Consider the following 57,671-nt stretch of genomic DNA (forward strand, 5'->3'; position numbering starts at 1 on the left):
ACGGAGCAGCCGTGCCTCGTCGACACCGCTCTTGTGCGCACGCTACGCTTTCCTATCTCGAGAGCATTCTCTGCGCACCTAGCGGTGTCGCGCCTTAGCGCTTGCCACCGCACTCCGGGACGCTTCGCGACTTCAGCGCAAATCACTCACGCCACCTTTGAGTTCGAAGAGTTGAGTGACTTCGGCATCGTTCAAGGCGCGGTTGAAGACGGCGAGGTCATCCTGATGACCCACATAGGATGCGCCGAGCACGAGTGCCACGGATGCTGGATCCCAGCCGAAGGTTAGCTCCCAGCCATCGATGCTGCCTTGCTTTTTGCCATTGAGGTAAAGCGCGCCGGAAGGCTTGGCAGACTTGTTGTTAATCTCGGAAAGGGTGAAGACCACATGTGTCCAGGTGTCACGGGTGAAGGGTGGCTTGGAGACCTGCACCATGGGGCGCTTTTCAAAGGGGATGTCTGCCCACTGCTCGTTCGTGGGATTCCAAATCTCAAAGAGCGGTCGCACCGCGTAGCGGAAGTAGCGCGGGTTCTCATCCTTGGAGAACTCGAGGAAGACGTAGCCTTTCTTTGTGTCATCCCCGGTGATTTGTACGGGATCACAGTAGCCGGGCTCCAGATCCTGATCTGGCGTGAGGCGCAGCCAGACAGAGACAGAGGCGTTCCAGCTTTTGTCATTGTAACCCAGCATGTTCACGCCGCTGAACTGCGGGCGTGTGAGGCCCTTCTTCGGGAAATGAACGCAGCCGCCAAACTTGCCGCCGGTGGGGGAGAGTTTCACATCTTCGTTAGGCTCGCAGGGGATGAGATCCTTGCCCTTCTTGATCATCGCTGTCTTGTCGCCCTTGCTGAAGTCTGCGTTCAGCGACGCGTCAAACGAGGCATGGAAGACCAGCGATGACTTGAGCGCATCCTGGGCAAAAAGAGGCGCGGCCAGAAAAATGAGAAGGGCAGGGAACTTCATGGTCGGAAACCAACGGGTGTGACCGTCCGGTCTTTGCGGACGGTTAGCGGCCGATTTTGAACCTAAAGTGATGCTGTCTTCACGCGGCAGCCAGAAGAGCCCGTGCATGCTCTCTAGCGGACTCCAGCTTGCCGCCGAGCATTCTCGCCAGCTCTTCCACGCGCTCGCCATCGATGATCTCGCGGATGGTGGATTTGGTGCGGTTGCCTTCGATGTCCTTGGTGACAACGAAGTGGCTGCGGGCCAGCGAGGCGACCTGCGGGAAGTGGGTGATGGCGATGACCTGATGGGTGCTGCCCAGCGAGGCCATCTTGCGGCCGACGGCCTCGGCGATGTTCCCGCCGACATTCGCGTCGATCTCGTCAAAGACCATGAGCGGGACGATGTCCTGCTTCGCCAGCGCGCTCTTCACGGCGAGGAGCACGCGTGACATTTCACCGCTGGAGGCGGTGAGGCGCAGAGGCTTTAGAGGCTCGCCAGGGTTCGGGGCAAACTGGAAGTCCACTTCTTCAAAACCATGGCGTGCAGGTTCGGTGAGCGGGGCGAGCTGGGCCTCAAAGACGCTGCGCTTGAAACCAAGATCGGCAAGATGCGTGGCCACTTCCTTGGCGAGCTTCGGCGCGGTCTTGCCGCGTTTGTCGCTAAGATGCTTGCCGAGCTTGTCCACCTGCGCGCGGCGATCCTGGACGAGCTTGCCGAGACGCTCGAGCTCCTCGCCACGGTTTTCGATCTTCGAGAGCCTGGCTTCGGCCTCAGCCTGGAAGTCGAGGATGGCCTGGACAGTGGAGCCGTATTTGCGCTTCAGCGTCTGGATGGTGTGGATGCGGCGATCAAGCTGCGCGAGCTCGGCGGGATCAATCTCCAGTTCCTCGGCATAGTCCTGCACGCTGCTTTCCAGGTCGGTGAGCTCGATGAGGGCTGATTGAAAGCCTTCAAACATCTTCGCGGAAGCGGGATCGATCTTCTCCAGATCATGGATGCTGCGGGCAATCTCGCGCAGGGCATCCAGCACGCCGCCTTCCTCACCGCTGAGGCGGCTGGAGATGGAGCCGCAAAGCTCGGCGAGACGGGCGCCGTTCGCGGCGATGCGGTGACGGCCTTCGATCTCCTCTTCCTCGCCTGCCTTCAGCTCAGCGGCAGAGATCTCGTTCACCTGGAACTTCAGCATGTCCAGCTGCTGGGTGCCGGCACGCTCGCTGTTTTCGAGGTCTTCGAGCTCCGTCACCGCCGCGCGCCACTGCTTCCACGCTTCCTCATAGGTGGTTAGGTTATCCTCGACTCCTGCAAACTGGTCCAGCATCTCAAGCTGGCGTTCCTGGGAGTTCAGGGACTGGTGGTCATGCGGGCCGTGAAGATCCACCAGCAGCTCGCCGAGGGATTTGAGCACCTGGATGGTGACCGGGGAGCAGTTAACGAACTGTTTGTTCGCGCCGCCGGTGCTGATGGCGCGCTTGATCAGCAGTTCGCCGTCCTGGCAGGGCTCCAGCCCTGCCTCTTCCAGCACCGCATCCACGGCGCGGGTGTCCTTCAGATGAAAGCTGGCCTCCACAGCGCAGGTCTCCTGACCGGTGCGGATGAGGGTGCGGTCGGCACGCTCTCCCAAAATGAGCTTCAGAGCGCCGACGATGATGGACTTGCCCGCGCCGGTCTCCCCAGTCACCCCGACCAGTCCCGGAGCCAGGTCCCAGGTCACATCTTCCACAAGGGCGAGGTTACGGATTTTCAAGAAGGAGAGCATGGTGATGGAAACTGATAAATAGTGTTCGGGCGAGTATGATTCAGTCAAGCGTCAATGCAACCAACGCTCAAGACACTTTTTGGAAGTCGTGGCTGGCATGAGGGAGGATTGATCAGGCGGCCTAAGATTTAGGATTGACTGCTCTTGGCCCAACGGGTGAAAAACGGCGTCTCCCATGTCCCAACAGTTTGATATTCAACAATACAATTCTCCCCGAGTCACGGCAGGTCTGATCCTGGCCGGAATCGCCATGCTGCTCCTCGGAGTCGGCTGCTGGCAGTCGCTGAGGGCACTGACGAGGGATGGTCAGGTGGTGGAGGCCAAGGTCACGGAGAGCCAGCACGAGGAAAAAGGGGATAAGAGCACCTATCGCCTTCGCTATGCCTTCAAGCCTGCGGCTGATGGGCCGGAGGTGACGAGGAATGACTTTCTGGGCCGGAAAAATCTCTGGTCTGCGCTCCCCCAGTCTGACTATGACGCGGCGGTGAAGGCAGGCGTGATCCAGGTGCGCTATGTGCCGAAGAATCCGGGGAACAACGCTCCTGTGGCCAGCCTTCCCAAACCGTCGGACATCTGGGTCATGATCGGTGGTGGAGCGTTTCTGATTCTCATCGCGGTCATCGGCTGGTTCGTGCAAAAGAAGAAGTCCGCCGCGGCTGTGCCTGTGGAACTGCCGGATGACGATGCCCTGGCCGAGGTGATGTCCCTACCGCCGATGGAACTGCGCGCGGCCCGGCGCACGCATCTGCTGGCCTTTTTCATGGCAGGCGTGCCTTTGATCGGCCTGGGCATCTTCCTGCTGCAAAAGCCTGGCCAGACCCTTTATGCCGTGATCTTCATCCTGCTGGGCCTGTTCTGCCATTTGAACGTGGCCTTCATCCGGTTCTTCTTCGATGGCCGTCTGGTGCTCTACACCAGCCTCATGAAGCGCACCGCCGTCAAGATCACGGAGGTGACCGGGGCCAAGATCGGCGGGATCCCCTCCAGCCAGCACGCGGTGTTTTTCTTCCTCTCCACGGTGAGCCGCGGAGACGTGATGCTGAACCTCCGTCTGTTTGAGAAAGAGGATGCCCAGGAGTTCTGTGCCCGGCTGGCCATGCTGAATGTGCTGCCACAGGTGGAAAACACCAAGATGGCGCACAAACTCGCAGAGGAGCTTTACCCCGCCATCGAAGATTCGGGCGAGGAGGAAGAAGAGTCCGGTGAGGGCGAGCCGGCCTAGTCCAGCAGCGCCGCGCTTTTCAAGATGCGCGGCGTGACATTTCAGGCGAAGTGCGGCGGACATTGAAACCCTTCCTCCAACTCGCCTCGGCGCGCACTCCTGATGGTGCGGAGATGACGCTGCACTCCCACGACACCCATTTTTACATCCGGGTGGACCGTCAGCCGCTGATGGGAACGAATGCCTCGGAGTCGGAAAAGGTGCTGGGGGATCTGGCCTGTGCGAAGTTGGGCGGCCAGAAAGAGGTGCGGGTCTTGATCGGGGGTCTCGGGCTGGGTTTCACCCTGCGTCGTGTGCTGGACCTGCTGCCCCAACCCGACGCAGTCGTGGAAGTGGCAGAACTGCTTCCCGAGATCGTAGCCTGGAACCGCGAGCATCTGCGCGAGCTGAATGGTGCCCTGCTGGATGATTCCCGTGTGCTGCTGACGGTCGGAGATGTGTTCCCGCTTATCGAGCAGGCACCGAAAGGCCACTATGATGCGATCATGCTGGACGTGGACAATGGCCCCATCGCCATGGTGCAAGATGGCAATGAGCGCTTGTATCAATCTCAAGGCTTCTCGGCCATCATGCGTGCGCTGAAGCCCAAAGGCCGCGCTACTTTCTGGTCGGCGAAGGATGATCCGCGGTTCGAGAAGCGTCTCACCAAGGCAGGCTTTAAAACCGAGACGGTGCCCTGCAAAGCGTATCCGCAGGCGAAGCGCTGCACGCATGCCATCTTTGTGGCGGAGCGGCCTTGAAGTTTGGTAGAAAGATTCTCTTTTGCTTGGGTTCTGAAATCTTTCTTCCCTTAATCTTTCTGCATTATTGGTTCGGGGATTGGGTGTCTCCCGATGCCTCGTTTTCAGCAGGCTTCTCTGGTTCTGCTTCAGCCTCAGGCTTCGGCTGCATGTCGGGCAGCGAGTCGAGATACAGTTCCTCGACCTTTTTGCGCGCCCATTCAGTGCGGCGCAGGAAGGTGAGGCTGGACTTGATGCTCGGATGAAAATTGAAGCAGTTGATCTTGATCATCTGCCCGAGCATCTCCCAGCCGTAATGGTCCACGAGTTGTCTCAGCATCATCTCGAGGGTGATGCCATGGAGGGGATTCTTGGGGCCGGCTGCGTACATAGGGTGGGTGGCGCCAGGATAAGCGAATCTCGGCGGGAGGAAATCTGTTATCTTGCCTGTCATCGTCAGATCGCCTCAAATCTGGCCAATCCGCATGTCCTATCCCGGTCCATCATCTCCCCATCAGGCAGAGCGCTGGTGGACGACTGTGGAGAGGAGGATGCTGCGAGTGGTGTATCCGTGCCGATGCCGGGCCTGCGAGGTCTTTCTACCTTCCGAATCAGCAGCCGCATCCAGGGGGCTGACGCGATGGCTGTGCGGAAAATGCATTGGCGAGATGGACCGGATCGAGGCGCCTTACTGCTCGATTTGCGGCGAGGACTTCGGCGGGGCGATGGATCGCGACTTCGTCTGCTCGAACTGCAGCGGGCGACGCCTGGCGTTTGAGTTCGCCATCTCAGGATTTAAGGCCAATGGACGCCTGCGGGAGGTGCTGCATCGCTTCAAATACAGCCGGGATCTCTCCCTGCGCGGCCTGCTGGCGGATGCGCTCATGACTGCCCTGGAGGAGCCGCGCCTGGCGAAGGAGGACCTTTCCCAATGGATGCTCGTGCCGGTGCCGCTGCACTGGATGCGGCAGGTGCAGCGCAGCTTCAACCAAAGCTGGGAGCTCTGCCAGGAGCTCTCCGCCCGCACCGGCATACCGGCCGGCCAGGTGCTGTGGCGCACGCGGAAGTCTGCCACCCAGGCCCGCCTGAACCGCCAGGAGCGGCTGGAGAACCTGCGCGGCGTCTTTGCCCTGCCTCCCCGGTGGCGTTTCTGGAGCCGGGGAGCAGATGTCCGGGGTAAAAAGGTGCTGCTGGTGGACGATGTCCTGACGACTGGCGCGACCTCCCACGAGTGCGCCCGGGTGCTGCGGAGAGAGGCCGGAGCAGAAAAAGTGGTGGTCATCACCGCCGCCCGTGGCTAGTCTCACCCTCATGTCCGGCTCAGGCCGGGCCGTTTGACCCATGCCAGGCGGGTGCCTGGCGCTCCGCTGGCTTGCCAATCCGGGGAGTCTGGGACAGCGGCCCTCCCGTAACTGGATACCAATCAAAACATCATGGGATTTTTCAAAAAGCGTACTGTCAGCGACCTCGGCGAGAAAAAGAAAGACATGCCAGAAGGCTTGTGGACGAAGTGCCCGTCCTGCAACGAAAGCCTCTTCGAGCAAGCCCTGGCGAAGAACCTGCGTGTCTGCACGAATTGCGGCTACCATTTCACCATCAGCAGTCCTGAGCGCATCGCCAGCCTGGTGGACGAAGGCACCTTTGAGGAGATGGATCTGCAGATCGACTCCGTGGATGCGCTCGGCTTCAAAGGTTACGTGGACAAGGTGAAGGCCTATCAGAACAAGACCGGCCTCAAGGAGGCTGTGGTCACGGGACGTGCGAGCATTGAGGCCATTCCGGTGCTGCTGGCCGTCATGGACTTCCGCTTCCTGGGTGCCTCCATGGGCAGTGTGGTGGGTGAAAAAATCACCCGCGCCATTGAGACCGCCACGGCGGAAAAGAAACCTGTCATCGTCTTCTCCGCTTCCGGTGGTGCCCGCATGCATGAGGGTATCCTGAGCCTCATGCAGATGGCCAAGACGAGCGGCGCCCTGGCCCGCCATGCCGAGGCGCGCCTGCCTTACATTTCCGTGCTCACGCATCCCACCACGGGTGGTGTCACCGCGAGCTTTGCGACCCTTGGCGATCTCATCATCGCTGAACCAAAGTGCATGATCGGCTTTGCCGGTCCGCGCGTGGTGAAGGAGACGACTCATGCCGATCTTCCTCCCGGCTTCCAGACGGCTGAGTTCATGAAGCAGCACGGCCTTGTGGACATGATCGTGGAGCGCAAGGACATGCGCTCCAGAATCGCGAGTGTGCTGCGCTACACGGTGTGAGTTCAGGGGCTCGCACGCCTCTTGATCTGACTTTATCTCCAACGGCTTCGAATGGCATTCGAAGCCGTTTGGCGTATTCTGGGGTTCATGCCGGACTCCATCGCCTTCATCAGTGACATTCATGGGAACCTCCCTGCGCTGAGTGCCGTGCTCGCGGACATCGCCGAACAAGGTGTGACGCAGATCATCTGTCTCGGGGATGTGGTGGGTTATGGCGGCCAGCCTGGTGAGTGTGTGGATGTGCTGCGGGAGCGAGGCATCGTTACCGTGAAGGGCAATCATGACTCCATGGTGGCCGACGGCATTCCTGCGGGGGACGATGTGGGCATCACCATGGCCATGATGTGGGACTGGACTGAGCAGGCGCTGACGACGGATCAACGTCAGTGGCTAAGAGAGCTGCCCATGACGCTTGAGCATCCAGATTTTCAGGCGGTGCATGCCACGCTGAAGAATCCCGCAGGGTGGGGCTATGTGCTCACGGCATCTCACGCATCCGCGCACTTCATGCATCAGCAGAGGCCGCTTTGCTTCATTGGTCACTCGCACTGGCCGGCCTTCTGGGTGGCAGGAGAGACTGATGAGCGGAGCATCACGAGCCTGGAGAGCATCGACATGGCACTCAAACAACTGGTGAATGTCGGCTCTGTGGGGCAGCCGCGTGATGGGGATGAAAATGCCTGCTATCTGATCTACCGCCCCGAGCAGAAGGACGTGTGGTGGCGGCGTGTGCCCTATGACATTGCCGCCGCCCAACGTGCCATCGAGGAAGCAGGGCTCCCGATCAAGTTCGCGGACCGGCTGCGTTTCGGCAAGTGAGCTGTGTCACGGCCTGTTTGAAACACGTTCCCGGATTGTCAGAGTCATGGCCATCGTGTAACACAGACTCCATGCCAGCACCCCAAACTCCCATCAGCCTTCGCCGTCTGTTTGATGAGATTGGCACCGTCGACCAGGTCGGCATCGAGGAGCGTGTGGCGAAGCATACCACGCGCAGCCTGAAGAAAAAGTCGAAGGTCTTTGGTCTGCGGCTCGCGGTGACGATGGTGGACCTCACCACGCTGGAGGGCAAGGACACGCCAGGGAAGGTGGCCTCCCTCTGCCAGAAAGCACTGTGCCCGCATGATGAAGGGGACATTCCACCGACCGCGGCCGTGTGCGTTTATCCATCGATGGTTAGGCATGCGCGAAAGCATGTGGGCGGCACTCAGGTGAAGATTGCTTCGGTGGCCACGGCTTTCCCATCAGGCCAGGCGCCGCTGAAGACCAGGCTCGCGGAGGTTCGTGCGGCAGTGGCCGATGGCGCGGATGAGATCGACATGGTGATCAATCGCGGCGCGTTTCTTTCCGGAGAGTTCGGTTTGATGCAGGACGAGATCGCCGCGGTGGTGGAGGCCTGTGGCAAGGCCACGCTGAAGGTCATTCTCGAAGTCAGCGAACTGGAGACCTATGACAACATCCGCGCCGCCAGCTTCCTGGCCATGCGCGTGATCCGCCCGGGTGATTTCATCAAGACCAGCACAGGCAAGACGAACTCCAACGCCACCTTGGGCAACAATCAGGTCATGCTGGAGGCCATCCGTGATCACTACCTCGCCACGGGCGTGCCGATCGCGATGAAGCCTGCGGGCGGCATTCGCACGGCCAAGCAGGCATTACACTTCCTCATCGCCGTGAAGGAGACGCTCGGTGACGAATGGCTGAACAACCGGCGCTATCGTTTCGGTGCCTCAGCTCTTTTGAACGACCTTGTCCGCCAGCTCGAAAAGGAGCGCACGGGTGCTTACCAAGCTCCCTGGAACTTCAGCGAAGCCACGGAAGGATATTGAAAACGCTTTTTGTTATGCCTAAAACGCCATCCAAGACCACGGCGAAGACCCATCCCGCACGCGAGCTCGTCTTTGGCGATCTCTGGGAGTATGATCCTGCGCCGGAGACGGCGGATCCGAAGATGAAGAAGAAGTATGATCTCTTCATCAATGGTGAATTTGTGCCCGCGAAGTCCGGGAAGTATTTCCCCACGATCAATCCGGCGGATGAGACGAAGATCGCGGACATCGCACTGGCGGGCGCGAATGATGTGGATGCGGCCTGCAAGGCGGCGCAGAAGGCCTTCACCCATGTTTGGAGCAAGACGTCCGGCCAGGAGAGAGGGAAGTATCTGTATCGCATCGCCCGGCTGCTGCAGGATCATGCGCGGGAGTTTGCCATTGCCGAGACGCTGGATGGCGGGAAGCCGATCAAGGAATCTCGTGACTTCGATGTGCCGATGGCTGCGGCGCATTTCTTTTATCATGCCGGTTGGGCGGACAAGCTGGAGTTTCTGGCGCCAGGCAGGAAGCTCTCGCCACACGGGGTGGTGGGGCAGGTGATCCCGTGGAATTTTCCGCTGCTCATGCTCGCGTGGAAGATTGCTCCAGCGCTTGCCACCGGGAACTGCGTGGTGCTGAAGCCTGCGGAGACCACCAGCATCACCGCGCTGAAGTTTGGCGAGATCTGCCAGGAGGCGGGTCTGCCGAAGGGGGTGGTGAACATCGTCAGCGGTGCGGGTGAGACCGGCGCCGCCGTGATCAATCATCCGCTCACGACGAAGGTGGCCTTCACCGGCAGCACGGAGGTCGGAAAGCTGATCATGCGCAGCCTCGCAGGCACGGAGAAGAAGATGACGATGGAGCTGGGTGGCAAGGCCGCGAACATCGTCTTCGATGATGCGCCGCTGGATCAGGCGGTGGAGGGCATCGTGAATGGCATCTTCTTCAATCAAGGCCACGTCTGTTGCGCGGGCTCCCGCCTGCTGGTGCAGGAAAGTGTGGCGGATGAAGTGCTGGCGAAGCTGAAGCGGCGCATGGCCGTGCTGCGTGTGGGAGACCCCATGGACAAAAACACGGACATCGGTGCCATCAACAGCCGCGAGCAGCTGGAGAGGATCACCGCGCTGGTGAAGAGCGGTGTGGATGAAGGCGCGGAGCTGCACCAGAGCGCGTGCAAACTGCCGACGAAGGGTTTCTTCTTCCGCCCCAGTGTCTTTGCGAATGTGAGCATGAGCCACCGCATCGCACGCGAGGAGATTTTCGGTCCGGTGCTGAGCATCCTGACCTTCCGCACGCCTGAGGAAGCCGTGGAGAAGGCGAACAACACTGCCTATGGTTTGAGTGCGGGTGTGTGGACCGATAAAGGCAGCCGCATCCTGAAGATGAGCACCTTGTTGAAGGCCGGCGTCGTCTGGGCCAACACCTACAACAAGTTCGATCCCGCCAGCCCCTTCGGCGGCTACAAGGAGAGCGGCTTCGGAAGGGAAGGCGGGAAGCAGGGTTTGTTAGATTATCTTAAAATTAGTTAGACCTCGGCCATGAATGACGAATGAGTAAATCCGAATGACGAAAGAACTCTCAATCTCGAATGCCGAAAGGGTGACATGCCCATCGGGGAGTGCTTCGGCAGATCATTTGGAATTCGTCATACTTTCGTCATTCGTGCTTACTCATTCGTCATTTCCCATATCGTTCGTTCCATGACCCGAATCCACATTACCAAGACCCCGAAGTGCTACGTCGGTGGAGCCTTCATCCGCAGTGAGAGCGGGCGCGTGACGGAGCTGCGTGATTCCGAGGGAGGATTCCTTGCGAACATCCCTCAGTGCACGCGCAAAGATCTGCGCAATGCGGTGGAGGCTGCGGCGAAAGCAGGGCCGGGCTGGGCGAAGCGGTCGGCCTTCAATCGTGGACAGATCTTGTATCGCCTCGCGGAGATGATCGAGGCGCGTGGTAATGAGCTCCGGGATGCTCTCGTCATGGGTGGAGCCAAGGGCGGCGATGCAACTCGCGAGGTCACGACCGCGATTGATCGCATCGTTCATTACGCGGGCTGGACGGACAAGTATGAGCAGGTGCTCGGCAGTGTGAACCCCGTGGCGTCCGCGCATTTCAACTTCACCGTGACGGAGCCGGTGGGGATCATCGGTGTCATCGCCCCTGATGCTTCGCCGCTGCTGGCGCTGGTCTCATTGATCCTGCCGGCGATCACAAGCGGCAACTGCGTGGTGGCCCTGGCGAGCACGACACAGCCCTATCCAAGCATCTTGTTAGGGGAGATGCTGGCCACAAGTGATCTTCCTGGCGGTGTGGTGAATCTGCTGACAGGTTTTCGCCACGAACTGATCCCGACCTTTGCCACCCATGAGCATTTGCGTGCACTGAGCGGTGTGGTGAATGCAGATGACCGCAAGACTCTGCGGCTCGGCGCGGCTGAGAGTGTGAAGCGCGTGCATCTGCTGAAGGCCGAGGAGACCATCGACTGGTTCGCGGACGGCAGGCAGGGCGTGGAGGAGATCCGGGCGCTGGTGGAGTTTAAGACGACGTGGCATCCGGTCGGTGCGTGATTCGGTATATCCGAATGACCTGTTTTTGTTAGGTCGTGGCGCTCCGCGACTTCGTGATCATCTCACCTCACAGCAAATGCAGTCTGGTAAGATCCTGAGTGTCCACCAAGCCAACTGGCCGACGTTCGGCATCCAGGACAACGAGGTCGTCGATGCGGACTTTTTCGAGCGTGGCCAGCACTTCAGCGGCGAGCTTGTCTGCCTGGATGCTGATCGGGTTCCGCGTCATGAAGCCGGAAACCGGCAGATCGGAGATGGCGTGGTTCCTTTGGAAGGCGCGGACGAAGTCGCCATGCGTGAAGACGCCGGCGAGAGTGCCGTCGGCATTGGCCACGATGGCGGCACCGGCGCGGGCTTTGGTCATGGCCTCCAGGGCCTGGCTGACCGTGCAGTCCGGCTGGACGAGGGCGAGCTGCTCTCCCGAGCGCATCACATCCGAGACGCGGGTGAGCAAGGCGCGGCCGAGCGAGCCGCCGGGGTGCAGTTTGGCAAAGTCCTCCGCCTGGAAACCGCGGGCTTCGAGGAGGACCATGGCGAGCGCATCACCCAGCACGAGCATGGCGGTGGTGCTGGAGGTGGGGGCGAGATTCAGCGGGCAGGCTTCCTTGCTGACCTGCACGTCCAGCACATGGTCGGCATGGCGGGCGAGGGTGGAGCTGAGCCCGCCGGTCATGGCGATGATCGGCAGATCCAGGCGCTTCAGGTGGGGCAGGAGGGAGAGCAGTTCCGTGGTTTCGCCGCTGTAGCTGAGGAGCAGGGCAATGTCTCCTGGATCAATGACGCCGAGATCGCCGTGCAGGGCATCACCCACATTCAGGCAGACTGTGGTGGCACCCGTGCTGTTCAGCGTGGCGGCGAGCTTCTGGCCGATGTTGCCGCTCTTACCGACCCCGCAGACGATGATCTTGCCGCGCTTTTCCAGCGCACGCAGCAGCGTCGCGATGGCTGAGGCGAAGGAGTCGCCAATGCGCGTTTGCAGGCTCTCCAGCTCTTCGATCTCGATGCGGATGGTGCGGCGGGCTTGCTCAGGGTAATTCATTCAATCAGTCGTGGGGCGGAGCGTAGCGCAATGATCCGCCGCGCGCAAAACGCAAACGAGACCAAGTCTGCATGCCCAGGCAAGACGGGACGTCTGAATGAAGCGTCCACTCCCCAAACAAAACAGCCTCAGAACTGGAGTTCTGAGGCTGCTCTGAAAACGTTCGCAGTGTGATCTTAACGACGACGGCGGAAGAGCAGACCGACCAGGCCAAAGCCCAGCAGCATCATGCGGGAAGGCTCGGGGACCGGGCCTGCCGTAAAGCTGTAGCTCGCGTTCTTCGGAGCGTCTCCAGGACCAGATGTGCCGACGAAGGGTGCGCTCAACTCGACCGAAGGGCCAGCTGTTGGAATGACAAACGATGGATCCGTGTAGAATCCATAGTAGGGACCTCCAGCAGAGGCTGTATCAAACCACATGATTCCGAACCGGTAGCTTGATGCACCGGTGAACACACCTGGCAAGAGACCTTGCAGCTCGCTCTGGGTAGGCACGCCAGTCAATGATCCAATAGCACCAGCACCACCCGCATCTGCACCACTCGCACTGATGGATGCGACTGTCGTATTGCCGGAACTTGCAGTGTAGAAGTAGTCATTTGTGGCGCCCCCGCCGATCAGCGAGAGGTTCACTGGTGCACCGACCGTGGCGCCGGTGTTGAAGGAGGCGTAGTTGCCTTCCGAAAACCCGTTGGTGCCGCTGTCGATGACAATGCCATACCTCATACCAGACACAGCAGTACCACCATTGTTGAGGAAGCCAATGGCTCGAGCACCAGTGCCGCTGAACGAGATGGTCACAGTCGCTTCGGCAAAAGATGCGAAGAGTGCAACTGCACTGAAAGCTAAAATTTTTTTGAATGTCATAGTAGAGTCGACCTCTATCTTGTGTTGGGCTTACTGCAGGTAGGCCGGGATTTTGTTCCACACCAAAGAATTTGCGGTGCCGGTGGCAGCGCGACGGTAGATGTAGCCGAAACCAGGCTGGAGGGTTGTCTGATAGTTGGCGACTTGACCAAAGTTGATGTCGTCCTCCCACTCGGTGCCGTTCCAGGTAAACTGAACGGAGTTACCTTTATTGATGCCTGGAAGTGAGTTGTCGAAGCCCAAAATTTTATCACCAACGGCAACCGGGAAGTTGAGGAAATTTGCGGTCTGTTGAGGGACTGCCACCGTCGGATCACCCACAGTGCTCAGCTTTTCAGGAACAGGCGACATGAAGCCAATAGCAATATCTTGAGCCACATTGTTGGACTTGGTGGCCAGACGGGTCCGATGCTTAGACATGGGCACGCTGCCAACGAAGGACAGGCTCATTGTAGTGTTGCCATTATTGCGGATGATGAACCCGCTGCCGAAGTCCAGAACAGCATGCGTGGCGTCCTGGCCGAAATTGATATCATCTTCCCAACTACCAGGAGTCGTGCAGGTATACTGCTCACTGTTACCGACGTTGATGCCAGCATTGGCATCTTGGAAGCCAAGAAACTGAGATCCGGCAGCCGCATTAGTGCCAAACAGCGCAGATGGAGTCCAATAAGGCATGACGTCAATCTGATCCGACTGGGCTGTCAGGGGGCCTGCGCCATCTGGATCAACGGGAGCTGCCACCGTTCCGATTCCCGTCAGATCATCACTCGCAGCAAGAGTCACGGTCAGCGTATTGTTGCTGTTCGCGGTGACACGACCCACCAAGCCCTCCTTGGCACCGCTGGCGATCTGGACGGCGTAGGTCTTGTTGGCCGTCACACCAGGAGCAAAGGCATTGGCCGTCCAGCCTGGGGTGCCAGCGACGGTGATAACGTTGCCAGAAATCGACTGGATGACGCCTTTGAACTCGGCTGCACGATTCAATGGCACAGCAAGAATAGCATCCGAGTGAGCAGGGACCGTTACGCTGACAAATCCCACAGGGTCGGTTTCAGCGGCGAAGGCAGGGGAGAGGGCCAGCGCTGCGAGAAGGGTAGCGAGTTTGGTCGTTTTCATGGAGAGAAGATTTTGAGGGACAATGGTATAAACCCCGAATTGGGGCAATCGTTACTGATTTTTTGTGACGGTGTCGAGACGATATTTGTTCTGGTGCTACCAGTGGGTGATGAAGTTTAAGCTTCAAGGAGGCCGATACGAGGGGAAATCAGGCCTTTTGGCCGATTGACCAGACGCAGCTCCCATGCCGATCTCCGCCCGTTTCTGACGCAGAAAGGCGATTCTCAGGGTCTTTTGGTTGTATTAAGAGTATTGCTTGGACCCCTGTCGCGGACAGCAGGAGGAGTAAGCGGAAGACCGGTGGGCATAGCCTGACACGCATTGTCTTGACGTTGAGGAGGTTGGTTTGATAAACGTGAAAAATATCTGCTGGAACAACCAAGCCCGGTTTCCGCAGTTCAAGCGCTCCAACCCCGCTCTCCTACCTTTCCATGCGTGCTTTTTTGCGCCCTGCCGCGCCAACCCTTCTTTGTGCGATCGTGTCTTTGGCAGGTTTTTCGCCTCTTTGGGCAGACACGGACTACTACAGCACAGGGCCGGGAGCGGGAAGCCCCGACACGCTGTGCGATGTGTGGCAGGGCCTCTACAATGGCTGGGGCCTGGCGCCGAATGCTGACACGGACTTTGACGGGGCCTCCAACTACGTGGAGTCGGTGGCGGGCACGGATCCGCGCAATCCGAATGATGTGATCAAGGTGGGGAACACCGCCGTCACCAGCACGACGGTGACGTTCACCTTTGATGCGGAAAAGGGGAAGCGTTATCGCATCCTGAGCGATGCGGTGTCTCCGACGGGCACCTTTGCCACGGTGGAAACACATCTTTCGCCAGTGAACGGAGCCTCCCAGTTCATCCCGAGCACGAGCAATCCCACGCAAACCATCACGATCACGAAGTCCGGCGGGAGCAAGTTTTACAAGATCGAAACCACGGACTGGGACAGTGATGGCGACGGGGTCAGTGACTGGGCGGAAGGGCAGCTGGGCATGAACCCCGCCCTGGCGAGCTCGACCGGCAATGGTGCCTCGGACGGTGACACGCTGCACTCTCTGCTGTCCCTGACGGTGGAGTCCACGGCCAATGGCTACGAAAAAGAGGACAAGACGGCGAGTTCCCCGGTGCCGACTCCCGGCAAGCTCCGGCTGGTACGCAGCTACGGCACGATGGCTCTGAGCGGCATCGGCATGAACGGGGCGGCAGGGGCCACGGACATCACCAAGGCCAGCGCTTCTGCCGGTGACTATACGCTCAGTACGGTGAACATTCCGGCCGGGGCCGGTGTTCCGGGCACCCCTTATGAGGTTGCCATCACGCCGGTGCAGGACAGCACAGACGAGGTGCCCGAGGCTGTGAAGGTGACCTTGGATCTTCCCGGGACGTCCAATGTCCCCGGTCCGTCTGGAACGCTGACCATCGGCGATGCCAACCCCGCGAATGCTGAGAACACGCAGCTCTATGTGGCCTACCTGGGACATGAGTCTGGCGCGGCGACGACGGCCACCGGTTATGCCACGGCCATCGTGAATGGTGACAACACCAGCGCTTCCATCTCCGTGGTGTTCAACAACCTCTCCTCGGTGCAGAACACCGCTTACGTCCGCGAAGGCACGACCAATGACCTGGCCCCGGCGCTTCCCACCGGTCAGGTCTCGGGGTTTACTTATCTCATTGAGGACAAGCCCGGGCATTATTCGACGGACCAGGCTTTCCTGACTGCCCTTGTGGCCGGCCAGATCGGCTGCGCTGTCTCTTCCGCCAATTTTTCGGACAAGGAGATCTTCGGTCTTTTCAATAAGGCCTCGGGCTCGACGACCTTCAACCCGAACGCGCCTTCGCTGGTGGCACCGGACGCTGGAACCTCCGGCTTCCAGATCGTGACGGAGGAGCAGATCGAGCGAGACATCTGGCGGTTCATGTCCCAGTGCACCTGGGGCGGCACGACGGCCATGTATGACCAGATCCGCGCCAAGGTGACCACGCGTGTGAATGCGCTGGGTGCCGGCCCGACGGCCCAGGCAGCCACCAATGCTTATCTCCTGGGCCTGACAGACTGGCTGGACGACCAGATGAACTCCACGCTGACGCCGACCGTGAACTTCCAGACGCTGGTGATGGCGGGAGACAATGAGGACTTCATGCTGCGCGGCAACAAGCCGATCCATTACGCTGCCGATCCGCAGATCAACGGCGCCCGCTACACCGTGACCTATGATGCGGCGGGCAATCCCACTTTCGGCACCACGGCGGACAACAACACGACGAGCAACAACTACCCGATCGATGGCCCGAACCGGCGCCGTGAGTGGTGGGGGATGATTTTGCAGTCAAAGGACCAGGTGCGCCAGCGCTTTACCCAGGCGCTGAGCGAGATTCTCATCATTTCCGAGGCGGACCAGACCTGCGCCACCCGGCACTACGGCACCGCCAATTTCTGGGACATGCTGGCCGCAGGTGCTTTTGGCAAGTATCGCAACCTGCTCTCGCAGGTGAGTTACAACCCGATGATGGGTTTCTACCTCTCCAGCTTCAACAACCGCATGACCTATGACGCGGGCGGCGGGCTGATCGTGAGTCCTGATGAGAACTATGCGCGTGAAATCATGCAGCTCTTCTCCATCGGCCTGATCCTGCGGCATCCGGACGGCAGCCTGGTGCTGGATTCCTCAGGCCTGCCCATCCCCACCTATGATCAGACGGACATCACCGAACTGGCCCGCGTGATGACCGGCTTCACCCATGGGGCGCAGCATGCAGCCAGCTACTACGCGGCTTATAGCAATACGTCACTGCTCGCCAATCCCTCCACCTCCACGCGCACCAGCGGTCTCATCCTGTTCAACGGCTCCTCGGCGACCAACACCTGGTTCACGGCCCAGAACGGCCATCTTTTCTGGCCGGCACCCTGGGTCTATCCGATGAAGGCCATCGGCCGCATCGCTTCCACGCAGTATCATGACTTTGGCGCCAAGACTCTGCTCGCCGGCAAATCCGGTGAGTCGGTCATTCCGGCGCAGACCATCACAAGCATGACGGATGCGCAGACGCACGCTGCGGCGGATGTGGACCTGGCACTGGCGCACAACTGCCTCGCAGGAGATCCAGCCTCCAACACGGCCTACAACGGTCACCAGAACACGCCGGTAAACATTTCCCGCTGGCTCATCCAGCGCCTCGTCACCTCGAATCCGTCCGCAGGCTATGTCTACCGCGTGCAGAAGCGTTACCGGGACACGAACGGCAACCTCGGCGAGGTGTTGAAAGCTATTTTGTTAGACTACGAGTCACGCTCTCTCCAGCTTTCGGACAGCTCCATCTCGCATGGCAGGGTGAAGGAGCCGATCGTGGCTTTCGCGGCGACTTTGCGCGCTTTCCGCGCCTTCTCCGGCGCACCGATGTCCATCCTCGCGCAGGACACCGGTTTCACGGATGGTGACAGCCCGCTGCCCAAGGGCTATCCAGGCACGGAACTGGCCAAATACTCGACGGACAACACGAATCCGCCCTCGCTGCCTGCGGGCTGGGCCACCGGGCCGTTCCGCTTTCGTTTCAACGACCTCACGGGAGCCATCGGCCAGAGTCCGCAGCGCGCTCCTTCCGTCTTCAACTGGTTCCTGCCTGACTACATCCTGCCGGGGCCCATGGCCGAGGCGGGCTTGTTTGCTCCGGAACTGCAGATCAGCACCGAGGCCAACGTGGTGGCCAAGGTGAACACTCACTACAACTTTACTTGGTCGAATCTGGTGGGCATGTCCACCCAGCCGGGCTCGGATGCCAACATCTCCGACTTCCTGCTGAACAACAACTTCGCCACACCTGCGGTGCGCTTTTCACTCGATGGCGGCGCCACCTTCATCAACTCCCTCACCTTCACCTCGGCGAACTGGAACACTCCCCAGACACTGACTGTCGTGGCGGCCAACACGGCGCCCAATCTTTCCAGTGTGGAGAACAGCCGGCTGCGCTTCACCGTCGCCGGCACTGGTTCTGGCTTCGACAGCATTCCCACCACGCCGGTGGACATCAGTTACACGGACAATACTGCGCCTAATGAGGGCATTCTGGCTCTGCACAGCAGCTTCAGCACCTGGGTGCAGGAAGGCGGCAATACGGACACGGTCACCGTGCGCCTCCAGTCTCCTCCACCCACCGGCAGCAGCGTCACCGTGAACGTGGCCTCCACCAGTTCCCAGGCTTCAGCATCACCTTCTTCGTTGAGCTTTGACTCCACCAACTGGAACACCGACCAGACAGTGACGGTGACCGCTGTGCAGGATGTGGTCAGCGAGACCGCAGGCACGGCGAATGACACGCTGACATTCACCAGCGTCAGCAGCATCGGCGCCTGGAACAGCCTAACCACTTCTCTGCCTGTCAATGTGGTGGACAATGATGACGGTGCCAACAGTTACGGCATCCTCGTCACGGAGACCGGCGGCAGCACGGCTGTGACTGAGAACAACACGTTTAACGTCGCAACAGCAGGCATCGTGGACAGCTTTAACATTGTGCTGACGAAGCTGCCGAGCGCCACTGTCACGGTCACCATCACGCAGTCCACCACCACGGGCACGCAGCTCATGATGAACACCACCACGGGGGGCACGACCTTTCAGACGGCGGCGGTCACCCGCACCTTCACCACGGGCAATTGGAATGTGGCCCAGGCAGTGCTTGTGCGTGGCAACCAGGAGACGACGACGGAAGGCAGCTACCCGGCCAATCCTTACCATTACGGCACTCTCGCCATCACCGCTTCCGGTGGCAACTACACCGCCGTGCCGGCGCAGGTCGTCACCGTGCCTGTCACGGACGACGACAACCGCGTTATCATGGCGCACGCGGGCAACAACGAGACGCGAGTTGTGGAAGGCGCCACATCTGGCGCGGGTGTGGACACCATCCAGGTCTCTCTCCGCTTCGCTCCGACCGGGGGTGCCAATGTGGTCGTCAACCTTGGTTCCAACAGCATCATCTGCGAGCCTGCGAACCTGACCTTCACTCCCGCGAACTATGCCACGCCGCAGACCGTCAATGTCCGCGCGGCAGATGATGCGCTGAGCCAGGGCCTGCGCCGCGCCTGGTATCCCAATGTGCTTCCCTCCAATGCCACTGCCACTGCAACCCAGACGGGCGGAGTGGTGACGGCCACCAGCATCACCGCTGCAGGGGCTGGCTATATGACTCCGCCGAATGTCACGTTCAGTGCGCCGACCTCGGGCACCACGGCTACGGGCTTCTGCACATTAAATGCCACGGGCGGCATCGCCAGCATCGTCATTGCCAATCCAGGCTCTGGATACACCGGCAATCCTACCGTCACCTTCAGTGTGGTGCCACCGAACGTGACGAACTCCAAGATCATCGCCAGCGCCACGAGCGAGGGTATTCTCGACACCACGTATAACAATATTTGGTCAGCCACGCACACGGGTCTGGATGTGACCATCGTTGACAATGACATGGCTGCGGTTTCCATCACGCAGTCCGGCGGTTCCACCACGGTGGTGGAAGGTGGTGCCACGGATGATTTCACAGTCGCCCTCACCCAGCAGCCGACCTCTGACGTGACGGTGACGCTGACTCCTTCCACTCAGGCCACCTGCTCAGTGAGCACTCTCACTTTCACTTCTGCCAACTGGAGCACGGGCCAGAATGTGACCGTCACAGCGCTGAATGACGCGACGGTCGAAGGAGATGTGGCGACCACCATCGGTGTGCTGGTGACCTCTTCCGACAGTGCTTACAAAGGTCTCAAGGCGAACGCGGTGGGAGTCATGGTCATCGACAATGACCTTGTGCCGCTCACCGTTGCTCATACCAATGTCTTCACCGGTGTTTCAGAAGGTGGCACGGCAGGCACGGGAGGAACTCCCAACGTCTCTGACACCTTCACCGTCGCCCTGCCGAAGACTCCCACGGCCAGCGTCACGGTGACGCTGATTCCAGATGCGCAGATCTCTGTGTCGCCCACCACGCTGACCTTCACCACCACCAACAGCGGCACCGCGCAGACCGTGACTGTCACGGCCGTGGATGATGCCGCGGCCGAAGTCACGCCGCACAATGGCATGATCCGCTTTGCGGTCAGCAGCGCTGATCCTTTCTACAACAATCCCGCGCATCTGCCGGTGTTCGTGCCGGTCAAGGATAATGACTCCGCTGGCTTCAGCATCGTGGAAAGCAGCGGCAACAGCACGCCGACCGAAGGGGGCACGGATTCCCACACCCTCGTCCTCACGAAACAGCCGCCCTCCGGCCAGAATGTGGTCATTGATGTGACCTCGGCAGCTTCCGCTGACCTGCTGGTAAGCTCCTCCGCCACCTTCACCGGTTCCAATGTCACAAGCGGCAGCCCCACGGCCACGATGACGTCCACAGCGGGTCTGCTTCCGGGCATGTTCATCAGCGGCACGAACATCGCTGGCGGCGCGACCGTCAGCTCGGTCACGAACAGCACCACGTTTGTGATGAGCGCCAATGCCTTGGGCACCAGTACCAACATCACCATCACGGCCACCAGCCTGCCTGCGGCCACCGCGCGGCTGACGTTTACCAATGCCAACTGGAACACCACCCAGACGATCACCACGGTCGCGGTAGCAGACATGGTCACGGAGGGGCGCGAGGTCGCCACCATCAGTCACGCCATCGAAACCACTCTCACCACGGACGACACCTTTGACGCGGTGCCAGCCCAGACGGTGAACTGCTTCATCACCGACCAGCACCGCCGCAACGAGAGCCTCATCATGATCCAGAGCGGCGGCTCCCTGGGCAGCAATGAAACCGTGATCAGCGGTGGCAACACTTATGTGACCGAGGGGGATCCAGCCACTGACAGCGTGGACATCTATCTCTCCAATGCGCCGCAGTCCCAGGTGATCGTCACCCTCTCCGCCAACTCCCAGATGAGTTTTGACAAGCCCACGCTCGTCTTCACTCCCGCGAACTGGAGCGTTCCCCAGACCGTGCAGATCAGTGCTGTCGACGACACCATCAACGACACCTATGCCATTCTCGGGACCACGCTGACCCAGGCGGCGCAGGGGCAGACGCTCACCGCCACCGCCAGCTCGGGTGATTCCGCGTTCTTCGGTCTCACCGCCACCGCCACGGTGAACATTCTCGACAACGAGTCCCCCGCTGTGAAGATCGTGCAGACTGGCGGCATCACCACCACGACCGAGGGTGGGACGGGTGGCTCGAACATCGACACCTACACCGCCGAGCTGACCACGCCGCCCAATGGTGATGTGGTGGTCCGGGTGACCAGTGCCAGCACGACCGCCGGTCAGACAGTGTCCCCGGCAGCACTCACCTTTAACTCCGCCAACTGGAACGTGCCGCAGACCGTCACGGTGACAGTGGTCAATGACACGACCGTGGAGGGGAATCACCGCTCCAGCATCACTCACGCCATCCGCTCTGCCGTGGTGATCCCGCTGGTGAACTCCGCCACGACGAACGGCAACGCCACGGTGACTGTCCCGAATGTCGGCGGCCTCTTCACCGGCATGGTGGTCGCCGGTCCCGGCATCCCGCTGAACGCCACCATTTCGTCCATCAATACCACGACGAACACCTTCGTGCTCAGCTCCAATGCCACCGCGACAGCTTCGGGTGTTGAGCTGGCCGCCTACGGCACCACGCCAGATTCCACGGGCGCAGTGCTGCTGCTGACCAGCGGTGTCACCACCAGCGGCGGCACCACCATCACCTGTGCCAGCACAGGCGGGCTGCTCCCGGGCACGTTGCTTTACGGCACGGGCATCCCGGCAGGAGCAAAGGTGGCGAGCGTGACGAACGCCACCACTTTTGTCGCCAGTGCCGCTGCCACGGCCAGCGGTTCAGGACTCACTCTGGCGGCCATCACCGCCACCACGGACACCTCGGGGTATCGCAAGGTGCTAACCAATGGTGTGACCACTGCCGGCAGCACGGCCGTCACGGTGGACAGCACGGCGGGGCTTGCCGCAGGCATGAACATCTTTGGTCCTGGCATCACGAACGGCACCACCATTTCCTCAATCAGCAGCACGAACACCACGACGCTGACCTTGAGCGCTGCCGCCACCGTCAGCGGCAGCGGACTGAGTCTTCTGACCACCATCGCCGGCATTCAGACGGTCGTGGACAACATCACCGACAATGACAACCGCATCATCATCGGTGTGACGGGCAATGACACGCGGGTGCATGAGGACAGCACGGCAGGAGACACCTATTCCGTGGTGCTGCGCAGTGCTCCGACGCAGAACGTCACCGTCACGCCGGTCGCCTCTTTCAACAATGTCGCGAGCGGCAGCGCCGCCACCACCTTCGCTGCCCAGGGGCTGAGCATCAGCCCGGCCTCCATGACCTTTACCTCGGCCAACTGGAGCACCCCTCAGACCTTCACGCTTTCCGGCGCTGACAACAGTGTGAATGCCGAACGTGCCCGCACGGTCACGATCTCCCACACCAGCGCCAGCTCGGACTCCAACTTCAACAGCCAGACCATCCATCAGGTCGCTGTGAGCGTGCTGGCCAAGGACGATCTGCGCGTGCTTTTGATCGACAATCCTAGCGGTCATGAGAATGGCAACACCAGCACCTACCGGCTGGCCTTGAGTCGTGCCCCTGCTGCTGACGTCAACTTTGCCTGCACGGCGAATGCGCAGCTTCAGCTTGCCCCGCCGGTGCCTTCGGGCGGCACGCTTGTTTACGGAAGTTCTGCGAATCTCACCTTCACTCCCTCGAACTGGAACACGTTCCAGACGGTCACTCTTCGTCCGGTGGATGATACCTTGGTGGAACTGCTCTACAACACGGGCAGCGGCTATCTGCACACCGGTGGCGTCTCTCATGCCGTCACCAGCAGTGACCCGGCCTTCAATGGCCTTCCGGGTGGCATCGCGCTCATGACGATCACCGACAATGAAACGCCTGCGGTGCGCATCCTGCCCAGCGGAGGCAGCACGCTGCTCACGGAAGGCGGAGCCACTGACACTTATGATGTCGTGCTCAACACTGCGCCGACTGCCAATGTGACGATCGGCATCTCCACGGATGCACAGGTCACAGCTGACAAGGCCAGCCTCACCTTCACCAGCGGCAACTGGAGCACTCCGCAGACCGTCACGCTGACAGCGGTCAACGACGCCGCTGTCGAGGGCAGCCATTCAGGTGTTGTCACTCACGCGAATGCCGTCAGCACCGATGCCAACTTCACCTTTCTGCCGGTGCCTCCGGTCACCGCCTCCATCACGGATAATGAAGGTGCGCAGCTTGTGGTCACTCAGAGTGGTGGTAACACCGCTGTGGTCGCAGGTGGCGCCCATGATACCCTCACCATCGCGCTCAACCAGGCTCCGACCGCCAACGTTACCGTCACGCTTGTGCCGCCGATGTACATCGTTCCCGTGCCGCCTCACGCTAAAAACTGGGGCTACTACACCACCGACCTGTCAGGCTCGAACCAGCAGAAGGAGCGTGTCGTGCTCGACTACACCGAGTGGAACCTGCTTTACCGCACGACCTTTTACGCCAGCCTGGCCACTGCTTATGGCGGCAGTGGCAACATCCCTGCCCAGCCAAGTGATGTGAGCATCCAGAACGCTCATTGGGTGGCGACGAAGGCCCTTGTGGACAAAGGCGATCTCTGGTTCTCCGGAGGTACTCTCAAGGCCCGGTTCCCGACCTTGATCGAGCCTAACCAGGCACCGCCTGTGCCGCTGCCGGCGCTGAATGCGCGCCAGGCTCTCATGGACTGCATTTACAATCTGAGCGGCGGCAACACCAACACCAGCATCAACCGCTACCTCCCCCAGGTCACCTACGATCCGAAGAATCCGCCAGCTGGCACCTTCCATGACGAGGTCCGCGACCGTTGCCGCTGGACTGGCTACCTGATGAGCACCGTGATGAGCGGTTATGTGGCCCACTAAGCGCCCTCGTCCGAACCGTGACCTCAAATTGAAAATTTCAAGCTTCTCCGCCCGCCATGAACATCTTCCTCAAGAAAACTGAAGACCGCAGCAAGCCGAACCGCCGCGACTTTCTGGTGCAGTCCACCGCCGCTTCGCTGGGTCTGACCTCCGTCATCAACAGTCTGGCCCAGCTCAAGCTGATCGGCAGCGCCGCAGCTTCAGGAGCGGGAGACTACAAAGCTCTGGTCTGCTTCTTCCTCAACGGCGGCAATGACTCCAACAACCTGCTCATTCCTGCCACCTCAGGTCCTGCGCGAACGGACTACCAGAACGGCCGTGGCGTCCTGTCCATCACGGATGCCGAGTTTGACTACACGCCGGCCAATGCCACCAACGGCTACTGGAACGGCTCCAGCATCTCCACCTCCGCCGTCTCCAGCCGCATCACCCCTCAGAATGCTGCCAGCGCGTATGAACCCACGAACCGCACGGCAGGATATCTGAGTGGCGGCCTGGCCCTGCATCCCGGAGCGTATCCCCTGAAAACGTTGTTCGATTCTGATGACCTCGCCTTCATCTGCAATGTGGGCACGCTGATCGGGACCACCTCTGTCACGCGGGCGAACTTCAACACCCTGCCCGCGGCCGCCAAACCACCGCAGCTTTTCTCCCACAGCGATCAACAGGTTCAGTGGCAGTCTTCGCTGCCCGACCAGCCCTTCAGTCGTGGCTGGGGCGGCAAGATCGCCGATCTCCTGGCTGGCCTGAACAGCGGGGATCTCTCGATGTCGGTGTCCATCGCGGGCGTGAACAGCTTCCAGGTGGCCTATGATCAGCCGGCTTATTTCATGAATTCCGCCGGAACCGTCAGCGCTCTCAGCGGACTCACCGGTGGCTCTCCCTCCACCAGCTACGGTGGCGCGCTGCGGAACGTGAACCTGCAGCCCACCTACTCCAATCCGCAGAGCCTGCCGGGTAACAAGTACAACCCGCTGGCGGCCCTCAGCTCCGGGGCGGATCCTCTGGCCGCCACCAACTACCAGCACACTGCGGCAGGGTGGAGGCTGCGCGCCATCGAGCAGATGATGGCCCTGCAGCACGCCTCGCTTTTCGACAACGGTTACAACGGAGCGCCTGAGAATGCGCGCATCACCGAGGGGCTGGTGGGCAACGCCCTGGCGCAGACGCTCAACGCCGACGCCTCCTCCACGATGGATGTGCATTTCAACAACTGGTTTCCTAACAATCTTTACAATCCGCGCATCCCGGACATCGCCAGCCAGATGCGCACGGTGGCCCGCTTGATCGCGGGGCGCAGCGCGCTCTCCAACACCCGCCAGATCTTCTTCGTGCAGCTCGGCGGCTGGGATACGCACACCTCCCAGATCCCGGGCACCACCGTCACAGGCCACTACAGCCTGGTGAACCAGATGTCCCGCTCCATCCGCGCCTTCAAGGATGCCATGGATGCCATCGGCATGTGGGACAAGGTGATGCTCTTCTCGGCCTCGGACTTCACCCGCACACTCACGCCTAACAAAAATGATGCCACGGGCGGTTCCGACCACGCCTGGGGCGGCCACATGTTTGTCACGGGAGGCGCGGTCAAGGGCCGGAACATCTACGGCAGGTTTCCGGATCTCACGATCAACGGTGGCATTGACTGCACGGGCAACCGCGGCCGCTGGATCCCCAGCACCTCCACCGACCAGGTCTTTGCCTCGATCGCCAAATGGTTTGGTTGTGCCGACGGACAGATCGGCACGGTCCTGCCTAACTTCACGCGCTTCCAGGCGGACCTCAGCACCGGCACGTTGAACAGCAAGAATCTGAACTTCATCGACTTCACGGTCTGAGGCGGGGCACCGCCCTTGTTTGCAGACGCGGGGCGGGGCATGCCCGTGCTCACAGCACGGTGTGATGGATTTCACTGTGCGGGATTGCCGTGCGGACGATTCATTCGTAGTCTCGTTCTGCCGTCTCCTGCCACCCTCGTTCCCGTGCCCATGCTTCCCAAACGTCCAGGCCCCTACATCATGACTCTGCTGCTGATCGTCCTCGTGGTGATCGTGGCATGGATGTTTCATGCGCTGAGCTCTCCAGAGTTGCAGGAGGCTTTGTCAAAGAAGACGGGCACTCCGCCGTCTCCCGGAACTCCGCAGCCGGTGGCTCCGGTCCAGGATCTGCCTGACGCAGCGCCGCCGGTGACACAGAATTTTTCCGCCGGCGGGGTGGATGTGGCCCTCCAGGCCAAGGCGGACGAGCTGCACAACGAGCAGAACCCTCCGCTCAGGGATCTGGAGATTGTGGCTGAGTTCCTGGAGACGTATGCCAAGGGCACAGGCGCGGCGCCGGTGGGGGATAATGCCGACATCACCGCTGCCATCACGGGGACCCAGTTTCCGGGGCAGAAGGCCCGTGTTTTCCCGCCAAATAACAAGGCGGTGCGCAAGGGCCAGATCGTGGACCGCTGGGGAGAGCCGCTGTGGTTCCACCCGAATTCGGGCAATTCCATGGAGATCCGCTCCGGAGGGCCGGACAAGCAGCTTTTCACTCCGGACGATATCATCCTGAATCCGAGCCCCGGCGGATTTGGCGCTACGCCTGCAGCTCCCCCAGGGACGTTGTAATAAGTTGGTCACCAACTCAGTGGAGGGTTGACCTCTATCACAAATTTTAGGTATTTTTGCGCGAAATTCGCAGCCTTTTTAAACCCCCTGGCTGTAGCCGCTCACCATGGTCTCACGCATTCGCCTTCTCTTTGCACTGCCCGCCGCCCTGCTCCTCCTGGGCTTCACGGTGCCTGCTGCACAGGCTCAGATCGTCGACAACTACTCCACGGGCCCTGGCGCTGGTTCGCCTGATGGGCTGGATGACCTTTGGCAATCCGTGTACAACGGCTGGGGCCTCGCTCCCGGTGGTGATGCGGACTTTGATGGATGCATCAACTCGGACGAGTGCATCGCTGGAAGCAATCCTTGGAAGGCCAATGATTGCCTGAAGGTCGGCAACATGGTGATCGGCGGCACCAACATCATCATGTATTTCGAGGCGAAGAAAGGGAAGGAGTATCAAGTCTGGGAGTCCACCTCACCTGGCGGACCTCTGCCCGGTGAGCCGGGCAGCTTGTGGGTGGAGAAGACCGGCGTCTCAAAGATCGCCGCCGCAACTGCCACGGACAGTCTGGTGTTTCCGAAGCCCGCTGGAGCGAGCCGGTTTTACCGCATCGAGTCCAAGGATCATGATGCTGATGGTGATGGTGTGTCTGACTGGGCTGAGGACAAACTGGGCAGCAATCCCAATCTGCCCGCGAGTCCTGGGAATGCCTCGGGTGGTGCAGCGAGCGACCTCGAGACCATGAAGTCTCTGCTCTCCCTCACGGCCACGCCTGGCGTGACGGAAGCTTATGAGAAGGAAGGCACGAATGCCACGATCCAGCTTCAGCGCAGCTATGGCAGCATGCCGCTGACCGTGAACTTGAGCGGTGCTGCTGGAGCAGAAGGCACCACCAAGGGCAGCGCGAGCGCCGGCGATTTCATCTTCAAGAATCTCGCGGGCGTCACCACGAACTCGGTGACGCTGCCTGCGAATCAAGGTGTGAGCGCACCTTACACAGTGGCCAGGGTGGGGGCGGCGCTGGACAGCACAGAAGAGGTGCCTGAAGCGCTCAAGGTGAAGGTGGCCCTGCCGGGAGTGCCGGAAGGTCTGGCGGGCCCCGAAGCCACGGTTTCCCTGAAGGATGCAGATCCCAACAACACCGCCAACCGCAAGCTCTACGTGGCTTTCCTGGGGCGTGAGGAGAGCGTGATCTCCACCGCTTCTGGTTATGCCACGGCGCTGGTGGATGGTGACAACAGCCGCGCCAGCATCGGCATCGTCTTCAACAATCTCTCGTCCGAGCAAAACACCGCTTACATCCGCGTGGGCAATGACCTCGAGATCCTGCCGCTGCCCCTCGGCCAGGTCGCCGGCGCCAACTGGAACATCCGCGCCGCGCAGACGGAACTCACGGACCAGGCCATGCTGGACGCGCTGAAGAACGGCGAGCTCTACGTGTCCATCACCACGGCCAACAATCCGGTCAGGGAGATCTTTGGTTATTTCAACCGGGCCACTGGCTCGGAGGTCTTTGACAATGGCCGCTCAGACCTGGAGGAGCCTGCCCTCGGCAGCGCCACCTGGCCGGTACCCACGGGAGATGCGTTGGAGCGCGAGATCTGGCGCTTCATGTCCCAGGCCACTTTCGGCGGCACCACAGAGCTCTACACCCAGATCCGTGCTCTTTGTGATCAGAAGATCTCAACGGGCGGCACCTATCTGGATGGTCTGGAAGCCTGGCTGGACAAGCAGATCGATCCTGTACAGACACCGAGCATCAATCTGCGCAAGCTGGTGATGGCCGCGGACATGGAAGAGTTCCTCCTGCGCGGCAACAAGCCCATCAACTACAGCAACAACTCGCAGTACAACGGCGCCACCTACGGGGTGAGCTACGTCAACGGCATGCCGATGGCGAACACCACCGTCAACACCAATGCGAACAATGCCACCTACCCGCAGTACAGCAACAACCGCCGCGAATGGTGGACCCTGGTCACGCAGGCCCCGGACCAGCTCCGCCAGCGCATGGCTCATGCGCTGCATCAGATCTGCGTCATCTCAGAGCGTGATGCCACAGTGGCCGCCTGGCACTATGGCGCGGCCAACTACTGGGACATGCTGGCCGAGGGTGCCTTTGGCAAATACCGCACGCTGCTGGAGAATGTCTCGCTGAGCCCGATGATGGGTGTCTACCTCACCAGCGTGGCCAACCGAGCCACCTATGAATCCAGCCCGGGCTCAGGCCTGTTCATTAGTCCGGATGAAAACTATGCGCGTGAGATCATGCAGCTCTTCTCCATCGGTCTTGTGCTGCGTCATCCAGACGGCTCCCTCCAGCTCAGCAGCGAGGGGCTGCCCATCGCCACCTATGACAACAACGACATCATGGAGCTGGCCCGAGTCTTCACCGGCTTCTCGTTTGGCGCACGTCATGGCACGGTGCGGGCGCAGGTCTACAGCAGCCCGGGCGGCACCACCACCTCCGACCAGAGGATCTCCCCCTCGGTCTATCTGAACGGCACGAACAACAACATTTGGTTCGGCCGCGACAATGGCCATCTCTACTGGCAGGCATCCTGGATCTACCCGATGAAGGTCATGGGCCGCATCGGCACGACGGTGTATCATGACTTCGCCGCCAAGACGCTGCTCAATGGCAAGCATGGCAGCCTCAGCCTCGCGGCGAAGACGGTGAACAATGGCTCTCCCTTCACTCCTGCCGCTGACTCCACCACGCATGACTGGGCTTATGCGGATGTGAAGCTGGCGCATGACTGCCTCGCCGGAGATGCGGCATCTCCCACCTATGGCAATGGCACGGAGAGCAGCCCGGGGCATACCAACACGCCGGTGAACATCAGCCGCTGGCTCATCCAGCGTCTCGTGACCTCCAACCCCAGCGCTGGTTACATTTATCGCGTTCAAAAAGCTTATCGTGACAACAACGGCCTTCTCGGCCCGGTGGCGAAGGCCATCTTGCTGGATCATGAGGCCCGCTCGCTCGCCATCGCGGACTCGCTGATCTCCCACGGCAAGATCAAGGAGCCTCTGGTGCACATGACCCAGATGCTGCGCCAGTTCCGCGCCTACTCCGGTGCTTCCGTGAATGTGCTGCGTGACATGGACCTGCCTTTCTCCAGCACGGACGCGCCCATGACCTCCGGCTATGAGGCCGCTGAAGTGGCAAAGTTCACCACGGCGAACGTCTCGGCTCCTTCGAAGCCCGCCGGCTGGCCCGCCGGTCCCTTCCGTTTCCGCATCGACAGCACGCGCAGCAGCCTGGTCCAGTCACCGCAGGATGCGCCCACGGTCTTCAACTGGTTCTACCCTGACTTCCAGCCTGCGGGCCGCTTTGCCCAGAACGGCCTCTTTGCCCCCGAGCTACAGATCGCCACGGAAGCCGCGGAGGTGGCCAAGGTGAATTTCCTTTATGGTTATACCTGGATGAATCTGGCGGGCATGAGCACCACGCCTGGGGTGAGCGGTGCCAACTTCATCTTCAGCAATGCGGCTGCCACCCCTGCGGCGCGCTTCTCCACCAATGGCGGCAGCAGCTTCCTGGGCTGGCCGGCCTCCATCACGCTGGACTCCACGAACTGGAACACCGGGGTGACCATCACCATGGTGCCGGTCAACAACGGCCAGTTCTCCCAGATGGCCAGCACCAACATCCGCTACTCGCTGAGTGGAAACGCTGTTGGTTATTCCGGCACGGCCACCTTTGCCACGCCGGTGACCTTCAATGAAAACGAAGTGCTGAACGAATCCCTCGTGGTGACTCACAGCAGCGGCAATGCCTGGGTGGCGGAGGGCATCTACAATGACACCTTCACGGTGAAGCTGAGCTGCCCGCCGATGGCCGGCGCCACGGTCACGGTGAACACCGGCGCTCAGAATGGCGAGGTGACGGTGACTCCAGCCGTGCTGAACTTCAACAGTACGAACTGGAACACGCCGCAGGTGGTCACGGTGGACGCTGTGAATGATAGTGATGCTGAAGACGCAGGCACGGGCAATGACATCGTGTCCCTGCTGGTCAGCAGCACTGCGGCGAACTGGTCCGGGCTTCCCGCCACCACCGTTCCAGTCGGAGTCACGGACAATGACGGCGGTGCGGATGTGCTCATCCGCCAGACGGTGGGGACCACCGCCACTCTCGATGGTGTCACGAATGTCGTCGAGACGACCAGCACCTCTGGAGCGAACACGGACAATTACTCCATCGTCCTGACCAAGGCGCCCACCGCAAACGTGGTGGTAAACATCGTGATCGCCGGCACCCAGCTCAGCGTCAACACGACACCGACCGGCACCACCTTCAGCAACACCACCACCACACGCACGTTCACCACAGCGAACTGGAATGTGGCGCAGAATGTGACGGTCCGTGGCAATGATGACAGCACTACGGAGCTCAGCCCGCATACCGGCGGCCTGACCCACACCATCACCACCACCGCGGGCGGTTACACGGCGGGCCTGCCGCTGCAGCCGATCGTGGGCAACATCACCGACAACGACGCCGCCATCGTGCTGGCGCATACGGATGGCGAGACACGGGTGGAGGAGCGCGGCATCACGGACACCATCACCGTCAGCCTGCGCAACGGCACGGTGCCTACCCAAAACGTCAGCGTGGTCCTGAGCTCCACCGCCGTGCGCTTCAGCGTGCCCGAAGTGATCTTCACTGCGGCGAACTACAATGTGCCGCAGACCGTCACCGTGACGGCGCTGGATGACAACATCGTGGATGGCCTGCATGCAGGCAGCATCATCGGCTACAGCAGCACCTCGGGCACTACCTACGTCGGCAGTGTCAGTGCCACCTTGCCGGTGACCGTTATCGATAACGACGACTCGCGTCTCCGCGTCATCGAATCCAATGGCAGCACGGTCGTGGGTGAGGATGGCTTGACGGACACCTATGACCTGGTGCTCAGCCGCGTGCCTGCCGCAGGCAGCACCACGACGGTCACGCTGACCGCGGCCAACGGCGCCGTGGTGTCTCCCACCACGCCGGTCGTCTTCACTGACGCCAACTGGAACATCCCTCAGACAATCACGGTCTCCACCAGCAATGATGGTTCGGCCGAGGCGCGTGCCATAGGCTCCGTCACGCACACCATGGTCAGCACTGATCCGGTCTATAACAAGGCCAACGCGCCGGTGGTGGTGGTGACGATCGATGACAATGATCCGCCGCTGAACGTGACGCTCACGAACTTCGCCACGAATGTGCGCGAGGCCGGCACTGTGGGCACAGGAGGCACGCCGAACATCTCCGACACCTTCACCGTGACTCTGGGCCGCGCTCCGGGCTCCACCACGCCCGTCACGGTGAGCATGAGCTACGGTCCGCAGTTCACGGTCACGCCTTCCACGCTCAACTTCACCAGCTCCAACTACACCGCGGCGCAAACCGTCACCGTGACCGCCGTGGATGATGCCGTTTCGGAGCCTGTGCTGCAACAGGCGCCCATCACCTTCGCCATCACCAGTGGTGATGCCTACTTCAACGGCGCGGCGAATCCTCCGGTGATGGTTTACATCACGGACAATGACACTCCGGGGGTGAGCATCGTCGAGAGCGGTGACATCACCCAGACCACGGAGGGCAACGCCACGCAGGACAACTACACGGTGGTGCTCACCCAGGCGCCGGCCGCCAATGTGGACATCGTGGTCAACGGCGGCAGCCAGTCGCTCCTCAGCAAGAGCGGCACACCGACTCTGTCCAGCGTGACGCTGAACTTCACGACCGCGAACTGGAGCACCGCGCAGACGGTGAACGTGCTGGCGGTCAATGACACCATCGGTGAGAGCGGCCGCATGCTGGCGCCGATCACCCACACCATCAGCACCTCGGATCCCAACTACAGCGGGATGGTCCTGCCAAGCGTGAATAATGTGATCACGGACAACGATCCTACGGCGGCCGCCTACCTGGTTCGTGTCATTGAATCAGGCGGCACCTCCGTGACTGAAAACGGCAGCACGGCCACGGACACGTTCACGGTGGCGCTCGGCCTGCAGCCTACCTCGGATGTGACGGTGACCTTCACCTCGCCTGACAACCAGCTTTCCCTCGTGGGGCTCAACTCCGTGACCTTCACGCCGACCAGTGGGCAGGCTGCTGCGAATGGCACCAGCGGCTGGAATGTTGCCCAGACCCTCACGGTCCGTGCGAATGATGACAAGATCATCGAACCCTTCCTGCATTGGGGCACGCTGAGCGCCACGGTGACCACGACCTCGCCAAACTATGCAGGCGTCACCACCATCCCGGTCGCACTCGTCAGCAGCCTGCGTGACAATGACGGTCCGTCCGTCATCGTGGCGCCTTCCGGCGGCAGCACGAATGTCACGGAAGTTGGCACCACGACGGATACTTACAGCGTGGCCCTCAGCCAGGCTCCCACCTCGAATGTGACGGTCTCCATCACACCGGATGCCCAGGTGACAGCCAGCGCCTCCAGCCTCACGTTCACCCCCGCGAACTGGGCAAATCCGCAGACGGTAACCCTCACGGCGGTGAACGACACGGATGCCGAGGCTGCGTCGCATCCCGGCATCATCACACATATGGCCACAAGCGGAGACTCACTCTTCAATGGACTGAGTGTGGCTTCGGTCACGGCCAACGTTTGGGACGATGACAGTCCCGGCATCACAGTCACGGAATCAGGTGGCAGCACCACGATCACTGAAGGCAACAACACCGGTGACACCATCCAAATCAAACTGAACACGCAGCCAGCTCCGGGCGAGGTGGTCACCATCACGCTGCATCCGCCGACTTATCTGGTGCCGGTGCCACAGCATGGCATGGCGGTCGGTTACTTCACCAATGACTACGGTGGCAGTTCCGAACGCGACAACATCGTCTTTGACTACACGGAGAGCATCGTGCTCTACCGCGATACTTTCTACAACAGCCTCACCGCTGCCTTTGGCGGCACCATTCCGGTGAACCTCGCCACGAGCACGGTTCCGGCGGACATCGCGAAGATCCAAAACGCCCACTGGGCAGCCAGCAAGATCACGGTGGACAAGCTGGACCTCTGGTTTTCCAACGGTTCGATGAAGGCAAACTGGCCGGTGCTCGTCGAGCCAAACGTGGCTCCGCCCACGCCGCTGCCGGCCTTCAATCCGCGCCAGGCCATCATCGATGCGGTCTATCGCCACAATGGTGGAACGAACAGCCCCTCCACCACGCGCTACATGGTGGTTTCTCCCTTCAATGCGCAGAACCCGCGTGGCAGCACCACACTGGATAACGAAATTTGCGACCGCATCCGCTGGGCCGCCTACATGTGCACGGTCGGTTCCACGGCCTTCGCCTCACATTGATTCCTGATTTTTAATTCCTGAATCCTGATTCAAACCGCCTTCACGCCATGAACATTTTCATCAGAAAGTCTGAAGACCGCTCGAAACCCAACCGTCGTGACTTCCTGCTTCAGACGGGCTGTGCCTCCATGGGCATCACCAGCCTGGTCAACACGCTGGCGCAGCTCAAGCTCACCGGGGCTGCGGCGGCGCAGAGCGCGGGAGATGACTACAAGGCGCTCGTCTGCCTTTTCCTCAATGGTGGCAATGACTCGAACAACCTTCTGATCCCGGCGGCTGGCAGCACGGCCCGCACGGACTACCAGAGCGGACGCGGTGTGCTTGCCGTCAGTGATGCCTCGTTCAATTACACGCCGGGGAATAACAATGGATACTTCAATGAGTCCACCGGCACGATCACCCTGGATCCGGTCACCTCCCGCCTCACGCCGACCAATGCCACGGTGGGCGGCACAAGCCAGTTTGACCCGCTCAGCCGGCCGGGCTACACGAATGGCAGCATGGCCCTGCATCCAGGCGCTTATCCGCTGAAGACCTTGTTTGAAAAAAGCGAGCTGAGCTTCTTCGCGAACATCGGCACGCTGGTCGGCACGCAGAACATCACGCGGGCGAACTTCAACACGCTGCCGGCAAGCACCAAGCCGCCGCAGCTTTTCTCCCACAGTGACCAGCAGACGCAGTGGCAGTCGTCCTTGCCCGACAGGCCTTTCTCCAGCGGATGGGGCGGTCGCGTGGCGGACATTGTTGCCAGCATGAACAGCGGGGACCTGGGGGTGAACGTCTCCATCGCCGGGGCGAACAGCTTCCTCATCGGCGGCAAGGAGCAGCCCTACTTCATGAGCTCTTCCGGGGCCGTCACCGCGCTCACGGGCTTCAGCGGCGGCAGTCCGAGCACTTCCTATGGTGGTGCGCTGCGGAACGCGGCCCTGCGCCCTGACTTCGTCAATCTCAGCGCGCCAGGGGCGAACAAGTACAGCCCTGCGGCGGCCTTGAACGGCGGCAGTGATCCTCTCAGCGGCACGAACTACGTCAACTCTTCCGCAGGCTGGCGCTTCCGTGCGCTGGAACAGATCATGGCGGCCAGCCATAACAGCCTTTTCGACAACGAATACGCGGAAACGCCCAAGAGCGCCCGCAATACGGAAGGCCTGGTCGGCACCGCGTTGTCCCAGACCGCCTCTCCGAACCCCACGCTGGATGCGCATTGGAGCAACTGGTTCCCCGGCGGCTTCGGCCAGACGGACCTGAGCAACCAGCTCAAAGTCGTGGCGCGCCTCATCGCGGGACGCAGCCTGCTGAGCAACAAGCGGCAGATCTTCTTCGTGCAGGTGGGTGGTTATGACACGCACACCTCCCAGATCCCGAGCACGGCAGTCAACCAGGGGCACTACAGTCTGGTGAACAATCTCAGCCGCAGCATCCGTGCCTTCCGGGACGCCATGGTGAGCCTGGGCATGTGGAATAATGTGATGCTTTTCACGGCCTCTGACTTCAACCGCACCTTCACACCGAACAAAAACGATGCCACAGGGGGCTCTGACCATGCCTGGGGCGGTCACAGCCTGGTCTGCGGCGGCGCGGTGAAGGGCCGGCAGATTCTCGGCCAGTTTCCGGATCTCACCGTCAATGGCGGCATCGACTGCACGGGCAACCGCGGCCGGTGGATCCCGACCACGGCGGTGGACCAGAAAGTCGCTCTCATCTCAAAGTGGTTTGGTGTGCCTGAAAGCAGGCTGACGGAGGTGGTGCCGAACTTCCTGCGCTTCATGCCAGACCTGAGCACCACCACGCTCCAGCAAAGGAACCTGGATTTTATTAACTTTGGTTGATTTTTTCTTGTTCCAAATAATGCGATGCGGTAGGTTTCCACAGCTTCTGCTGTGAGAGAGCCTTATTCCGAAATCGAACCCTTTTCGGAAGCCTGCCAGGGGGTGGTTTTTTGAACCCCGGGCAGGGTCGCAGGCTCAGAAAAGGTGTCTGTGTGATGCACAGGCGAACATCTTGTGAATAACTCTGCGCGACATCTCCGTATCGGTATTTCCAGTTTCTCTTCCCGACCACTTTTCATGCGCCTGCTCCCAGCCGCTTGCGCGGTTCTTCTGTTCTCATCCCCTCTGTTTTCTTCAGCCGCCGTGCTGGGGGATGAGTCGCGCCTTGTCTGGCAGCCTGTGCAGGAGTACTTCATCCATGTGCAGCCGGGGAAGAAAGCAGAGCCCGTGGAAGGCAAGCGCCGCCTGAACTCCTTCACCGCTTACACGCATCTGGGCACCGACTTTGGCTTCATGGGCCCGGCGGAGCACGACATCGAATGGCAGGCGGACGAGATCCGCGTGCATCTGGGGCAGGAGCCTGAGGCCTGGTCGGGCATGTGGCACAGCCTCGCCGGTCTGGCTCGCGAGTCGCAGAAGTCCCTGAACTTTGCCGCAGCGTGGTCGCCGCTGGTCGGCGCGAAGCACCAGCCGCGCATTGCCAGCGTGCGGGTGGACGTCAGCGGGCATGGCAAACTGAAGCTGGAGATCAAATCTGATCTTCAGGAACTGCTTTGGTCCACCTCTATCACGGTGGACGAGCCTTCCACGCGGCCCGTCGTGCTGCCAGTCTCGCCTCTGGCTTGCGGCAAGGCCAAGCTGCTCACCTGGATCGCGGAGCCGGGTTCGGAGCTCACCATTGAAAGGCTTCACCTCGGTGTGGAGACAGCGGGCGTGCCGTTTGACGAGCATGTGCTCGCCGCTTCGTATGCCAAGCTGGCGCGCTCCTATGATGAGAGCTCCGGCTTCGTGAAGGATCGTGCGCATCTGGAGGACGGCGCTTTCGAGTCCGTGGCTTCCACGGGGCTTTTCGCCCTGGCGACGGGGGTCTTGTCCCAGCCGCCTCTGCAGATTGTCAGCCCGGAGAAAGCCCGTGCCACCCTGAGGCAGATCCATGCGGCAGTGAAGGCTCTGGACCGCCCGCACGGAGTGCTGCCGCATTTCGTCCGCCGTGGTGCCACCGGTTACGTGGTGCATCCCGGCACGGAGTACAGCACCGTGGACACCGCCTTGTATTATCACTGCCTCCTGCTCGCCACGGAAATGCTGGGGGATGCGGAATTGAAGGCGGATGTCGTCTCATTGGTGGATCAGATCGACTTCACGGATCTCCGCCTGCCTGGTGGCGAGATCACCCACGGCCTGAAGGAAGACGGGCGCACCCTGCTGGCGCATGGCTGGGAAGACTGGGGCGGTGAGAGCGCGCTGGTGATGATGCTGCAAAACATCGTCGACGAGCATGCGCCGCGCCGGAAGATGGAACGTCCTGGCCAGGCCTGGCAGGGGACCGGATTCATCACGGAACTGCAGAGCCTGTTTTACCCCGACTTTGACAGCGATGTGCCGGATGCGCTGGACGGTGTGCGCTGGCTCACCGCGCGCCGGCGCATGCTGTCCACGCAGCGTGACTACATCACCCGCACCTGGCCGGGCAGCATGGCGGCGAAGATCGGCCTGTATGGCTTGTCAGCCGGTGAAGGCCTGTATGGCAACTCCTACCATGTCGGCGGTACTGATCTGCCAGACCAGGCGGTGATCCATCCGCACTACGTGCTCATGTCCGCCGCGCTGACAGAGCCTCGCGACACTTACACCGTGCTGCGCCGCATGGAGAAGGCCGGTCTTCTGCCTCCTTGGGGCATGGTGGAGGCAGCCTCGGTGAACGGGAAGAGTTACCTGCCCATGAACGGCTCCTTGAATGCAGGCTTCGAAACGCTCGGTGCCTATCACCTCCTGGCACGCAACCGCGGCATTCCAAACGCCATCTACAACGCCAGCCGCCAGTCCCCTGAGCTGCGCCGTGCTGTGCAGATCTTCTACCCCATCCAGGAGGGGGAGATGCCGGTGAGCCTGAGCGCCTCGGAGTGAGGCTCTTTGTGGGAAGCGGACTTTCCTGAGGGCTGACGTGTTTTTAGTTAGACAGAGGCTGCTAAACACACGATCAGGCCTCCTCATGATTCGAGTCCCTATTCAGAAAGAAAAGACAGGGAACGCGATTCTACTGATTCCGGTGGCTGCGCTGGCCGGCATGGTTGGGCTGGCACTCTTTTGGATGGGTGGTGCTGACCGGAGGAATGCCGATCAGATCGTTTCCAAGATCGAGGGTTATCGCCTTCATGAAGGCCACCTGCCCAATCCTGAGGATCAGCAGTTGATGAAGGCGTTGGGATTCAAGCCGGCGGCAGGATGGATCCCAGACTACGAGCCGTTGGACAGCTCCAGCTACCGAATCACCCTCCTCGGAGGTTTAGACGGTCCATTTTGGATTTACGAGTCCAAGCCCAGGGCATGGCGGTATGGCTATCCCTAGAGGTTAGGTCGGTTAGGTCGCGGAGCGTCCTGGAGTGCTCCAGTCCTCTGGAGCTTTTCGAAGAAGCGAGTGATGGGCGATTTTCCGGAGGCGAATGAACCTCAACTGACCTTCGCATTTGAATGATGCAAAGGTTATTGTTAGGCCTTCAAGAGCGCCGGAGGGCCGGCGCTCTCCAGGACGCTTCGCGATTATTCGGGGCTCTGGCGAGAGCTGCGGTCACTTCAGAACGGATAGGCACTGATCTCGAACTTCTCGCCGTTCTTGGTCTCGAAGTAGCCGGCGCTGACCTTGTCGCTGAAGAGGGCCACCCAGTTCCCGAAGGCATCGAGCGCGAGCGTGGTGTCATAGCTGGCGGCGAGGTTCGGCTTGGGCTTCGTGGTCTGGCCGCGCACAGGCTTGGGGGCGTCCTCGGGGTTCTTTTCACGAATCCAGCGGACGATGGTCCAGGGGGCGTATTCAAGGCGCACCTCAGCGCTGTATTCGCTCTCGAGGCGATACTTCAGCACGTCAAACTGCAGCGGACCCACGGCGCCGAGGAGAGGAATGCGAACGAAAGCATCTGGCAGCTCGAAGGGCTGGGCCACGCCTTCCTTCAGGAGCTGGTCGAGACCGTCACGGAAGCGCTTGAACTTCGCGGTGTTCTCATTGTGCAGATACGCGAAGCACTCCGGAGCGAAGCGGGGCATCTCGTCATACTTGATGTTAGGGTCGTCAGAGAGTGTGTCGCCGATCTGGAAGCCGTAGTTGCCCACAAGTCCGACCACATCACCTGCCCAGGCTTCGTTCACGGTCTCGCGCTCCTGCGCGAACAAACGTTGTGAATTGCCGAGGCGCATCTTCGTGCCGGTGCGCGTGTTCGTGGCGCTCATGTCACGCTGGAAGCAGCCGGAGACGATGCGGATGAAGGCCACGTGGTCACGGTGACGCGGGTTCATGTTCGCCTGGATCTTGAAGACGAAGCCGGAGAAGGTCTCTGAGTCAGGTTCGACGATGCGCTCGCCGACCAGGCGAGGCGCGGGAGTCGGCGCCATGGCGAGGAAGCTGTCCAGCATCATCTGCACGCCGAAGTTGTTCATGGCGCTGCCGTAGAACACAGGGGTGATCTGGCCGCGGCGGACTTTCTCCAGGGAGAACTCCGCGCCCACGCCATCGAGCAATTCCAGCTCTTCGCAGACACGCGCATAGACGAGCGGGGGCAGGGCATTGCTCACGCTTTCATCCTCGATGCCCTTCACATTCACCGGTGCACGGAACATGCCGCCGACGGTTCGTTCGAAGAGATGCACCTGATTGGACTGGCGATCAAAGACGCCTTTGAAGTCCACGCCATCACCGAGCGGCCAGTTCATGGGGCAGGAGGCGATGCCGAGCACCTTCTCCAGCTCGTCCAGCAGGTCGAGCGGCGGACGTGCCGGGCGGTCGAGCTTGTTCATGAAGGTGAAGATGGGCACGCCACGGCGGCGGCAGACCTCAAAGAGCTTCAGCGTCTGGCTCTCGATGCCTTTACCGGCATCAATCACCATCACCGCGGCATCCACGGCGGTGAGCACGCGGTAGGTATCTTCGGAGAAGTCTTTGTGACCGGGGGTGTCGAGCAGGTTCACCACGCAGTCCTTGTATTCAAACTGCAGCACCGTGGAGCTGACGGAGATACCACGCTGCTTTTCCAGCTCCATCCAGTCAGAGGTGGTGGCGCGCTGGTTCTTGCGCGCGGTGACGCTTCCGGCGAGCTGCACGGCACCGCCGTAGAGGAGCAGCTTTTCCGTGAGCGTGGTCTTCCCCGCATCCGGATGGGAGATGATGGCAAAGGTGCGGCGGCGGGCGACTTCAGAGGCAGCGGACATGAGCGGGGCAGGGCAGGGGCGGAAAAGGGGCGTGCTCCTTCGTCTCTCGGGCGGGGTTTCTCAAGCCCGGGATTTGCGCCCGGTGGACTGGCATGGTTGCGGCTGGGAGGTTCCCGGGCATACTGCACGCTCATGTCTGACACCAAGTCCTCCGATCTCTCCCTCCTCGGCCGTTCCGAGCACCGCCTGCCTGCCTCTCCTGACGAGGCCGCGCTGGAGACCTTCCCCAACCGCACCCCAGGCCGGAACTACACCATCCACCTCAGCCAGCCGGACTTTGCCTCCCTCTGCCCCGTGACCGGCCAGCCAGATGCGGCTCACATCGAGATCATCTACATCCCTGACACAAGCTGTGTGGAGACGAAGTCCCTGAAGTTCTACCTGGCCAGCTTCCGCAACCATGCCTCCTTCAATGAGGCGATCGTGAACCGCATTCTGGATGATCTGGTGAAGGCCTGCGCGCCGAAGCAGGCGATCGTGCGCGGCCGCTTTGTTCCCCGTGGCGGCATCCAGCTCACCTGTGAGGCACGCTTCCCGAACTTCGAAGGCACGCTGGAGATGCCGAAGCCCTGACCCCGATCTGATCTGCGACCTCCTTCATGAAGACTCTCGTTCTCCTCAGCGGCGGCATGGATTCGACGACGGCCCTCTACTGGGCGCAAAAGGAGCATGAAGTCGTGGGCGCGGTGAGTTTTGACTATGGCTCCAAGCACAATGCGAAGGAACTGGAGCAGGCTGCGTGGCACTGCCAGCAGTTTGGTCTGAGGCACGATGTGGTGGCACTGCCCTTCGTGAACGAGCTCTTCACCTCTGATCTGCTACAAAGTGGTGGCGAAATCCCTGACGGGCATTACGCGCATGAAAACATGAAGCGCACCGTGGTGCCGTTTCGCAATGGCATCATGCTCGCCATCGCCTGCGGGATTGCTGAATCACGTGAGGCGCAGGCACTTGTCATCGCGGCCCATGCAGGTGATCACACGATCTATCCGGACTGCCGGGAGCCCTTCATGCAGGCCATGGCTGACTCGATGCGCGAAGGCACGTATGCGCGGATTGAGCTGCTGCGTCCCTTCATTGCGATGGACAAGGCGGCCATCGCCAAGCTTGGTGATGAGCTCGGCATCGACTTCGCTCATACCTGGAGCTGCTACAAAGGCGGTGCCGTGCATTGCGGCACCTGTGGTACCTGCGTGGAGAGGCGTGAGGCGTTCGAGCTCGCAGGATTGCGGGACGTTACAAGATACTTACACTAAGAAAAAGGTGAGGCGGCCGGAGACTTCTGTAGCGGTATTGTGACTTGTGCTCGGACCGACGAAAACGTCTTCATGCGTTTCGTGTAGATTGTTAGGATCGCTTTTTCGATCTCAACAAATCCCCCCATGAAGATCCTTCGCCGACAGCGGATTGCGCTGACTTATTTGATGCTGGTTCTCACCGTGTCTTGGCAAGTTGGCCAGCCTTTGCGAGGGGCGACGATTCATTGGGACGGTAGTACCAGTGGAAGCTGGAATGATGCCACCAACTGGAATACTTTGCTGACGGGCGCAGGAACTGATGTGGCGGTGACCCCCGGAGATGATCTGGTCTTCACGACCTCGACCGGTGCGCTGAACTTCAGCCAGACGATCGACACGGGCGCGGCCCTGGCGGTGAACAGCCTGCTCTTCAATGCCAGTGCCACCACGGCCATCACCGTGGCGGCTGGCACGGCCGGAAGCAGCCTGACGCTGGGGGCCGGCGGCCTCACGCTGGACACGGGCACGGGAGCTCATGTGATCAGCGCGCCGATCACTCTCGGCGCAGCGCAGAGCTGGACGAACAACAGCGCGAATCTTTTCACCGTGTCGGGCAATGTCTCGGCGGGGACGAACCTCCTCACCGCGGCAGGCACGGGCAGCACCACGATCACGGGCATCGTTTCAGGATCCGGTGGCATCACCAAAAATGATGCGGGAACGCTCAGGCTGGATGGCGTGAACACTTTCACCGGCGTGACCACGCTGAATGCGGGGACCCTGATGGCCACCACAAGTGCGCAGGCGCTGGGCACGGGCACTGCTTCCCTGGTCATCAACGGCGGTACGCTGCATCTGGCGAATGACGCCAGCACCTCCTTCAGCCGCAATACCACCATCACTGCGGATGCCACGATTGTCGCGGACCGCCTGTTGAGCTCCACCTCCTCCATCACTCACACGCTGGGCACGCTGAGCCTTGCCGGGGTCACTCTGACCATTAACAAAGGTGCCAACATCACGAGTTCGGGCAATGGCCAGGTCACTTTCGGCGTCACCACTTTCACGGGCAGTCCCACGATCAGCCAGAATTCTCGTGGCATCATCCAGTTTGGGAACATCAGTGAGACCGGCGGCGCGCAGAGCCTCTCTTTGGCGGCAGGAAATGGTGCTAGTTCACTGGTGATTCTGAACGGCACGGGTGCCTGGACGGGTGGCACCATCGTCAATTCCGGCACCTTGCGCGCCAACGTGGCGAACTCCCTGGGAGCCAGCGGCAGCCTGACCACGGTGAATGCCGGGACCGTGGACCTGCGCAATGCCAGCTCCGCCGCCTCGCGAAACATCACTTATGCCGGCACGGGCACGCTGGCGCTCAGTAATGACTCAAGCACCACCTTCGCTGTGGGAACACTGCTGCAAGATGCTGGCACGCTCACCATTACCGCCCAAAGAGTCAACGCCAGCACCACCAACACCACCCACATTCTGAACGAGGCATTCACCCTGAATGGCAGCCTCATCCTAAACACGGTGAACTCCACTGCTCCGCAGCTGATGACGCTGCGCTTCCAGGGTGCGATCTCCGATGGCGCTGGAGTCAACAACCTGACGAAGACCGGCGGTGGTGCCGCCGTGATGGAGGCGGTGTCGAGCTATGATGGCCTGACCACGATCACTCAAGGCACGCTGCGGGTGGGCATTGCGAATGCGCTGCCTTTCGGCGCTGGCAAGGGAGATCTGACGATGAACCCTGCCAGTGGCAACACCGCCACGCTGGATCTCAATGGTTTCAACCAGACACTGAACGGCCTTTCAAGCAGCAATGTGGGAGCGAGTGACATCAACAATGCCGGTGTGGCGGCTGCCACGCTGACCATCGGCGGGAACGATGGTGTGGGCACATTCCTCGGCACCATCCAAAACACGGGCGGTGCGCTTTCGCTGGCCAAGATCGGCGCGGGCACGATCACTCTCTCAGGAACGGGTACCTACACTGGCACCACTTCGGTGAATGGCGGCATGCTGGTGGTCACACCGGGAGCGGTGGCCACGACCACCGGACTTTCGGTAGGCACCACGGGCAATGGTACTTTCAGCCTGGGTGCGGATGCCATCGGAGCTTTGCTGACCTTGCCTAACAATGCCAACCTGACGCTGGGCGGCGCTGCCAATGCAGGAACCCTGCATTTCCAGCTCGGTGCGGACACGGCGAGCTCCGACCGCATCTCACTCGGTGGAACCGGACTGATCAGTGTGGGCGCTGGCGGTGGCTACATCAGCGGCACAGCGCTCAGCGGTTTCATAGCGGGCTCTTATGAGCTGCTCTCCGGGCCTAACAACATTGTCGGTGGAGCCAATTTTAAACTGGGCAACCTGCCCGGCGGCTTCACCTACTCGCTGGACTACACCACGGACCTGAAGAAGCTCAGCCTCATCGCCACGGCGGTGGCCGCCGGCACCTTGTACTGGCGTGGAGATGTGAACACTTCCTGGAACCAGTCCGTGGGTGGCAACACGAACTGGTCGAGCACGGCGAATGGCCTCACGGAGGCAGGTTACACGCCTGGCAAAGACACCACCGTGATCTTCTCCGCCACGAATGTCCCGTCCGGCCCGATCACGACGACGCTGGACAACAACTATACGATCGCGGGATTGCAGATTCTGAACTCGGTCACGGGTTCGTTCACGCTTGCACCTGGATTTCAAGGCAGCCTGGCAATCGGTGCCGGTGGCATCGACATCCAGGCTGGAGGTCCTGTGACAACGCTGATCAACATGCCCGTGGCGCTGACGGCGAATCAAACCTGGAGTGTGCCTGATTTGGGTAGCACGCTGGAGGTTCCTGGTGTGACCGGTTCTTTCGGCCTGACAAAGGCTGGCAGCGGCACACTGCGCCTCTCAGGTCTCAGCACCTACACAGGCACCACCCTTGTCAGCGGTGGTTCGCTGGAACCCACGATCGCGAATGCACTGAGTCCGAACTCCACGCATAGCATCTCCGCGGGCGCCACGCTGCGTCTGAGCGCTGCGGCGACCGCCATCGGCGGCCTGACAGGTGCAGGTGTGGTGGAAAATGGCAATGCCACGACTGGTCGCACGCTGACGGTGGGCGGCAACAATGCCAGCACCACCTTCAGCGGCACGCTGCAAAATGGTAATGCTGCCGCCCTGGCCATCACCAAGGTGGGCACCGGGACACTGACCCTCAGCGGCACCTCCACCTCCCTCAGCGGCACCATGACAGTGACAGGCGGGGTGCTGGATGTGACCGGCACTTTCGACAACACGACCGCCAGCACCAGCATCGGCAGTTCCGCCAGCGGACTGGCGGTGCTGCGCGCCAGCGGGCCCAGCCATGACACCAACACCCTCTCCATTGGCAACTCCGGCGGCTTCGGTGTGCTGGCCATCAATGGTGCCGATTTCGCGGTGAATTCCAGCGCAGCGAACGCCGGCACCACTCTGGCGACCTCCGCAAACGGCTATGGCGGCCTGTTCATGTCGTCGGGAGCCTTTTCCACACGCAGGCTGGACCTCGGCGCCTCGGGGACGGCAGGCACCTCGGTGGTGCAGATGTCTGGCGGCACTTTTGGTTGGACGGAATACGTCCTCACGCGCGGATCGAGATGGGAGTTGACCTTCAGCGGTGCCACCGCGGCACGCACGGACACGCTGAACGTCTTTGCCATTGGTGAAGGAACGAACAGCTTCGGCGCGCTGACCTTGATGGGAGGCTCCTTGGACAACGCCGGACAGGCCATTGCCTATGGGCGCACATCGACAGGCAACACCGGCACCTCAAGCACCAACCTGAACGCAGGCACGCTGACGACGAACAACTTCACGGTCAACGCGGCCAACTTCACGGCGGCTTACTTCAACTTCAACGGCGGCACGCTGCGTGCCAATGTGGATCATGCCACCTTCATGCCTGCGGGCATGACGGGTGTCTATGTCAACGGACCGTTTGGGAGTTTCACGGGCGGAGCCAACATCGACACGAATGGCAAGAACATCACCATGGCGGCGAACTTGCTCGCTCCCACGGGATCTGGTGTGAACTCGATCCCGCTGACGAGCGGTGGCAGCGGCTATCTCGGTGCTCCTTATGTGGAGATCACGGGTGGCGGCGGTGTGGGAGCCTCGGCCACGGCCAATGTGGACATGAATCCTGGCAGCCCTACCTTTGGCCAGGTCATCGGCATCACCATCACCAATCCGGGTGTTGGTTATACCTCCGCACCCACGGTGACCTTCGTCGGTGGCGGCGGCACGGGGGCCGTCATCGGCACAGTGACGACGGCGGTGAACAGCTCCGGTGGCCTAACCAAGAGCGGGACTGGAACGCTGGTCCTCAGCGGTGCCAATACCTACACGGGGCTCACCACCGTGAACGGCGGCACGCTTTCCGCCACGCCGGGTGCTGTGGCGAACAGTTCCGGACTCCGGGTCGGCCTCACGGGAAATGCGGCGTTTGACCTGTATCAGGACGGTGTCGGCGCGGCGCTGAATCTGAGCGCAAATGCGAGCCTCATCCTCGGCAGCGCCAGCACTTCAGGCGCGCTGGGTTTCCAGCTTGGCACCACACGGGACGTCATCAATCTGACTGGCAGCGGCGTGTTCACCATCAATGCTGGCGGCGGCATCATCAACGCGCTGCCGCTGGCAGGCTTTGGAGCTGGCAGCTATGACCTGGTGACCAGCGCGAATCCCATCGTGGGAGGTGCGAATCTTCAGTTAGGCAGCCTGCCGGGCGGCTTCACTTACAGTCTGGACTACACGTCCAACCCGAACGTGCTGAAGCTCGTGGCATCCGTGGCAGCAGCAGGTGATCTGTTCTGGCAGGGAGACCTCAGCACCTCCTGGCTCACAGCCTTGTCCGGCAACACCAACTGGGCCAGCAACAGCACAGGCACCACGGAGGCTGGCTTCAGCCCTGGCAGCACCAACACGGTCAACTTCAGCGCCACCAATGCGGGGGCGTTGCCGATCAATACAACGTTGGATGCGGCGTTCAGCATCCAGGGACTGAGGTTCCTGAACTCGGGCACCGGACAGGTCACCATCGCTCCTGGGTCGGGTGGCAGCCTCACGGTGGGAAATGGCGGCGTGCAAGTGCAGACCGGGGCACCTGCGGCGACAGTCATCTCAGCGCCTGTGATCCTGGGCGCTGCACAAACCTGGAACGTGGCTGACAGCGGCAGCCAGTTGAGCGTCACGGGAGTGGTGAGCGGCGGCCCTGGCAACTCCACCCAGGCTGCGCCGGGGAGCAATGTGTGGCTGACGATCACGGGTGGCGGCAGTGTGAGTTTTGGCAATACCGGCAACACCTTCACCGGGGACATCCTGGTGGATGGAGGCACCTTCGTCGTGGACAGCCTTCGTGACTGGGGATCTGTCACGATCGCCAGCACGGATTCCCACTCCGTCATTTTGGACAATGGAGGTCTGCTTCAGGTCACGGCATCCCTGAATCCTGGCGCGACGACGACCACCACCTACAACCTCGTCAAAGTCAACGCCGGTGGCGGCAGGGCGGATGTGGCTGCCGGGGTGACACTGACTTTGGATGATGTGGGTCAGCTCTATGGCAGCGGCCCCTTCACGAAGTCAGGACTCGGCACCTTCGTTCTTCGCAATCAGAACACGTTTGCCGGCACGCTGGACATCACGGCTGGCCTGCTCCAGATGAGCGGCACCACAGCTTTTGGTCTGAACACAGCGGGCACGACCATCCGCTCCGGGGCCGCCTTGAACATGGCCGGTCAGACGCTCGTGGACACCGAGCCGCTGACGGTTTTCGGCACGGGTCTGGCGGCGGCGCCTGCGGGTGTCATCACCAACACCTCCAGCACTTCGGCCACTTTCCCCGGCCCGATCACGCTGGGCAGCAACAGCACCTTCGGTGTTTCGAGCAGCGGCAGCCTCACGCTCCCAGGTGTGATCAGCGGTGCCTTCGCGGTGACCGGGAACAGCAGTGGCTCCGGTGCGGTCGTCCTGTCAGGCAACAATACTTTTAGTGGAGGTGTCGTCGTTGATGCGGGCATCTTGCGCGGTGTGGGTGTCAGCCCTGCAGGCACCACGGTGGCGCCCACGTCGGATCCTTTCGGTTCCAACACCATCACGCTGAATGGCGGGACCCTGGACATCCGTGACAATGCGGATGGAACCTCAGGCACCCAAACGCTCACCTATGACAACCCGGTGGTCCTCAATGCCAGTGCCACGGTCACCGTGAACCGGCTTTCGGGTTCGGGCCTGACGAAAATCATCCGCCTGGGGCATCTTATCACCGCTGCTGACATCACCTTCACCAGCACGAACAGCAACGACTACCAGCAGTATTACAACGGCTCCGGCAGCAACATCAACACGATGCTGGGCAATCTCACGATCAACGTGAATGCGGAGACAACCACCTTTGCCAACGCCGGGTCCACCACAAGCAGCACGAATGTATCCCTCACCGATGGTGCGGGCAGCTACAAGCTGACCAAACTCGGCGGTGGCTCGCTGACGCTGGGGCGCACCACCATTGATGCGCTGCAACTGGACGCGGGCACCGTCAACCTCAACAGCGCCGGGAACCTCTTCCCCTCTGGCGTGACGGTGAACGGTGGCACGCTGGTGGTAAACAACTCCAACGGTGTGCTCGGAGCGGGCACTTCCCCGGATGTGCAGGTGAATGGAGGCATCGTCCAGCTCCGCAGTGCCACGGCGGCCCAGACCGTGGGCCTGGACTACAATGCCAATGCCACGCTGGACCTGCGTAACAATGCCTCGACCACCTTCCAGGTGGAAAGCGTGGTCCTGGCCCCTGCGGTGGATACTTTCACCTTCAACGTCAACCGCACAAGCGGCACGGGCACCGGCTTCACGGAGACTTTCCAGGGGCCTATCACGACTCAGAGCGCCATCCAGTTCAACGTGACGGGAGCCAACGGTTACTTTGCTGCCATCAACGCCAGCAGCACCCTCAGCCTCGGAGGCAACATCGACTTCAACACCAGCACGGCGAACCTCGCCATGGCAGGCGTGATCAACGATGGAGCTTCAAGCTTCTCGGTGACGAAGAGCGGTGTGGCCACCATGACGCTTTCCGCAGCCAACGTCTACGATGGCGGCACCAACATCAACGACGGTGTGCTGCTGGTGGCCAACACCACTGGCTCTGCCACGGGCACGGGTGTCGTCACGGTAGCCGCGACCGCGATCCTTGGAGGCACGGGCATCATCGCTCCCGGCAGTGGCAATGCGGTGACGGTGAATGGCACCTTGCAGGTCGGTGGTGCGGCACCTGCGGCAGGGCAGACGCTGACGATCGCCACGAATGCCGCGGCCACGACGATCAACAATCTGCTTACCTTTGATCTCTTCTCGGGTGAAGGTTCCGGGACGCTCAATGCCATCACCACGGCGGACCGTCTGCTTTTCACGGGCAACTCGAACGGAGCTTCCGTGACCCTGGGCGCTTCCTCCGTGCTTGGCATCACCACCAGCATCGTGGGTGGATGGGCGTCTGGCTCCTCCTGGCAGCTCATTGACTGGGCCGGCCTCACGCCGAGCGGCACTTTCTCGAACCTGAACTCCACCATCGGAAACTTTGCCAACCTGCCGGATCTCTCGACGCAGAACCTCGCCTGGGATGTGTCCGCCATCTACACGACAGGGGTGGTGTCCATCGTGGTCGTCATTCCGGAGCCTGGCAGGGCCGTGCTGCTGCTCCTGGGCCTGCTGGCGCTGTTCATGCGTCGTCGTCGTGACTGATCTGCGCGCGTGGAAGCGTTAAGGGGAGGTGAGATTCCTCCCCGCTGGATTGTTCCTGTTTTGCTGCCTGCCTGCCGCCACTGCGGCGCCGGTCTCTTTTGCCCAACAAATAGTGCCGTTGCTGGTGGGCCAGTGCGTGGAGTGTCATCGCGCGGAGAAGGCGAAGGGCGGGTATCGCCTCGATACCTTTGAGCAGCTTTTGAAAGCGGGCGACAGTGATGAAGTGCCGCTGGTCGCGGGCAAGCCGGAGGAGAGCGAGCTCTATGAGCTCATCTCCACGCATGAGGAAGATGACCGCATGCCGAAGAAGGCAGATGCGCTGCCGGAGAAGGAGATCGCTCTCGTCCGGCAGTGGATCCTCGAAGGCGGGAAGTTTGACGGCCCGGATGCGAAGGCTGCGCTGGCGACTCTGCTACCGCAGAAGGAGGTGCAATCCCCTGAGAAGTATCCGCGACCGATCCCCGTCACCGCGATGGCGCTGAATGGGGATGGCAAGGTGCTGGTGACCAATGGCTATCATGAGGTGCTCTCCTGGGATCCTGAGACGGGCAAGATGCGCGGGCGCATCGCGGGAATGCCGGAGCGAGTGCTCGGTCTCAGCTTCATCAAGGGAGGGCCGCTGCTGGCGGTGGCTGGAGGCAGCCCCGGACGCAGCGGCGAGGTCTGGCTGGTGAACTACGCCAGGCCTGCTGAGCGCAAGCGGCTGGCTCAGCTGCGTGACTGCGCGCTGAGCGCCGTGAGCACGCCGGATGGCTCTGTGCTCATCACCGCGGGCGCGGACAATCGCGTGCGCGCCTTTGCACTACCAGAAGGCAAGCCAATGTGGGATCTGGAGGCGCATGCGGACTGGATCTTGAGCCTCGCCATGAGTCCGGATGGCAGGCATGTGGCCAGTGCCAGCCGCGACCGCACGGCGAAGGTCTTTGATGTGAAGACCGGCACGGTGGAGGGAACCTTCAATGGGCATGAGGTGGCTGTGCTGAGCGTGGCCTTTTCCCCTTCAAGTGACCAGATCATCTCCGGAGATGCGAATGGTGAGATGCATCGCTTCAAGCCGGATGGAGAGGGTGTGAAGGACACCACCATGAGCCCCGGTGGCAGGTCTGAAGTGCTCGGGCTTGGTTTCTTGAACACGGAGCTGCCCGTCGCCGCCTTGGGAAGCGGTCTCGTGATCTCCATGGATCCGAAGACACGGAAGAAAAAAGACGTGCTGGCGCAGCATGATGACCGCCTAACCAAGATGTGCATCGGTGGTTCCCTGGAGCTTCGCCGCCTGATCACTGCCAGTCATGATGGCTGGGTCCGCATCACCGAGCTAACCAGCCCGGCTGGAGGCCTGCCAGGGCCGCTTCAGATCAAAGAGACACGGCGTTTCATCGCCAGCCCGGGATGGTGACTTTTCTGGAACGACCCGGTCTGTGCCAGGAAGCCGCCGAACCGAAAGAGTGGCAAGAAAGTTAAAATTGGCTGTAATTTTGCAGGCCGCCGATGCAGATACTTAGGATGTCGGGCAATGAGGTTTTACCTCACCCCGCAGACACCTTAACTCTCCTCTATTATGTCCAGCATCGGTAGCAGCTTCCGCAACTCGCAGGTTCAGTCCTCTGGTTCGCTTTCCCTGGAGCAACTGCCTCCTGAAGGCCCCAAACTGGGTGACCGCCAGGTGACCACCAATAACAAGCCGTCCATCGGCCGCTCCATCCTCAATTTCTTCTCGGGCATCGGTGACAAGATCACCTCGCTCAAGGATCGGGTGGTGAACTACTTTGCGGAGAAGTCGGCCGCCCGGAAAGAGGCGGCTCTGGGACGTGCGGCGGACAACATCGCGAACGCAATCGTCCAGGGGAATGTGACACCGAAGAAGATGACGAGTCTGCTCAACGAGCTGCAGAGCTGCGCGAAGAAGACGGGCACGGACGATCCGACGGGCAAGGCCGTGTCCACCCTGCGTGAGAAGGTGAGCGCCTTGCCCCCTGAGCAGCAGAAGGCTGTCCGCACCCACTTTGCCATGGATGACAACAGCGCTGGTTTGATGCGAGAATTCGACAGCCGCGTGGAGAAGCATGACCAGATGATGCAGGGCTTGGAGGAGATGGGACTCGCTGGAGAGGGGGATCGCGGGGACTCCGTGAAAGCGCGCCAGAACTTCAAGGGGCTCGTGGACGGCATTCAGCATGACTGCCGTCAGTATCTGATCGGGCCTCTCCAAGAGAAAATGCCCGGCGGTGTGACCATCAGTGACAACGGCGTCGTCACTGGCACCAGCACGATTTCACAGGTGCCGGATGTGGCGCCTAACCTCGCGGAGATCCAGGGGATGTCCATCGGTGACGGTGTGAAGGCCATCATGTCAGATGCTCTGAAACCTGAGCGCCTCACCGATCTTGGCGGTCAGAAAGTCATCACCCAGGCACCGAAGGACTTCTTCCGCATGGACCTGGAGATGCCAACCAGCCAGGGGACCTTCAAAACGCGTGACGACCCGGAAACGGGTGAAGCCGAGCGCAATTTGACGGTCGTCCAAAACCTCCGTGACTATGCCGGGTCTGACAATGCCACGACGGTGCTGTCCTCCGTGCTTGTGCAGACCACGCTGCGTCCCTTCCATGACTCCATCGCCACCGAAGGCGGAGACCAGGCGCTGCTCACCTTCGCGGCGAAGCGTGAGGGCTCTTACAAGGACGACCAGGGCGTGTCCCATGACCTGGGTCTGCTGACCAACTACGGCGGCGCCAAGCTGAAGCTCGACAAAATGGAGAACGGTGACTTTCGCGTGAAAGTGAGCTGGACCATGTATCCCGACCATGTGGGCCGTGGCTTCGCCAAAGAATCCATGCCGCTCTCCGAGGGTGGGGTGCTGAAGTCCGAGTTCTCCATTGAGATGGTGGTGGACAAGGCTGCCGCAGATCGTGGTGAGCTGGTGCTGACCTGCCCCACCGACCCGACGGTCACTTTTTCTGGCAAGCTGTTCTAAGATTATGTTAGAACTTCCAGGCCGCCGCTGAGGGCGGCCTGGCGCGTTTACCAACGACTCCTCTTTTTTCTCTCCCACTCCCATGACGACGAACAACCTGCAGGCCCTCGAGGCCCTCTCCGTGACCCTCGGCCTTCCTCTGGCCTTCAACCAGGACAACACCTGCGACCTCGTGATCGATGAAGCCGAGGTGGCGCTGCGCGGCGACCCTGCCAGCCATGTGCTGAAGCTCAGCGCCGTGATCGGCACCCTGGAGAACAACGAGTCTCCTGCTGGTCTGAAAATGCTGCTGAAGGCAAATTTTCAGGGCCAGGGTGTGGGCGGTGCCTGCCTGAGCATGGATCATCTGAGTGAAGATGTGGTGCTCTGCCAGAGCGTGGATGTCTCCCATCTCGGCCCTGAAGGCGTGGCTCCCGTGCTGGAGAAGTTTGTGAACTACCTGGAGTTCTGGCAGGCGAACCTGGCCAGACTGACGGCTGACGATACCGATCCGGATTCTGGGTCGGGCTCAGGTGACGCCGCAGGCCTGATCCGCATCTAACCAACTATGCGACCTTGGTGGCGATGGCGCCAGGGATACTCTTATGTCCGGCATTGATCCCAGCTTCCGCCATTCGCCGGTCCGGCCGTCAGGCTCGTTTGAGCCTGACTCTTCCGTGCCGCAAGACGGTGGACGGCTAGGGGAGAGAGAAGTGGTCACGAATCCGAAATCCTCAGGTAGAGGCCCGGCGACAGGCTTCTTCCAGGGGATCGCGGAGAGGCTCAAGTCATTCAAGAGCCGCATCGCGGACTACTTTGCGGCGAAGGTTTCCACCCACTACGAGACGTCTCTGGAGCTTGCGGCAGACGAGATGCTGGAAGCCGTGGTGAAGAAGAAAGCCACGGTCGATCACATGCTGAAGCTGATCGCCGAGCTGAGAAAGATCGCCGCCACCGGCGGAGCTGACAATCCGGTCAAAAAGGCGTTGGCCATTCTCCGGCAGCGGCTGGACATCGTGCCCGAGGAGCAGAGGAACGCCTTCCGTGCTTACTTCTCCACGGAGGACAACAGCACTGTGCTCATCCATGAGTTTGGCCGGCGCCTGCAGAAGCGTGACCAGTTGCTTCAAGGCATGGATGAAGCGGGGCTTGATGAGGGTGGCCAGCGTCCAGACAGCCTGGAAGACCTTCAAATCTTCCAGGAGCTGCTGGCTGGCATCCAGCATGAGTGCCGTCACCCTCCGAAAGAAAGTGGCGTCGTTGGTTAGACCGCGATCTCTGCCTTGATGGCGGGATGCGGGTCGTAGCCTTCGAGCGTGAAGTCCTCAAACTTGAAGGCGAAGAGGTCTTTCACGTCGGGATTGAGCTTCATCACAGGGAGCGCGCGTGGTTCGCGGCTGAGCTGGAGCTTCGTTTGCTCAAGATGATTCTTGTACAGATGCAGGTCACCGAAGGTGTGGACGAACTCACCGGGCTGAAGATCACAGACCTGGGCGATCATGAGCACGAGCAGGCTGTAACTGGCGATGTTAAACGGCACGCCGAGGAAGAGGTCAGCGCTGCGCTGGTAGAGCTGGCAGCTCAGCCTGCCTTCAGCCACGAAAAACTGGAACAGGCAGTGACAAGGAGGCAGCGCCATCTTGTCGATATACGGCACGTTCCAGGCGCTGACGATGTGACGGCGGCTGTAAGGGTTCGTCTTCAGGCCGTGAAGCAGCTTCACGATCTGGTCCACAGGCTCTGCCTCGGGCGTGCCCTGCCAGCGGCGCCACTGCGCGCCGTAGACGGGGCCGAGCTCACCGTCCTCATCCGCCCATTCGTCCCAGATGGTGACCTTGTTGTCGCGGAGATAACCCACGTTGGTATCACCCTTCAGGAACCAGAGGAGCTCGTGAATGATGCTGCGGAGGTGCAGCTTTTTCGTGGTGACGAGCGGGAAGGTGGTGCTGAGATCGTAGCGGCTCTGCTCGCCAAACACGGAATACGCCCCCGTGCCGGTGCGGTCCTCACGGTAGGAGCCATGGTCGAGGACTTTGCGGAGGAGGCGGTGATACTCGTGCATAAATGACGAATGCAGAATGCGGAATGACGAATGCCAACCTTCTGGTTAGTCATTCATCATTCGAGTTGGGTCACTTATAGGGAACGGGAGTGCCGGTGGAGTTCGCCAGAGCTTTGAACTTGGTGATGACCTCGGTGGTGAGCTTGCCGGGCTTGCCATCGCCGATGGGGCGGCGGTCATACTGCACGGCGGGGATGACCTCGGCGGCAGTACCGGTGAGGAAGCACTCATCCGCGGTGTAGATCTCATGACGGCTCATGGTGATCTCGTGGACCTGCAGGCCCATCTCACGCATCACCTCGATGACGGCCATGCGGGTGATGCCATTCAGCGCGCCGCTGGCGATGGTGGGTGTGTAGACCTGGCCGTTCTTGATGATGAAGATGTTGTCGCCCGTGCACTCGGCCACGTAGCCCTGCTCATTGAGCATGATGCCTTCCTCACACCCGGCCTGGATGCACTCGATCTTGGCCATGATGTTGTTCAGGTAGTTCAGGCTCTTCACCTGCGGGCTCAGCGCGGCCGGTGTGGGGCGGCGGGTGGCGCAGGTGATGAGGTTCAGTCCGGTCTCGTACTTCTCCTTCGCATACAGCGTGATGCCGCTGGCGATGATGATGATGCCAGCCTTCGGGCACTGGTAGGGGTTCAGACCCAGGGAGCCGACGCCGCGGGTGATGACGAGGCGGATGTAACCGTCACGCAGGTTGTTCGCGGCCACGGTCTCGACGGTGGCCTTCTCCATCTCCTCGATGCTGATGGGGATGGTGAGGCAGATGCTGCGGGCGCTTTCATACAGGCGCACCAGATGCTCGGTCAGGCGGAAGACGCGGCCGTTGTAGATGCGGATGCCTTCGAAGCAGCCATCGCCATAGAGCAGGCCGTGGTCGAAGACTGACACTTTGGCTTCAGATTCAGGAACGAGTTTGCCGTCGAGGTGGATGAGCAGGGGGGCGGTGGCCATGATGGGTGAGCGCGGAGATTGGCAGGAGTGGATCAGTTTGCAAAAACAAACATCGCGGAGGCCACTGGGGCTTCCGCGATGCTGAAAAGTCTGAAAATGGAGCTGGGGCGATTACGCGGAGGCGTCGCTGAGCTTCGGAGCGGCGCGGCGGGCACGGGTGCTGCCGTAACGCTGGGCGAACTTGTCTACTCGGCCGGCGGTGTCGACGAAGCGCTGCTCACCGGTGAAGAAGGGGTGGCAGCCGGCGCAAATGCCGATACGGAGGTTCTGCACGGTGGACTGGGTGTTGTAAACAGTGCCGCAGGTGCAGGTGATCGTGGTTTCGTAAGTCGTTGGGTGACCTTGTTCTTTCATGGGGGTAGGTGGGGTGATCACGTGGACCCGTCGAGGCAAAAAGTGCTTTCGCCGGGGCGTGAAGGGGGCCGAGATAGTGCCACAGCCGGACCGGGGGTCAACGGCTTTTTGGGTCGCAGAACCGTGGTTCCGGATCCTGGGGGCGAAGATAAGTCCCGGGTATTCAGGACGGGAGCCACAGAAGGCTAGCGAAGCTTCGGGGTCATGAGGTCCATGTACCAGTTCAGGATCTCAGGGCCGTAGAAGACCCAGATGATGGCTCCGGCGGCGAGGTAGGGGCCGAAGGGGATCTTTTGACCCCACTCACTGCGGCCGATGAGGCGGGAAAGGCCGGCGATGACGGTGCCCAGCACGGAGGCGGCCAGGATGGTGAAGAGCACGCTCTTCCAACCGGTGAAGGAGCCGATCATCATGAGCAGAAGCACGTCCCCAAAGCCCATGGCTTCACGCGGGATGACGATGTTTGTGGTGGTGCCTTGCAGGTGGGTCACGCCCTCCATGGGGAACTCATCGAGATTGCCGTCAGCATGGCGGACCTTGAGTTTTTCCATCCAGAGCTCGGCGGTGACATTCGTGTAAGCCTTGTCATTCGCCTCCAGGGACGGGCAGGTGATGATCATGCGGTCGCTGGCGCGGGAGAAGATGTCTGCCCAGCTGGTCTTTTCCTCGCCGAGGGTGACAACGGGTGGTTCCTCGTCATTCGGCTGGGTGACGCTCCAGGCGGTGGCGGAGTCAAAGACATGGCGCTTGCGGCCGAAGGCGAGTTTGCCGAGCTCCACCACCAGCCACAGTCCGCCGAGGCCGAGGGCTGCGCTGGCCAGGGAGATCATGAAACCGCGCAGATGCTCCTGCTCACCGACGAGTGAAGGGACGATGCTGGCGCTGATGAGGCCCAGCACCGTGCCTCCCATGGTGATCTCATGCGGCAGGATGTAGTGCTCGATGTCGATGAAGCTGCCGGCGACGAGGAGGCTGGTGAAGAGCCAGAGGCAGAACATGGCCGGACCCCACTCTTGAATGGCCGCCCAGTCGCCCCCGAGCTTCCAGAAGATGCCATAGAAGAGAAGACCGGTCAGCAGCTCGACCCCGAGATAGCGCGGCGAGATGGAGCAGCCGCACTTCGCGCATTTGCCGCGTAGCAGGATCCAGCTCACGAGGGGGATGTTCTGCCACATGGGGATTTGGTTCTTGCAGGAAGGGCAGAAGGAGCGGCGCGGCTGGTTCACGGACATGCCGCGCGGCAGGCGGTAGATGACCACATTTAAAAAGGAGCCGATGCCTGCGCCCATGAAGAAAAACAGGAAGTGAAGCAGGGCGTTGAGGATCTGGAATCGGGTCATGCTGGCGCGCGGAAGTGGAGGATGCGGCGGAAACTTGCCTTGCGATGGTAGACAACGGAAGCAAAAAAAGCCCTCATGTTTATCCGGATCTTCCTGTCGCTCTCCGCTGCTGCCACGCTGCTGCTAACCGGCTGTGCCGCAGGCCCGGGAGGCTGGATTGACAAAAAACAGGTCACTGCGGCGGCACGGGCCAAGGGACTGGTGGATGTGCGTGCGGCCATCCCGGGCATCCGGGTGGACCTGCGCTATGCCACACGGCACAATGTGACGGGACGTCCGCTCTACCCGCGGAACATGCCCTGCCTGCTGCGTGCCGCCACGCTGGAGAGGCTGAAGGTGGCGCAGGCCGCGCTGAAAGCGCAGGGCTATGGCGTGAAGATCTGGGATGCCTGGCGGCCGCCGGAGGTGCAGAGACTGCTCGTTTCCAAGGATGGCGAAAGCGGCATGTTCATGGATCCCGAGACCAGCGGCTGGTCACGGCACTGCGGCGGTGTCTCGCTGGATGCCACGCTGGTGGATGCCTCGGGTCATGAGATGCGCATGCCGACGGCCTTTGACGAGAACTTCGCGCAGGCAGGGAGTGACCAGATTCCTGCGGACCCAGTCGTGCGGCAGAATCTACAAATCCTGCACAGTGCCAT

At 61.0% G+C, this 57,671-nt stretch carries 34 protein-coding genes (1 of these 34 running past the window's edge); 23 read left to right on the forward strand and 11 right to left on the reverse strand.

Annotated elements, in window-relative coordinates; all coding sequences use genetic code 11:
- Positions 1 to 132 precede the first annotated feature (132 nt).
- Together BGE01nite_RS19485 and recN are read right to left on the reverse strand one after the other, a co-directional pair.
- Positions 133 to 963, reverse strand: a complete 831-nt coding sequence (locus BGE01nite_RS19485; RefSeq protein WP_170266902.1) for a LamG-like jellyroll fold domain-containing protein — start codon at positions 961 to 963, stop codon at positions 133 to 135.
- 79 nt (positions 964 to 1,042) lie between these two features.
- The gene (gene recN, locus BGE01nite_RS19490) at positions 1,043 to 2,701 is read right to left on the reverse strand and encodes a DNA repair protein RecN (protein WP_146852756.1); all 1,659 of its coding nucleotides are present in this window, start codon (positions 2,699 to 2,701) and stop codon (positions 1,043 to 1,045) included.
- A gap of 250 nt (positions 2,702 to 2,951) precedes the next feature.
- Here recN and BGE01nite_RS19495 point away from each other — a divergent pair, with 250 nt between their 5' ends.
- Both BGE01nite_RS19495 and BGE01nite_RS19500 read left to right on the forward strand, forming a co-directional pair.
- A complete protein-coding gene (locus BGE01nite_RS19495) occupies positions 2,952 to 3,923 on the forward strand; it encodes a DUF3592 domain-containing protein (protein ID WP_218033042.1) in 972 nt (323 codons plus the stop codon).
- A gap of 62 nt (positions 3,924 to 3,985) precedes the next feature.
- A complete protein-coding gene (locus BGE01nite_RS19500) occupies positions 3,986 to 4,663 on the forward strand; it encodes a spermine/spermidine synthase domain-containing protein (RefSeq protein WP_146852760.1) in 678 nt (225 codons plus the stop codon).
- A 64-nt stretch (positions 4,664 to 4,727) separates the two neighbouring features.
- On the opposite strand, the gene BGE01nite_RS19505 is transcribed toward BGE01nite_RS19500, so the two are convergent.
- Complete coding sequence (locus BGE01nite_RS19505) at positions 4,728 to 5,033, reverse strand: VF530 family protein (protein WP_146852762.1); 306 nt, start codon at positions 5,031 to 5,033, stop codon at positions 4,728 to 4,730.
- Positions 5,034 to 5,310: 277 nt separating this feature from the next.
- On the opposite strand from BGE01nite_RS19505, the gene BGE01nite_RS19510 reads away from it, so the two are divergent.
- The 6 genes from BGE01nite_RS19510 to BGE01nite_RS19535 all read left to right on the forward strand — a co-directional run bounded on the left by BGE01nite_RS19510 (position 5,311) and on the right by BGE01nite_RS19535 (position 11,281).
- Positions 5,311 to 5,943 carry a ComF family protein gene (locus BGE01nite_RS19510; protein ID WP_170266903.1) on the forward strand — a complete coding sequence of 211 codons (633 nt, stop codon included), beginning with the start codon at positions 5,311 to 5,313 and terminating at the stop codon, positions 5,941 to 5,943.
- A gap of 132 nt (positions 5,944 to 6,075) precedes the next feature.
- Complete coding sequence (gene accD / locus BGE01nite_RS19515; RefSeq protein WP_146852766.1) at positions 6,076 to 6,903, forward strand: acetyl-CoA carboxylase, carboxyltransferase subunit beta; 828 nt, start codon at positions 6,076 to 6,078, stop codon at positions 6,901 to 6,903.
- Positions 6,904 to 6,990: 87 nt separating this feature from the next.
- Positions 6,991 to 7,722, forward strand: coding sequence for a metallophosphoesterase family protein (locus tag BGE01nite_RS19520; RefSeq protein ID WP_170266904.1), 732 nt, complete (start codon positions 6,991 to 6,993; stop codon positions 7,720 to 7,722).
- A gap of 71 nt (positions 7,723 to 7,793) precedes the next feature.
- A complete protein-coding gene (deoC, locus tag BGE01nite_RS19525) occupies positions 7,794 to 8,732 on the forward strand; it encodes a deoxyribose-phosphate aldolase (RefSeq protein ID WP_146852770.1) in 939 nt (312 codons plus the stop codon).
- Between the two features lie 14 nt (positions 8,733 to 8,746).
- Positions 8,747 to 10,243, forward strand: coding sequence for an aldehyde dehydrogenase family protein (locus BGE01nite_RS19530; RefSeq protein ID WP_146852772.1), 1,497 nt, complete (start codon positions 8,747 to 8,749; stop codon positions 10,241 to 10,243).
- Positions 10,244 to 10,414: 171 nt separating this feature from the next.
- On the forward strand, positions 10,415 to 11,281 hold the full coding sequence (locus tag BGE01nite_RS19535) for an aldehyde dehydrogenase family protein (RefSeq protein WP_174770058.1): 867 nt from the start codon (positions 10,415 to 10,417) through the stop codon (positions 11,279 to 11,281).
- A 67-nt stretch (positions 11,282 to 11,348) separates the two neighbouring features.
- Here BGE01nite_RS19535 and BGE01nite_RS19540 read toward each other — a convergent pair whose 3' ends face one another.
- The 3 genes from BGE01nite_RS19540 to BGE01nite_RS19550 all read right to left on the reverse strand — a co-directional run bounded on the left by BGE01nite_RS19540 (position 11,349) and on the right by BGE01nite_RS19550 (position 14,305).
- A complete protein-coding gene (locus tag BGE01nite_RS19540; protein ID WP_146852774.1) occupies positions 11,349 to 12,320 on the reverse strand; it encodes a KpsF/GutQ family sugar-phosphate isomerase in 972 nt (323 codons plus the stop codon).
- Between the two features lie 176 nt (positions 12,321 to 12,496).
- Positions 12,497 to 13,120, reverse strand: coding sequence for a PEP-CTERM sorting domain-containing protein (locus BGE01nite_RS19545; protein ID WP_170266905.1), 624 nt, complete (start codon positions 13,118 to 13,120; stop codon positions 12,497 to 12,499).
- Positions 13,121 to 13,216: 96 nt separating this feature from the next.
- A complete protein-coding gene (locus BGE01nite_RS19550) occupies positions 13,217 to 14,305 on the reverse strand; it encodes a TIGR02597 family protein (RefSeq protein WP_146852778.1) in 1,089 nt (362 codons plus the stop codon).
- Between the two features lie 431 nt (positions 14,306 to 14,736).
- Here BGE01nite_RS19550 and BGE01nite_RS19555 point away from each other — a divergent pair, with 431 nt between their 5' ends.
- From BGE01nite_RS19555 to BGE01nite_RS19585, 7 genes are all read left to right on the forward strand, one after another.
- Complete coding sequence (locus BGE01nite_RS19555) at positions 14,737 to 24,231, forward strand: DUF1800 family protein (RefSeq protein ID WP_146852780.1); 9,495 nt, start codon at positions 14,737 to 14,739, stop codon at positions 24,229 to 24,231.
- Between the two features lie 56 nt (positions 24,232 to 24,287).
- Positions 24,288 to 26,069 (forward strand): DUF1501 domain-containing protein, encoded by a 1,782-nt coding sequence (locus BGE01nite_RS19560; RefSeq protein WP_146852782.1) that lies wholly within the window; start codon positions 24,288 to 24,290, stop codon positions 26,067 to 26,069.
- Positions 26,070 to 26,219: 150 nt separating this feature from the next.
- Positions 26,220 to 26,843, forward strand: coding sequence for a hypothetical protein (locus tag BGE01nite_RS19565; RefSeq protein WP_146852784.1), 624 nt, complete (start codon positions 26,220 to 26,222; stop codon positions 26,841 to 26,843).
- Positions 26,844 to 26,949: 106 nt separating this feature from the next.
- The gene (locus BGE01nite_RS19570; protein ID WP_146852786.1) at positions 26,950 to 34,164 is read left to right on the forward strand and encodes a DUF1800 family protein; all 7,215 of its coding nucleotides are present in this window, start codon (positions 26,950 to 26,952) and stop codon (positions 34,162 to 34,164) included.
- Positions 34,165 to 34,211: 47 nt separating this feature from the next.
- Positions 34,212 to 35,993, forward strand: a complete 1,782-nt coding sequence (locus BGE01nite_RS19575) for a DUF1501 domain-containing protein (RefSeq protein ID WP_146852788.1) — start codon at positions 34,212 to 34,214, stop codon at positions 35,991 to 35,993.
- A gap of 237 nt (positions 35,994 to 36,230) precedes the next feature.
- Positions 36,231 to 38,060 (forward strand): hypothetical protein, encoded by a 1,830-nt coding sequence (locus tag BGE01nite_RS19580; protein WP_146852790.1) that lies wholly within the window; start codon positions 36,231 to 36,233, stop codon positions 38,058 to 38,060.
- Between the two features lie 85 nt (positions 38,061 to 38,145).
- Positions 38,146 to 38,502, forward strand: coding sequence for a hypothetical protein (locus tag BGE01nite_RS19585; protein ID WP_146852792.1), 357 nt, complete (start codon positions 38,146 to 38,148; stop codon positions 38,500 to 38,502).
- A 224-nt stretch (positions 38,503 to 38,726) separates the two neighbouring features.
- On the opposite strand, the gene BGE01nite_RS19590 is transcribed toward BGE01nite_RS19585, so the two are convergent.
- Complete coding sequence (locus BGE01nite_RS19590) at positions 38,727 to 40,349, reverse strand: peptide chain release factor 3 (RefSeq protein ID WP_146852794.1); 1,623 nt, start codon at positions 40,347 to 40,349, stop codon at positions 38,727 to 38,729.
- 132 nt (positions 40,350 to 40,481) lie between these two features.
- Between BGE01nite_RS19590 and queF the strand changes: the two genes are divergently transcribed.
- The 7 genes from queF to BGE01nite_RS19625 all read left to right on the forward strand — a co-directional run bounded on the left by queF (position 40,482) and on the right by BGE01nite_RS19625 (position 53,581).
- A complete protein-coding gene (gene queF, locus BGE01nite_RS19595; RefSeq protein WP_146852796.1) occupies positions 40,482 to 40,922 on the forward strand; it encodes a preQ(1) synthase in 441 nt (146 codons plus the stop codon).
- A gap of 26 nt (positions 40,923 to 40,948) precedes the next feature.
- On the forward strand, positions 40,949 to 41,605 hold the full coding sequence (gene queC, locus BGE01nite_RS19600; protein ID WP_146852798.1) for a 7-cyano-7-deazaguanine synthase QueC: 657 nt from the start codon (positions 40,949 to 40,951) through the stop codon (positions 41,603 to 41,605).
- Positions 41,606 to 41,788: 183 nt separating this feature from the next.
- On the forward strand, positions 41,789 to 49,360 hold the full coding sequence (locus BGE01nite_RS19605) for an autotransporter-associated beta strand repeat-containing protein (RefSeq protein ID WP_170266906.1): 7,572 nt from the start codon (positions 41,789 to 41,791) through the stop codon (positions 49,358 to 49,360).
- A gap of 28 nt (positions 49,361 to 49,388) precedes the next feature.
- Positions 49,389 to 50,756, forward strand: coding sequence for a c-type cytochrome domain-containing protein (locus BGE01nite_RS19610; RefSeq protein WP_146852801.1), 1,368 nt, complete (start codon positions 49,389 to 49,391; stop codon positions 50,754 to 50,756).
- A 162-nt stretch (positions 50,757 to 50,918) separates the two neighbouring features.
- Positions 50,919 to 52,334, forward strand: a complete 1,416-nt coding sequence (locus BGE01nite_RS19615; protein ID WP_146852803.1) for a hypothetical protein — start codon at positions 50,919 to 50,921, stop codon at positions 52,332 to 52,334.
- 82 nt (positions 52,335 to 52,416) lie between these two features.
- Entirely contained in the window at positions 52,417 to 52,875 is a 459-nt protein-coding gene (locus BGE01nite_RS19620) for a type III secretion system chaperone (RefSeq protein WP_146852804.1), read from the forward strand.
- Between the two features lie 43 nt (positions 52,876 to 52,918).
- A complete protein-coding gene (locus BGE01nite_RS19625; RefSeq protein WP_146852806.1) occupies positions 52,919 to 53,581 on the forward strand; it encodes a hypothetical protein in 663 nt (220 codons plus the stop codon).
- Here BGE01nite_RS19625 and BGE01nite_RS19630 read toward each other — a convergent pair.
- From BGE01nite_RS19630 to BGE01nite_RS19645, 4 genes are all read right to left on the reverse strand, one after another.
- Positions 53,578 to 54,375: a thymidylate synthase gene (locus tag BGE01nite_RS19630; RefSeq protein ID WP_146852808.1), complete on the reverse strand. Its 798-nt coding sequence runs from the start codon at positions 54,373 to 54,375 to the stop codon at positions 53,578 to 53,580. The genes BGE01nite_RS19625 and BGE01nite_RS19630 overlap by 4 nt on opposite strands.
- A 70-nt stretch (positions 54,376 to 54,445) precedes the next feature.
- Positions 54,446 to 55,336, reverse strand: a complete 891-nt coding sequence (ilvE, locus tag BGE01nite_RS19635; RefSeq protein ID WP_146852810.1) for a branched-chain-amino-acid transaminase — start codon at positions 55,334 to 55,336, stop codon at positions 54,446 to 54,448.
- A 111-nt stretch (positions 55,337 to 55,447) separates the two neighbouring features.
- Complete coding sequence (rpmE, locus tag BGE01nite_RS19640; RefSeq protein WP_146852812.1) at positions 55,448 to 55,690, reverse strand: 50S ribosomal protein L31; 243 nt, start codon at positions 55,688 to 55,690, stop codon at positions 55,448 to 55,450.
- 185 nt (positions 55,691 to 55,875) lie between these two features.
- A complete protein-coding gene (locus tag BGE01nite_RS19645; protein ID WP_146852814.1) occupies positions 55,876 to 57,030 on the reverse strand; it encodes a prepilin peptidase in 1,155 nt (384 codons plus the stop codon).
- A gap of 75 nt (positions 57,031 to 57,105) precedes the next feature.
- On the opposite strand from BGE01nite_RS19645, the gene BGE01nite_RS19650 reads away from it, so the two are divergent.
- Positions 57,106 to 57,671, forward strand: the 5' portion of a protein-coding gene (locus BGE01nite_RS19650; RefSeq protein WP_146852816.1) for a M15 family metallopeptidase. It continues 118 nt past the right edge of the window; 566 of the gene's 684 nt are visible here — the first part of the coding sequence; the start codon lies at positions 57,106 to 57,108; the stop codon falls past the right edge of the window.

The sequence above is a fragment of the Prosthecobacter gellanilyticus genome, assembly GCF_007992435.1.
GTDB lineage: Bacteria > Verrucomicrobiota > Verrucomicrobiia > Verrucomicrobiales > Verrucomicrobiaceae > Prosthecobacter > Prosthecobacter gellanilyticus.

Coding starts and splice junctions, on each gene's coding strand:
- BGE01nite_RS19625 (WP_146852806.1), top strand. CDS start 52,919: ATGTCCGGCATTGATCCCAGCTTCCGCCATTCGCCGGTCCGGCCGTCA.
- BGE01nite_RS19560 (WP_146852782.1), top strand. CDS start 24,288: ATGAACATCTTCCTCAAGAAAACTGAAGACCGCAGCAAGCCGAACCGC.
- recN (WP_146852756.1), bottom strand. CDS start 2,701: ATGCTCTCCTTCTTGAAAATCCGTAACCTCGCCCTTGTGGAAGATGTG.
- BGE01nite_RS19555 (WP_146852780.1), top strand. CDS start 14,737: ATGCGTGCTTTTTTGCGCCCTGCCGCGCCAACCCTTCTTTGTGCGATC.
- BGE01nite_RS19585 (WP_146852792.1), top strand. CDS start 38,146: ATGATTCGAGTCCCTATTCAGAAAGAAAAGACAGGGAACGCGATTCTA.
- BGE01nite_RS19550 (WP_146852778.1), bottom strand. CDS start 14,305: ATGAAAACGACCAAACTCGCTACCCTTCTCGCAGCGCTGGCCCTCTCC.
- BGE01nite_RS19495 (WP_218033042.1), top strand. CDS start 2,952: ATGCTGCTCCTCGGAGTCGGCTGCTGGCAGTCGCTGAGGGCACTGACG.
- BGE01nite_RS19570 (WP_146852786.1), top strand. CDS start 26,950: ATGGTCTCACGCATTCGCCTTCTCTTTGCACTGCCCGCCGCCCTGCTC.
- BGE01nite_RS19510 (WP_170266903.1), top strand. CDS start 5,311: ATGGACCGGATCGAGGCGCCTTACTGCTCGATTTGCGGCGAGGACTTC.
- BGE01nite_RS19630 (WP_146852808.1), bottom strand. CDS start 54,375: ATGCACGAGTATCACCGCCTCCTCCGCAAAGTCCTCGACCATGGCTCC.
- BGE01nite_RS19540 (WP_146852774.1), bottom strand. CDS start 12,320: ATGAATTACCCTGAGCAAGCCCGCCGCACCATCCGCATCGAGATCGAA.
- BGE01nite_RS19615 (WP_146852803.1), top strand. CDS start 50,919: ATGTCCAGCATCGGTAGCAGCTTCCGCAACTCGCAGGTTCAGTCCTCT.
- BGE01nite_RS19520 (WP_170266904.1), top strand. CDS start 6,991: ATGCCGGACTCCATCGCCTTCATCAGTGACATTCATGGGAACCTCCCT.
- BGE01nite_RS19575 (WP_146852788.1), top strand. CDS start 34,212: ATGAACATTTTCATCAGAAAGTCTGAAGACCGCTCGAAACCCAACCGT.
- rpmE (WP_146852812.1), bottom strand. CDS start 55,690: ATGAAAGAACAAGGTCACCCAACGACTTACGAAACCACGATCACCTGC.
- BGE01nite_RS19485 (WP_170266902.1), bottom strand. CDS start 963: ATGAAGTTCCCTGCCCTTCTCATTTTTCTGGCCGCGCCTCTTTTTGCC.
- accD (WP_146852766.1), top strand. CDS start 6,076: ATGGGATTTTTCAAAAAGCGTACTGTCAGCGACCTCGGCGAGAAAAAG.
- BGE01nite_RS19530 (WP_146852772.1), top strand. CDS start 8,747: ATGCCTAAAACGCCATCCAAGACCACGGCGAAGACCCATCCCGCACGC.
- BGE01nite_RS19505 (WP_146852762.1), bottom strand. CDS start 5,033: ATGTACGCAGCCGGCCCCAAGAATCCCCTCCATGGCATCACCCTCGAG.
- deoC (WP_146852770.1), top strand. CDS start 7,794: ATGCCAGCACCCCAAACTCCCATCAGCCTTCGCCGTCTGTTTGATGAG.
- queC (WP_146852798.1), top strand. CDS start 40,949: ATGAAGACTCTCGTTCTCCTCAGCGGCGGCATGGATTCGACGACGGCC.
- BGE01nite_RS19620 (WP_146852804.1), top strand. CDS start 52,417: ATGACGACGAACAACCTGCAGGCCCTCGAGGCCCTCTCCGTGACCCTC.
- BGE01nite_RS19590 (WP_146852794.1), bottom strand. CDS start 40,349: ATGTCCGCTGCCTCTGAAGTCGCCCGCCGCCGCACCTTTGCCATCATC.
- BGE01nite_RS19645 (WP_146852814.1), bottom strand. CDS start 57,030: ATGACCCGATTCCAGATCCTCAACGCCCTGCTTCACTTCCTGTTTTTC.
- BGE01nite_RS19535 (WP_174770058.1), top strand. CDS start 10,415: ATGACCCGAATCCACATTACCAAGACCCCGAAGTGCTACGTCGGTGGA.
- BGE01nite_RS19565 (WP_146852784.1), top strand. CDS start 26,220: ATGCTTCCCAAACGTCCAGGCCCCTACATCATGACTCTGCTGCTGATC.
- queF (WP_146852796.1), top strand. CDS start 40,482: ATGTCTGACACCAAGTCCTCCGATCTCTCCCTCCTCGGCCGTTCCGAG.
- ilvE (WP_146852810.1), bottom strand. CDS start 55,336: ATGGCCACCGCCCCCCTGCTCATCCACCTCGACGGCAAACTCGTTCCT.
- BGE01nite_RS19580 (WP_146852790.1), top strand. CDS start 36,231: ATGCGCCTGCTCCCAGCCGCTTGCGCGGTTCTTCTGTTCTCATCCCCT.